Origin of the sequence: Kitasatospora sp. NPDC058406, assembly GCF_042722765.1 — a bacterium.
Taxonomy (GTDB): Bacteria; Actinomycetota; Actinomycetes; order Streptomycetales; family Streptomycetaceae; genus Kitasatospora.
Genome location: NZ_JBHXKE010000003.1, coordinates 1 through 54,687, shown reverse-complemented (window position 1 = coordinate 54,687; position 54,687 = coordinate 1). Strand labels below are relative to the sequence as shown.

General features: G+C 74.6%; 51 protein-coding genes and 2 pseudogenes (1 of these 53 only partly in view). 31 read left to right on the top strand and 22 right to left on the bottom strand.

All coding sequences use genetic code 11. The features are described from left to right. A protein-coding gene (locus ACFWOG_RS01300; RefSeq protein WP_329885485.1) for an alpha/beta hydrolase crosses the window boundary here: on the bottom strand, positions 1 to 63 show its start. The gene continues 693 nt to the left of window position 1, outside the view; the window shows 63 of its 756 coding nt (coding positions 1-63); it begins with the start codon at positions 61 to 63; the stop codon falls past the left edge of the window. 88 nt (positions 64 to 151) lie between these two features. Further along, positions 152 to 724 carry a GNAT family N-acetyltransferase gene (locus ACFWOG_RS01295; RefSeq protein ID WP_380353561.1) on the bottom strand — a complete coding sequence of 191 codons (573 nt, stop codon included), beginning with the start codon at positions 722 to 724 and terminating at the stop codon, positions 152 to 154. A 131-nt stretch (positions 725 to 855) separates the two neighbouring features. On the opposite strand from ACFWOG_RS01295, the gene ACFWOG_RS01290 reads away from it, so the two are divergent. Next, positions 856 to 1,230: a VOC family protein gene (locus ACFWOG_RS01290; protein ID WP_329950317.1), complete on the top strand. Its 375-nt coding sequence runs from the start codon at positions 856 to 858 to the stop codon at positions 1,228 to 1,230. 124 nt (positions 1,231 to 1,354) lie between these two features. On the opposite strand, the gene ACFWOG_RS01285 is transcribed toward ACFWOG_RS01290, so the two are convergent. The 5 genes from ACFWOG_RS01285 to ACFWOG_RS01265 all read right to left on the bottom strand — a co-directional run bounded on the left by ACFWOG_RS01285 (position 1,355) and on the right by ACFWOG_RS01265 (position 5,476). After that, on the bottom strand, positions 1,355 to 2,344 hold the full coding sequence (locus tag ACFWOG_RS01285; protein WP_355403288.1) for an ABC transporter permease subunit: 990 nt from the start codon (positions 2,342 to 2,344) through the stop codon (positions 1,355 to 1,357). Next, a complete protein-coding gene (locus tag ACFWOG_RS01280) occupies positions 2,341 to 3,228 on the bottom strand; it encodes an ABC transporter ATP-binding protein (protein ID WP_329950319.1) in 888 nt (295 codons plus the stop codon). The genes ACFWOG_RS01285 and ACFWOG_RS01280 overlap by 4 nt, the downstream gene beginning before the upstream one ends. A 56-nt stretch (positions 3,229 to 3,284) precedes the next feature. Next, a complete protein-coding gene (locus tag ACFWOG_RS01275) occupies positions 3,285 to 3,710 on the bottom strand; it encodes a GntR family transcriptional regulator (protein WP_380353556.1) in 426 nt (141 codons plus the stop codon). A 182-nt stretch (positions 3,711 to 3,892) separates the two neighbouring features. Then, positions 3,893 to 4,609, bottom strand: coding sequence for an MOSC domain-containing protein (locus ACFWOG_RS01270; protein ID WP_329950321.1), 717 nt, complete (start codon positions 4,607 to 4,609; stop codon positions 3,893 to 3,895). Positions 4,610 to 4,732: 123 nt separating this feature from the next. Next, positions 4,733 to 5,476 (bottom strand): cyclase family protein, encoded by a 744-nt coding sequence (locus ACFWOG_RS01265; protein WP_329885478.1) that lies wholly within the window; start codon positions 5,474 to 5,476, stop codon positions 4,733 to 4,735. A gap of 65 nt (positions 5,477 to 5,541) precedes the next feature. Between ACFWOG_RS01265 and ACFWOG_RS01260 the strand changes: the two genes are divergently transcribed. The 6 genes from ACFWOG_RS01260 (at position 5,542) to ACFWOG_RS01235 (ending at position 11,494) form a co-directional block, all read left to right on the top strand. Next, positions 5,542 to 6,207 carry a UbiX family flavin prenyltransferase gene (locus ACFWOG_RS01260; RefSeq protein WP_329950322.1) on the top strand — a complete coding sequence of 222 codons (666 nt, stop codon included), beginning with the start codon at positions 5,542 to 5,544 and terminating at the stop codon, positions 6,205 to 6,207. A 151-nt stretch (positions 6,208 to 6,358) separates the two neighbouring features. After that, complete coding sequence (locus ACFWOG_RS01255; RefSeq protein ID WP_327678059.1) at positions 6,359 to 6,820, top strand: Lrp/AsnC family transcriptional regulator; 462 nt, start codon at positions 6,359 to 6,361, stop codon at positions 6,818 to 6,820. Between the two features lie 5 nt (positions 6,821 to 6,825). Continuing rightward, positions 6,826 to 7,788 carry a threonine/serine dehydratase gene (locus tag ACFWOG_RS01250; protein WP_355403296.1) on the top strand — a complete coding sequence of 321 codons (963 nt, stop codon included), beginning with the start codon at positions 6,826 to 6,828 and terminating at the stop codon, positions 7,786 to 7,788. Positions 7,789 to 7,850: 62 nt separating this feature from the next. Continuing rightward, the gene (gene mqnE / locus ACFWOG_RS01245) at positions 7,851 to 9,014 is read left to right on the top strand and encodes an aminofutalosine synthase MqnE (protein WP_329885475.1); all 1,164 of its coding nucleotides are present in this window, start codon (positions 7,851 to 7,853) and stop codon (positions 9,012 to 9,014) included. A gap of 166 nt (positions 9,015 to 9,180) precedes the next feature. After that, positions 9,181 to 10,386 (top strand): L,D-transpeptidase family protein, encoded by a 1,206-nt coding sequence (locus ACFWOG_RS01240; RefSeq protein ID WP_380353550.1) that lies wholly within the window; start codon positions 9,181 to 9,183, stop codon positions 10,384 to 10,386. A gap of 163 nt (positions 10,387 to 10,549) precedes the next feature. After that, complete coding sequence (locus ACFWOG_RS01235; protein WP_329885474.1) at positions 10,550 to 11,494, top strand: beta-ketoacyl-ACP synthase III; 945 nt, start codon at positions 10,550 to 10,552, stop codon at positions 11,492 to 11,494. 381 nt (positions 11,495 to 11,875) lie between these two features. Here the strand turns inward: ACFWOG_RS01235 and ACFWOG_RS01230 are convergent, their stop codons facing one another. After that, positions 11,876 to 12,523, bottom strand: coding sequence for a TetR family transcriptional regulator (locus tag ACFWOG_RS01230; protein WP_266311629.1), 648 nt, complete (start codon positions 12,521 to 12,523; stop codon positions 11,876 to 11,878). Between the two features lie 457 nt (positions 12,524 to 12,980). Between ACFWOG_RS01230 and ACFWOG_RS01225 the strand changes: the two genes are divergently transcribed. After that, positions 12,981 to 15,344, top strand: a complete 2,364-nt coding sequence (locus ACFWOG_RS01225; RefSeq protein ID WP_329885473.1) for a PQQ-binding-like beta-propeller repeat protein — start codon at positions 12,981 to 12,983, stop codon at positions 15,342 to 15,344. Between the two features lie 73 nt (positions 15,345 to 15,417). On the opposite strand, the gene galE is transcribed toward ACFWOG_RS01225, so the two are convergent. Then, positions 15,418 to 16,407 (bottom strand): UDP-glucose 4-epimerase GalE, encoded by a 990-nt coding sequence (galE, locus tag ACFWOG_RS01220; protein ID WP_329885472.1) that lies wholly within the window; start codon positions 16,405 to 16,407, stop codon positions 15,418 to 15,420. 240 nt (positions 16,408 to 16,647) lie between these two features. On the opposite strand from galE, the gene ACFWOG_RS01215 reads away from it, so the two are divergent. Then, complete coding sequence (locus ACFWOG_RS01215) at positions 16,648 to 17,706, top strand: S1C family serine protease (protein ID WP_380353639.1); 1,059 nt, start codon at positions 16,648 to 16,650, stop codon at positions 17,704 to 17,706. Positions 17,707 to 17,895: 189 nt separating this feature from the next. On the opposite strand, the gene ACFWOG_RS01210 is transcribed toward ACFWOG_RS01215, so the two are convergent. Beyond that, a complete protein-coding gene (locus ACFWOG_RS01210; protein WP_380353546.1) occupies positions 17,896 to 19,119 on the bottom strand; it encodes a sensor histidine kinase in 1,224 nt (407 codons plus the stop codon). Positions 19,120 to 19,416: 297 nt separating this feature from the next. Between ACFWOG_RS01210 and ACFWOG_RS01205 the strand changes: the two genes are divergently transcribed. The 11 genes from ACFWOG_RS01205 to htpX all read left to right on the top strand — a co-directional run bounded on the left by ACFWOG_RS01205 (position 19,417) and on the right by htpX (position 30,803). Further along, on the top strand, positions 19,417 to 19,833 hold the full coding sequence (locus ACFWOG_RS01205; RefSeq protein WP_329885471.1) for an NADH-quinone oxidoreductase subunit A: 417 nt from the start codon (positions 19,417 to 19,419) through the stop codon (positions 19,831 to 19,833). After that, positions 19,824 to 20,471 carry an NADH-quinone oxidoreductase subunit B family protein gene (locus ACFWOG_RS01200; RefSeq protein WP_329885470.1) on the top strand — a complete coding sequence of 216 codons (648 nt, stop codon included), beginning with the start codon at positions 19,824 to 19,826 and terminating at the stop codon, positions 20,469 to 20,471. Before ACFWOG_RS01205 ends, ACFWOG_RS01200 begins: the two co-directional genes overlap by 10 nt. After that, a complete protein-coding gene (locus tag ACFWOG_RS01195) occupies positions 20,468 to 21,760 on the top strand; it encodes an NADH-quinone oxidoreductase subunit C (protein ID WP_380353543.1) in 1,293 nt (430 codons plus the stop codon). Before ACFWOG_RS01200 ends, ACFWOG_RS01195 begins: the two co-directional genes overlap by 4 nt. Further along, entirely contained in the window at positions 21,757 to 22,716 is a 960-nt protein-coding gene (gene nuoH / locus ACFWOG_RS01190; RefSeq protein ID WP_329885468.1) for an NADH-quinone oxidoreductase subunit NuoH, read from the top strand. The genes ACFWOG_RS01195 and nuoH overlap by 4 nt, the downstream gene beginning before the upstream one ends. Further along, positions 22,713 to 23,264, top strand: a complete 552-nt coding sequence (locus ACFWOG_RS01185) for an NADH-quinone oxidoreductase subunit I (protein WP_329950328.1) — start codon at positions 22,713 to 22,715, stop codon at positions 23,262 to 23,264. Before nuoH ends, ACFWOG_RS01185 begins: the two co-directional genes overlap by 4 nt. Next, entirely contained in the window at positions 23,261 to 24,046 is a 786-nt protein-coding gene (locus tag ACFWOG_RS01180) for an NADH-quinone oxidoreductase subunit J (protein ID WP_329950329.1), read from the top strand. The genes ACFWOG_RS01185 and ACFWOG_RS01180 overlap by 4 nt, the downstream gene beginning before the upstream one ends. Further along, the gene (gene nuoK / locus ACFWOG_RS01175; protein WP_329950330.1) at positions 24,046 to 24,423 is read left to right on the top strand and encodes an NADH-quinone oxidoreductase subunit NuoK; all 378 of its coding nucleotides are present in this window, start codon (positions 24,046 to 24,048) and stop codon (positions 24,421 to 24,423) included. The genes ACFWOG_RS01180 and nuoK overlap by 1 nt, the downstream gene beginning before the upstream one ends. Continuing rightward, the gene (locus ACFWOG_RS01170; RefSeq protein ID WP_380353539.1) at positions 24,420 to 26,501 is read left to right on the top strand and encodes an NADH-quinone oxidoreductase subunit L; all 2,082 of its coding nucleotides are present in this window, start codon (positions 24,420 to 24,422) and stop codon (positions 26,499 to 26,501) included. The genes nuoK and ACFWOG_RS01170 overlap by 4 nt, the downstream gene beginning before the upstream one ends. A gap of 57 nt (positions 26,502 to 26,558) precedes the next feature. Next, entirely contained in the window at positions 26,559 to 28,115 is a 1,557-nt protein-coding gene (locus ACFWOG_RS01165) for a NuoM family protein (protein WP_380353537.1), read from the top strand. 128 nt (positions 28,116 to 28,243) lie between these two features. Next, positions 28,244 to 29,788 carry an NADH-quinone oxidoreductase subunit N gene (locus ACFWOG_RS01160; protein ID WP_380353636.1) on the top strand — a complete coding sequence of 515 codons (1,545 nt, stop codon included), beginning with the start codon at positions 28,244 to 28,246 and terminating at the stop codon, positions 29,786 to 29,788. Between the two features lie 151 nt (positions 29,789 to 29,939). Continuing rightward, complete coding sequence (htpX, locus tag ACFWOG_RS01155; RefSeq protein ID WP_329885461.1) at positions 29,940 to 30,803, top strand: zinc metalloprotease HtpX; 864 nt, start codon at positions 29,940 to 29,942, stop codon at positions 30,801 to 30,803. A 48-nt stretch (positions 30,804 to 30,851) separates the two neighbouring features. On the opposite strand, the gene ACFWOG_RS01150 is transcribed toward htpX, so the two are convergent. After that, positions 30,852 to 32,330 carry a PLP-dependent aminotransferase family protein gene (locus tag ACFWOG_RS01150; protein WP_380353534.1) on the bottom strand — a complete coding sequence of 493 codons (1,479 nt, stop codon included), beginning with the start codon at positions 32,328 to 32,330 and terminating at the stop codon, positions 30,852 to 30,854. Between ACFWOG_RS01150 and ACFWOG_RS01145 the strand changes: the two genes are divergently transcribed. Next, positions 32,329 to 33,330, top strand: coding sequence for a DMT family transporter (locus tag ACFWOG_RS01145; RefSeq protein ID WP_380353531.1), 1,002 nt, complete (start codon positions 32,329 to 32,331; stop codon positions 33,328 to 33,330). The genes ACFWOG_RS01150 and ACFWOG_RS01145 overlap by 2 nt on opposite strands. A 61-nt stretch (positions 33,331 to 33,391) precedes the next feature. Here ACFWOG_RS01145 and ACFWOG_RS01140 read toward each other — a convergent pair whose 3' ends face one another. Then, positions 33,392 to 33,862 (bottom strand): hypothetical protein, encoded by a 471-nt coding sequence (locus ACFWOG_RS01140; protein ID WP_329950336.1) that lies wholly within the window; start codon positions 33,860 to 33,862, stop codon positions 33,392 to 33,394. A gap of 270 nt (positions 33,863 to 34,132) precedes the next feature. Between ACFWOG_RS01140 and ACFWOG_RS01135 the strand changes: the two genes are divergently transcribed. The 4 genes from ACFWOG_RS01135 to ACFWOG_RS01120 all read left to right on the top strand — a co-directional run bounded on the left by ACFWOG_RS01135 (position 34,133) and on the right by ACFWOG_RS01120 (position 36,532). After that, complete coding sequence (locus tag ACFWOG_RS01135; RefSeq protein ID WP_329950337.1) at positions 34,133 to 34,591, top strand: BlaI/MecI/CopY family transcriptional regulator; 459 nt, start codon at positions 34,133 to 34,135, stop codon at positions 34,589 to 34,591. Between the two features lie 15 nt (positions 34,592 to 34,606). Beyond that, the gene (locus ACFWOG_RS01130; RefSeq protein WP_329950338.1) at positions 34,607 to 35,560 is read left to right on the top strand and encodes a M48 family metalloprotease; all 954 of its coding nucleotides are present in this window, start codon (positions 34,607 to 34,609) and stop codon (positions 35,558 to 35,560) included. A 156-nt stretch (positions 35,561 to 35,716) separates the two neighbouring features. Continuing rightward, positions 35,717 to 35,995 (top strand): hypothetical protein, encoded by a 279-nt coding sequence (locus ACFWOG_RS01125; protein ID WP_329885455.1) that lies wholly within the window; start codon positions 35,717 to 35,719, stop codon positions 35,993 to 35,995. A gap of 135 nt (positions 35,996 to 36,130) precedes the next feature. Beyond that, positions 36,131 to 36,532, top strand: coding sequence for a YccF domain-containing protein (locus tag ACFWOG_RS01120; protein ID WP_329885741.1), 402 nt, complete (start codon positions 36,131 to 36,133; stop codon positions 36,530 to 36,532). A 66-nt stretch (positions 36,533 to 36,598) separates the two neighbouring features. Here the strand turns inward: ACFWOG_RS01120 and ACFWOG_RS01115 are convergent, their stop codons facing one another. Further along, positions 36,599 to 37,309 (bottom strand): FMN-dependent NADH-azoreductase, encoded by a 711-nt coding sequence (locus ACFWOG_RS01115; RefSeq protein WP_380353527.1) that lies wholly within the window; start codon positions 37,307 to 37,309, stop codon positions 36,599 to 36,601. Positions 37,310 to 37,384: 75 nt separating this feature from the next. Here ACFWOG_RS01115 and ACFWOG_RS01110 point away from each other — a divergent pair, with 75 nt between their 5' ends. Further along, on the top strand, positions 37,385 to 38,245 hold the full coding sequence (locus tag ACFWOG_RS01110; protein WP_380353524.1) for a sigma-70 family RNA polymerase sigma factor: 861 nt from the start codon (positions 37,385 to 37,387) through the stop codon (positions 38,243 to 38,245). Positions 38,246 to 38,308: 63 nt separating this feature from the next. Here ACFWOG_RS01110 and ACFWOG_RS01105 read toward each other — a convergent pair whose 3' ends face one another. Next, positions 38,309 to 39,325, bottom strand: coding sequence for an NADP-dependent oxidoreductase (locus tag ACFWOG_RS01105; RefSeq protein ID WP_329950341.1), 1,017 nt, complete (start codon positions 39,323 to 39,325; stop codon positions 38,309 to 38,311). Between the two features lie 269 nt (positions 39,326 to 39,594). On the opposite strand from ACFWOG_RS01105, the gene ACFWOG_RS01100 reads away from it, so the two are divergent. Next, positions 39,595 to 40,512 (top strand): LysR family transcriptional regulator, encoded by a 918-nt coding sequence (locus tag ACFWOG_RS01100; RefSeq protein ID WP_329950342.1) that lies wholly within the window; start codon positions 39,595 to 39,597, stop codon positions 40,510 to 40,512. 99 nt (positions 40,513 to 40,611) lie between these two features. Here the strand turns inward: ACFWOG_RS01100 and ACFWOG_RS01095 are convergent, their stop codons facing one another. Next, entirely contained in the window at positions 40,612 to 42,528 is a 1,917-nt protein-coding gene (locus ACFWOG_RS01095) for an FtsX-like permease family protein (RefSeq protein WP_380353519.1), read from the bottom strand. Positions 42,529 to 42,882: 354 nt separating this feature from the next. On the opposite strand from ACFWOG_RS01095, the gene ACFWOG_RS01090 reads away from it, so the two are divergent. Both ACFWOG_RS01090 and ACFWOG_RS01085 read left to right on the top strand, forming a co-directional pair. Continuing rightward, positions 42,883 to 44,226 carry a sensor domain-containing protein gene (locus tag ACFWOG_RS01090; RefSeq protein WP_380353633.1) on the top strand — a complete coding sequence of 448 codons (1,344 nt, stop codon included), beginning with the start codon at positions 42,883 to 42,885 and terminating at the stop codon, positions 44,224 to 44,226. After that, positions 44,223 to 44,888 carry a response regulator transcription factor gene (locus ACFWOG_RS01085; protein ID WP_329950344.1) on the top strand — a complete coding sequence of 222 codons (666 nt, stop codon included), beginning with the start codon at positions 44,223 to 44,225 and terminating at the stop codon, positions 44,886 to 44,888. Before ACFWOG_RS01090 ends, ACFWOG_RS01085 begins: the two co-directional genes overlap by 4 nt. 104 nt (positions 44,889 to 44,992) lie before the next feature. On the opposite strand, the gene mug is transcribed toward ACFWOG_RS01085, so the two are convergent. The 7 genes and pseudogenes from mug to ACFWOG_RS01050 form a co-directional block, all read right to left on the bottom strand. Further along, complete coding sequence (gene mug, locus ACFWOG_RS01080) at positions 44,993 to 45,607, bottom strand: G/U mismatch-specific DNA glycosylase (protein WP_380353515.1); 615 nt, start codon at positions 45,605 to 45,607, stop codon at positions 44,993 to 44,995. Further along, complete coding sequence (locus ACFWOG_RS01075) at positions 45,604 to 46,719, bottom strand: phosphatase PAP2 family protein (protein ID WP_380353512.1); 1,116 nt, start codon at positions 46,717 to 46,719, stop codon at positions 45,604 to 45,606. Before ACFWOG_RS01075 ends, mug begins: the two co-directional genes overlap by 4 nt. 244 nt (positions 46,720 to 46,963) lie before the next feature. Next, positions 46,964 to 48,082, bottom strand: a complete 1,119-nt coding sequence (locus ACFWOG_RS01070; protein WP_380353509.1) for a M24 family metallopeptidase — start codon at positions 48,080 to 48,082, stop codon at positions 46,964 to 46,966. 186 nt (positions 48,083 to 48,268) lie between these two features. Further along, positions 48,269 to 49,621, bottom strand: coding sequence for a dipeptidase (locus ACFWOG_RS01065; protein ID WP_380353506.1), 1,353 nt, complete (start codon positions 49,619 to 49,621; stop codon positions 48,269 to 48,271). Between the two features lie 169 nt (positions 49,622 to 49,790). Further along, complete coding sequence (locus tag ACFWOG_RS01060; RefSeq protein WP_329950348.1) at positions 49,791 to 50,228, bottom strand: hypothetical protein; 438 nt, start codon at positions 50,226 to 50,228, stop codon at positions 49,791 to 49,793. 308 nt (positions 50,229 to 50,536) lie between these two features. Continuing rightward, positions 50,537 to 51,910, bottom strand: a pseudogene (locus ACFWOG_RS01055) (APC family permease); the annotation flags it as partial. A gap of 531 nt (positions 51,911 to 52,441) precedes the next feature. Continuing rightward, a complete protein-coding gene (locus ACFWOG_RS01050; protein WP_380353504.1) occupies positions 52,442 to 52,918 on the bottom strand; it encodes a hypothetical protein in 477 nt (158 codons plus the stop codon). Between the two features lie 515 nt (positions 52,919 to 53,433). Here ACFWOG_RS01050 and ACFWOG_RS01045 point away from each other — a divergent pair. Next, complete coding sequence (locus tag ACFWOG_RS01045; protein WP_329885442.1) at positions 53,434 to 53,928, top strand: hypothetical protein; 495 nt, start codon at positions 53,434 to 53,436, stop codon at positions 53,926 to 53,928. A 168-nt stretch (positions 53,929 to 54,096) separates the two neighbouring features. Continuing rightward, positions 54,097 to 54,687 (top strand): annotated as a pseudogene (locus tag ACFWOG_RS01040) (hypothetical protein); the annotation flags it as partial.

Sequence of the window (54,687 nt, the reverse complement as noted above, 5' to 3'; positions counted from 1 at the left end):
CCAGTCGTGCAGCACCAGGACCTTGTGGGCGCCGGTGCCGATCAGGCGGTGAGGGATCGTCATATCCGGTGTTCTGCCCGCGAATCCGGGCCGCCGAACTACCGGCCGGTAGGCGGATCCGCCACCGCCGGGCGGCCCGCCGGGCGCCGGATCAGAGCGTGCGCCGGTACGCCGTGCCGGGTCGGCCGTCGACGACCTCCTCGCCCACCGCTGTGAAGCCGGTGCGGGCGAGTACGGCCCGCGAGGGCGCGTTGTCGAGGGTGGTCACGGCGGTGAGCGCGGTGAGCCCGTACGCCGTGGCGGCGAGCCGGCACGCCTCCTCGACCGCCGCCCGGGCCACGCCCCGGCCGCTCGCGCTCTCGGCGACCCGGTAGCCGAGTCCGGCGCTGCCGCCGGCCGCGTCCACCAGGTTCACCCGGCCGAGCAGCGTGCCCCCGGCGTCCAGGACGACGTGGAAGTGGCAGGCGCCGGTGGCCTGTTCGGCGAGCAGCGCGGCGTGGCGGCCGGCGAACCCGTCCGGGGTGAAGTAGCCGTCCCCGCGGTCGGGCACCGAACGCGCGAAGTACGCCCGGTTCTCGCGTTCGAAGGCGAGGAGGGCGTCCGCGTGTGCGGCGGCGAGCCGTTCCAGCCGCACGGCCGGGCCGGGGGAGCGGGGCGCACCGGGGGTGCCCGGCGTTCCGAGCCGGGGCGCCTCCGGATGGACCGAACCGTTTTCTGTGGTCATCCGATCATGCTCCGGCCCGGGGCGGGAGCTGTCCAGCAGACGCGGAGGACGGCGGACGGGCGGCGCGGGCCGGTCAGGGACGCTGACGGCCGGAGAATGGCGGACAGTCCGCACCCTCGAAGGAGATTCCCGTGATCGGCCGGCTGCAGTGTCTCGTCCTCGACTGTCCCGACCCGGCCGTGCTGGCCCGCTTCTACGCGGGGCTGCTCGGCGGCGAGGTGGACCGGCCGGATCCGCGCTGGTCGCTGGACGAGGCGTGGTCCACCCTGCACACCCCCGGCGGACCGGTGCTCTGCTTCCAGGGGGTCGCCGACCACCGTCCGCCGCGCTGGCCGGACCCCGCCCACCCCCAGCAGGCCCACCTGGACATCGACGTCGACGACCCGGCCGCCGCCGAAGCCGCCGTCCTCGCCCTCGGCGGCACCCTCCTCCGGGACGCCGGGGGGTGGCGCGTCTACGCCGATCCCGCCGGCCACCCGCTGTGCCTCCTGCCCGTCCGCCGCTGACCCCGTCCGCCGCTGACCCCGTCCGCGGCCGGACCGGGCCGCCGCCGGCCCTGCGCACCCCCGGACCGGACCGGCCGGGCGCTCCCCGGCCGGTGTGCCGGAGAGCGCCCCTCGGCGGTTCCGTTCAGGCGATGCGGCGGATGCGGCGGACGGCCAGGACGAGGAGCAGGGCGGTGAGGGCGAGGAAGAGGCCCGTCTCGATGCCCTGGAAGGTCCAGAAGCGGTCGGCCGGCTGGTACTCCTGCCAGTTGGTGTAGGGCGCGGGCCCGAAGCCCTGCTGGGCGAAGTGGGCCACGCACCCGGCGGAGTCGCCGGAGCCGTCGGTGTCGCAGCCGACCCGGGCGTCCGGGAGGACGAGTTCCCCGACGCCGTTGCGGACGCCCTCCTGGTAGACCCAGGAACCGGTGAAGCGGTTGCCCGTGAGCGGGCTGTCGATCGCGTAGCTGAGCGTCTTCGTCGGCAGGAAGTGCGGGCGGGCGAGGGTCTCGACCAGCACCCGGACGGCGACGAAGGCGGCGAGCGAGATGCCCATCGCGGGCAGCACCTTGCGGCTCAGGGTGCCGACCAGGATGCCGAGCGCCACCGCGAACAGCGTGTAGCCGATCGGCGCCGCGCCCTGGACGTCGAAGAAGAGGTAGCCGAGCCGGCCCGCACCGTTGGCGGCCAGCGGGGCCAGCCACCAGGCGACGCCCAGCGAGTAGACCACCGACAGGACGAGGGCGACGGCGCCGACCAGGCCGAACTTGGTGAGGATCCAGCGGCGGCGGCTGATGCCCTGGGTCCAGACCAGCCGGTGGGTGCCGTTCTCCACCTCCCGGGCGACCAGCGGGGAGCCGAAGAAGAGGCCCACCAGGACCGGCAGCAGGACGAAGAGGATGGCGAGGAAGAGCATCGCGCCGTACTGGTTCTCGAAGCGCTGGCTGAGCGACTCGCAGCCGCCGCCGGAGACGAGTTGGGTGCCGCCCAGCTTGCGCAGGCACGCCCCGAGTCCGGAGTCCTCGAAGGTGGACCGCATGCCGAGGCCGGTGGGGATCAGGGCGGCGGCCAGGACGGCGAGGGCGATCGCCGTCCAGAGCGCCTGCTTGCGGTGTTGACGCCAGGTCAGCCAGATCATGCGGCCACCTCCGGGAGGGCGGCGGTGCCGGTGCTGCGGGTGTCCGCGGCGCCCAGGTAGGCGAGGACGAGGTCCTCCAGGGTGACGTCGTGCACGGCCCACCGGTCGGTGTCGACCGGGCCGTCGGTGCGGACCAGCAGGGTGGACTGCCGTTCGGTGTGGCTGGCCCGGATCACCGCCGCCACTCCGGGCACCGCGGCGCCGTCGGCGACCCGCGGGCCGACCAGCCGGCAGTGGGTGGCGAGCAGGTCGTCCACCGCGCCGGAGAGCTGGACGTGGGCGGTCTGCAGGACGATCAGGTGGTCGCAGACCCGTTCGAGGTCGGCGAGCAGGTGGGAGGAGAGCAGCACGGTGGTGCCGTACTCGCCGACCGCACCCATCAGGGCCTGCATGAACTCGTGCCGGGCCAGCGGGTCGAGGGCGGCCACCGGCTCGTCCAGGAGCAGCAGCCGGGGCTTCTTGGCCAGCGCCAGGGCGAGCGCGACCTGGGCGCGCTGGCCGCCGGACAGCTTGCCGACCGGCTTGTCGGCCGCAATGCCGAGCCGGGTGAGCCGCTCACGGGCGATCGCCGAGTCCCAGCGGCGGTTGAGCCGGCTGCCCATGGTGATCAGCTCGGTGGCGGTGAAGTCCGGGTAGAGCGGGGTGTCCTGGGCGACGAACCCCAGGTCGGCCAGGGCGTCGATGTTGTCCCGCGGGTCCCGGCCGAAGACGCGGACCTGTCCGGCGTCGGGCTGCAGCAGGCCGACGGCGAGGTGGAGCAGGGTGGACTTGCCGGCTCCGTTGGGGCCGACCAGGGCGGCGATCCGCCCGGCGGGGAGCTGTAGCGAGCAGCCCCGGAGTGCCCAGGTCTGGCCGTAGCGCTTGCCCAACCCGTCTGTCTGCAAAGCGACTTCCGTCATGTGTTCCCCCAAGGATGCGGTCTGGCGGGATGTCGTACGGGCTAGCCGGTGTGCCGGCTGCCGTGCCGGCCGTCGCCCGGTGGCGTCCGGTCGAACGTGGCCCGCGTGGTGGTGTCGATCAGTGCGGTGATGTCCTCGCGGGCGAGTCCGGCCTCCTGCGCCTTGCGCAGCCAGGTCACCAGCTCGTCGCGCAGTTCCGCCTGGTTGGCCAGCGAAGGTCCGGCCAGGGTGCGGACCAGGAACGTCCCCACCCCGGGCCGGCCCTCGGCGAGCCCCTCCAACTCCAGCTCCCGGTAGGCCTTGAGCACGGTGTTGGGGTTGATCGCCAGGGACTGCGCCACATCGCGCACCTTGGGCAGCCGGTCCCCCGGCTGCGCCAGTCCGACGCGCAGCGCCTGCTTCACCTGAAGCACCAGCTGCATGTACGTGGCCACCCGCGAGCGGCCGTCGAGCACGAACTCGATCACCAGTTGTTCTCCTGTCCTACGACAGTAAGACAGGATAGACGTGCGTCAGTCAAGTGGTGGGAGGGAAAGCTGAATTGCCGCCGGTCAGCGGGGTCTGACGAGGAGTCCGCCGGTTCGCTCGGCGCGCCCGGGCCCGCGGGGTCCGGCCGCCCGTACGGCCGGCGGCCGGAGCTGCGGGGCGGTCAGTGCAGGGACAGCGCGTCGCCCACGGCGAGCCGGCCGGGGGCGGCGACCCCGGCGAGCGCGTCCAGCCGGGCCTCGTGGGCCTGGGCGATGGCCTTGAGGATCTCGGGGGCGTGCGGCAGCCCGGGCTGGGCGGCGGTGGTCATCGCGCAGCGCTCGCTGGACCGGACGAAGGAGAGCCGCGCGCCGGAGCGGGAGCCGGTCCGGCCCTCGCGGCCGAACCACGTGTCCTCGACGAACGGCGGGGTGCCGGGCGGGGTGCGCACCAGGACGTTGGGCCGGAAGCGGCGGACGTCCACGACGGCGGACGGCGCGGCCTCGGCCACCCAGTCGAGGGTGGCGGTGGTGAGCACGCTGACCGGGAGCTGGTCGAAGTGCGAGACGGCGTCCTCGCGGGCGAGTTCGACGTCGTCGCGCTGGAGGTAGGCGCGCAGGAAGGCGGTCGGGTCGGCGACCGGACCGCCCAGCGGGTCGAACAGCTCGGGGCCGTCCAGACGGTGGCCGAGCCGGGAGGAGAGCCGGAGCAGGCCGTCCATCCGCCGGAACCGGCGGGTGTTCTTGCCGGAGCCGAGCTTGCCGTTGGCGTCGCGCACGGCGTAGAGGCGGTCGCCCGCGAGCCCGCGGTCGTCCACCTCGACGGAGTCGAGCCGCTCGCCGCCGGTGGACTTCACGGGGTAGCGCCAGAGCTGCTCGATCACTCCGATGATCTCTGCCATGGCCGGACAGCGTACCGGCGTACGCCGGGGATGGTCTAGACCAAGTGCCCTTCGGGCCAAGCGGTTCGGCAGATCGGGTCGGTCGCTCCCGGCAGGTCCGGGCTGAGCCGGGGCGGTCCGCGGTCACCCCAGCCGGGCCACCGCCCGGACCGGCGCCCCGTCGGCTGCCACCAGCCGGATCGGGAAGAGCGAGATCTCGACCGGGAGCCCGGCCCGCTGCGCCTCCAGCAGCGCCCGCAGATCGGTCAGGTTCTCGGCGATGACCCCGCCGCCGGGCGCGCCGAGCAGGATCCGGTGCGCGGCCAGGGTGGGCTCGTCGGCGGCCGGCTGGTCGTGCTCGTCGGTGAGGTCGGCGAGCAGCGCGGCCACCGCCGGGTCGCCGGGCCCCGGGTCGGGCGTGGGGTCGACGCTGAGCGCGTCCACGCCGACCGTCCGCACCCCGGCGGCGACGATCGCCTCGGCCGCGCCGGCGGACAGGCTGGGGTGGGCGAGATAGGTGTCGGTGCCCCAGTGCCGGGCCCACCCGGTGGCCAGCAGCAGGACGGTGCCCTCGCCGGCGTGCTCCAGCGCGGGCGCGAGCTGCTCGGCGGTCACCTCCGAGCGCGGCTCCAGGCCGCGCAGGTCGGCGACGACCGCGGGGCCGGTGAACCGCTCCAGCGGCAGGCCGTCCAGGGTGGGCCAGGTGACGTCCACGTGGTACGGCGCGTCCACATGGGTGCCGGACTGCGAGCCGAGGTGCAGGGCCAGCACGTTCACCCCGGCGGTCGCGGTGGTGAGCGCGGGTTCCAGGACGACGGCCGGGTCGCCGGGGTAGACCGGCATCGCGGTGGTCACCTGATGGGTGAGGTCGACGAGGGTCGCTGCCATGGCACCCATCCTCCCAGGAGGGCGCCGGGGCCGGGTGGGCCGCGTGAGGATAGAAAGTAAGCACTATGGAAAAGCCGAACCAGCCAGTCCGTCAGCCCTGGGTCGTGGGAGTGTCCGGCGCGTCCGGCACGCCCTACGCCGCTTCCGTGATCCGCGCGCTGCTCGCCGCCGGCGAGGCCGTGGACCTCGTGGTGAGCCGCGCCGCGCGGCTCACCATCCTCGACGAGACCGGCATCTCCTTCCGCGACGCGCACTGGCGCACGGACCTCGCCGCCTGGCTGGCCCTCCCGGAGGACGGCCTGGACGACGTCCGGTACTGGCCCGCCGGGGACTTCGCGGCCGGCCCGTCCAGCGGCTCGTACCCGGCCAAGGGCATGCTGGTCGTCCCCGCGACCACCGGTGCGGTGGCCGGCATCGCGCTCGGCCTGAGCAAGGACCTGCTCCAGCGGGTCGCCAGCGTCACCCTCAAGGAGCGCCGCCCCCTGGTGGTCTGCGTCCGCGAGGCACCACTCAACGGGGTGACGCTGAAGCACCTGGTGGAGCTGGACGCGCAGGGCGCCGTCGTGCTCCCCGCCTCGCCCGGCTTCTACGCCGGCGGCTCCACCGTCCGTGAGCTGGTCGACTTCGTGGCCGGGCGGGTGCTGGACGCCGTCGGCGTGCCGCACGCGCTGTACCGGCGCTGGGAGGGCGAGTTGGGCGCGGCCGCCCGGGAGGGCGACCGGCCGGCCTGACGACATGGGTCCGTCGGCCCGAGGGGGAGTGGGGAGCCGGCAGTCGGGAGAGTATGTTCTCTGCGATATCCGGGTTGGTCCGAGCATGGCACCTTTGAATCCGGATAATGATCTGTGGGTCTGGTGAGGTTCGGAAGGACGCGGACGGTATATGGACACGGTGGACAGACAGCTCATCCAGGCGCTCCGGGAGAACGGCCGTGCGTCCTACGCCGAGCTGGGCCGACTGGTCGGCCTCTCCGGCCCGAGCGTCACGGACCGCATCAACCGGCTGGAACAGGCCGGCGTGATCACCGGCTACCGCGCGACGGTCAACCCGGCCTCGCTCGGTTTCGGTGTCACGGCCCTGATCGGACTCCAACTCACCGACGCGGCCGACCACGAGGACGTCGCGTTCCGGCTGAAGGACCTCGGCGAGGTCGAGGACTGCTGGTTCATCGCCGGTGACGACTCGTACATGCTCAAGGTCCGGGTGCCGGACGTCGAGGGCCTGGAGTCGGCGGTGAAGCGGATCTCCGGGACGAAGGGTGTGGCCCGTACCCGTACGACCGTCGTACTCTCCACCAAATGGGAGAGCCGGGTGAGCGAGCTGCCGCTCGCCGAAGGGGAGTGACGGCGATGGCACTGGTCGGTCTGGAGGAGCTGCACGCGGCCCGGGAGCGGATCGCGGGGGTCGCGGTGCGCACCCCGCTGGTCCCCGCCCCCTGGGCGAACGACGGCGAGCGGCGGCTCTGGCTCAAGCCGGAGAACCTCCAGCCGACCGGGGCCTTCAAGACCCGCGGCGCGTACAACCGGCTCGCCGCGCTGAGCGGGGCCGAGCGCGCCCGCGGGGTGGTCGCCCAGTCCAGCGGCAACCACGCGCAGGCGGTGGCGTACGCGGCGGAGCTGCTCGGCATCAAGGCCGTGATCGTGATGCCGGACACCTCGCCGGCGGTCAAGGTCGAGGGCACCAGGTCGTTCGGCGCCGAGGTGCTGCTGGTGTCGCCGGAGGAGCGGGACACGGTGCCCGGCGAGCTGGCCGAGCGGCACGGCTACGTCTGGGTGCCGCCGTACGACGACCCGTTCATCATCGCGGGCCAGGGCACCGTGGGCCTGGAGATCGCCGAGGACGCCCCGGCGGAGCTGGACACCGTCCTCGTCCCCGTCAGCGGCGGCGGGCTGATCTCCGGCACGGCGGCCGCGCTCAAGCTGACCCGTCCGGGCGTGCGGGTGATCGGTGTCGAGCCCGAGCTGGCCGCCGACGCCCGGGAGAGCCTGCGGACCGGCGAGCGGGTGGCCTGGCCGGTCGCCGACACGTACCGGACCATCGCCGACGGGCTGCGCACCCCCTCGGTGGGCGAGCTGCCCTTCCAGCACCTCACCGCCTACGTGGACGACATCGTCACCGTCACCGAGGACGAGATCCGCGCGACGGTGGCGCTGCTGGCCCGGCGCGGCCGGCTGGTCGCCGAGCCGTCCGGCGCGGTCGCCCCGGCGGCGTACTTCCACCGGGCGGCCGAGACCGGCGGACGGCACACGGCCGCCGTGGTGAGCGGCGGGAACATCGAACCGGCGTTGCTCGCGGAGCTGCTCGCGGACTGAGCGCCACAGGGGCGTACGCTCGTTCCGGCAAGGAATCGAAGTCGGAGGAGGCGGGGCACCGCATGGACGCAGGGCTCAAGCGCGAGCTGGAGGCGAAGGTCTACGCGGGTGAGCGGCTGACCCGCGAGGACGGGATCGCGCTCTACGAGAGCGACGACCTGGCCTGGCTGGGCGGCCTGGCCCACCACGTGCGGACGCGGAAGAACGGCGACGTCGTCCACTTCAACGTCAACCGCCACCTCAACATGACCAACGTGTGCAGCGCGTCCTGCGCCTACTGCTCGTTCCAGCGCAAGCCGGGCGAGAAGGACGCGTACACGATGCGCATCGAGGAGGCCGTCCGCCTCGCCAAGGCGATGGAGGTGGACTCCCTCACCGAGCTGCACATCGTCAACGGTCTCCACCCGACCCTCCCGTGGCGCTACTACCCGCGTTCGCTGCGGGAGCTGAAGGCGGCGCTGCCGAACGTCTCGCTGAAGGCCTTCACCGCCACCGAGATCCACTGGTTCGAGCGGATCAGCGGCCTGCCCGCCGACGAGATCCTGGACGAGCTGATCGACGCCGGCCTGGAGTCGCTCACCGGCGGCGGCGCGGAGATCTTCGACTGGGAGGTCCGCCAGCACATCGTCGACCACGACACCCACTGGGAGGACTGGTCGCGGATCCACCGCCTCGCCCACAGCAAGGGCCTCAAGACGCCGGCCACCATGCTGTACGGCCACATCGAGGAGCCCCGCCACCGGGTCGACCACGTGCTGCGGCTGCGCGAGCTGCAGGACGAGACCGGCGGCTTCCAGGTCTTCATCCCGCTGCGCTACCAGCACGACTTCCACGACTCCAAGGACGGCGTCGTGCGCAACAAGCTGATGGCCCGTACCGAGATGGCCACCGGCGCCGAGGCACTGAAGACCTTCGCGGTCTCCCGGCTGCTCTTCGACAACGTCCCGCACGTCAAGGTCTTCTGGGTGATGCACGGCGTCACCACCGCCCAGCTGGCGCTCAGCCACGGTGCGGACGACATGGACGGCTCGGTGGTCGAGTACAAGATCACCCACGACGCGGACAACTTCGGCACCCCGAACAAGCTCGGCCGGGACGACCTGCTGGGCCTGATCCGCGACGCCGGCTTCCGGCCGGTGGAGCGCAACACCCGCTACGAGGTCATCCGCGAGTACGACGGTCCCGACCTCGGCCGTCGCGAGACCCCGCAGGCGATGCGCCTCTGACCCCGCGGCCCCGCAGGGGGCCTCCGCGACCGGCGGTTCCCGCCGTCGCCACCCCGTCGCGATCCCGTCGCCCGGGCCGCCCGCCGGCCCGGGCGACGGCTTCTTCACGGGCTCGACACAGACCCCGGGTTTCCCAACGGGGCCTCGGTTTGGCAGGATCGGCCGCATGTCCGGTTCCGATCGCTCCACCGCGTACCCGTCGTACGAGCCGGTGTACGAGGTGCCGCAGCAGCCGTACGGCGGTCACCAGCAGCCGTTCCCGCAGCAGTACGAGGCGCCGCACGCGGGCCCGTACGGGTACCAGGACGTTCCGGGCGGCGTGCCGTCCGGGTACCGCAGCCTCGCCGAGCACGACGTCTACGACCAGCCGTTCCAGGCGTCTCCGGCGGAGCCGGAGGACCTGGCGGCCGGACCGGAGCCGTCGGCCCGGCCCCGGTCGGTGCCCGCTCCCGCCGCGGCCCCCGCCGGGTCCCGGGCGGCCGCCCGGGGTCACCGCCGCAAGCCCAAGAAGAAGCGCACCGGCCGGGCCGTCACCGCCGGCACCGCCCTGCTGCTCGCCGCCGCCGCGGGCTGGTACACGGTCGGCCAGGACGCCGCGAGGACGGGCGTGACCAGCGCCGACGGCCCCGGCCCGGACGCCGTCGCCGCCCCGGACCGCTCCACCGCCCAGACGGTGACCGACCAGGCCTCCCCGACCGCCGCCCCCGCCGCCCCGGCCGCCGACGCACGGCACACCGAGGAGCCCGCCGCCGACCGCAGCGAGGCCCGCGCGGACGGCTCGGTGGCCGCCATACCGGGCCTCGGCCCCGGCTTCGCCGCCCGGATACCCGTCGAGACCACCCAGGTCGTCTTCGCCTCCGGCGAGGGCAAGGACACCAACAAGGCCGTGGTCACGCTCTGGACCCGCACCGCCGAGGGCCGATGGCTGGCCGGCGAGACCTGGCAGGGCCACAACGCGTTCAAGGGCTGGACCACCGATCACAACGAGGGCGACCTGCGCAGCCCCATCGGCGTCTTCTCGCTCACCGACGCCGGCGGCCGCAAGGCCGACCCGGGCAGCAAGCTCCCGTACGACAAGGACGCCAACTTCGTGGTCTCCGGCCGGGGCTTCGCCGGCGAGCAGCTCGCCGGTTCCTTCGACTACGTGGTCGCGATCGACTACAACCGGGTGCCCGGCAACTCCCCGCTCGACCCGCGCCGCCCCAACGGCTCGACCAAGGGCGGCGGCATCTGGATCCACGTCGACCACGGGGGCCCGACGCACGGCTGCATCTCCGTCCCGGAGGAGAAGATGGCGCAGCTCATCCGGACCCTGGACCCGGCCGCCCGCCCGGTGATCGTGATGGGTGACGCCGCCTCGCTGGCCGTCTGAGCACGCCGTCCGGGGCCCGGCCGGCCCCGTCGGTGTCCCGCGGCGGCCCGGGCACGCCCCAGTCGCCGCAACGGTCCTTGTCGGTCTCCTACAGCATCCCGGCACGGATCCTGTAGCCGGTCACGCCCGACTGACCAGCGGGTAACCGGGTTGAGTGGGCAGTATGACCGGTTCGCGCATCGTGGCACTCGGCCACTACCAGCCCCCCAAGGTCCTCACCAACGACGACCTGGCGAAGCTGGTCGCCACCGACGACGAGTGGATCCGCAGTCGGGTGGGCATCCGGACGCGCCACATCGCCGAGGGCGAGACCGTGGTCGACCTGGCCACCGAGGCGGCGCAGAAGGCGCTGGCCAACAGCGGGCGGTCGGCGGCCGACGTCGACCTGGTCGTGGTCGCCACCTGCACCGCGGTGGAGCGCAGTCCCAACACGGCCGCCGCCGTCGCCGCCCGCCTCGGCGTGCGCGCGCCCGCCGCCTACGACATCAACACGGTCTGCTCGGGCTTCTCGTACGCGCTGGCCACCGCCGACCACGCGATCCGGGCCGGCGCGGCGCGGCTGGCGCTGGTGATCGGCGCGGAGCGGATGTCGGACACCATCGACTGGACCGACCGGTCCACCTGCGTGATCTTCGGCGACGGCGCCGGCGCGGCGCTGGTCGAGGCCCAGGAGGAGGGGGCCGAGCCGGGCATCGGCCCGGTGGTCTGGGGCTCGGAGCCTGAGCGGGGCGACGCCGTGGTGATCACCGGCTGGGATCCGGTGATCAGCCAGCAGGGCCAGTCGGTGTTCCGCTGGGCCACCACCCAGATCGCCCCGCTGGCCCGGGAGGCCTGCGCGAAGGCCGGTGTCGACCCGTCCGAGCTGAAGGGCTTCGTGCCGCACCAGGCGAACCTGAGGATCATCGACGCGATCGCGTCCCGGCTGGGCATCACCGACGCGGTGGTCGCCCGGGACGTGGTGGACTCGGGCAACACCTCGGCCGCGTCCATCCCGCTGGCCTTCTCCAAGCTGGTCGAGCGCGGCGAGCTGGCGCCGGGCGACCCGGTGCTGCTGTTCGGCTTCGGCGGCGGCCTCGCGTACGCGGGCCAGGTGGTCCGCTGCCCCTGAGCGGGCGGGAGCGGCCCGGAGCGGGCACCGAGAGCCCCTGGACCGGCCCGAGGCCGTCCGGGGGCTCCGCCGTGTCCCCGGGGGCTCACCGAGGGCCTGCCGGGGCCTGTGGGGCCCTACTGGGCCTACCGGGGGCCCGGTGGGGCCGGCCGGGGCCCGCGGTGGCCCGCGGTGGCCCAGTGAGGGCCCGGGCCCCGGTCGGGCCCGGGAACACGTATGCCGGTGGGCGGGCACCCCAGCACGGGGTGCCCGCCCACCGGCATGTCGTGGCGCGCTGCGGACCGCCGGCGGACCTCCCCCGAGGACACGGCCGCCGTCCGTCGTACCCCGGACAGGAGGCCGGGGCCGCGCGAAGCGGAAGGGTGGTTGGAGTGGATCGGTCTACTTGGGCGCCTTCTTGCCGGTGACACCCAGGTACACCAGGGGAGCGAGGTTGGGCTTGAGGTCCTTGACCTTGACGCCCCAGGAGGTGAAGGCCTTCTGGTGCTCGGCCGCGGAGGCGAGCAGCGAGACCAGTGACCCGGCGACCGCTGCCGGATCCAGTGACTTGTCGGCCTGGCCCTTCGCCTGGAGTTCCTTGACGGCTTCCGTGAGCGGCTTGGCGACCGCGTTGAGGACGGTCATGCGGATCTTGAAGAACCGCTTGTCCCCTTCGGCGGCACCGAGCGTGACCACTCGGAGAATGGCGTCGTTCTTGCGCCAGAAGGCGAGGAATCCGTCGACCAGTTCTTCCGAAGTGGCCGTGCCGGACTTCCCTGCCCAGGACTTTCCGGCCACCAGCTCTTTGAGGGTGTCGGCGTCCTTGGCCATTTCCTCGGCGATTTCGAGGACAGCGCCCTCGACATCCGGGAAGTACTGGTAGAAGGTCGCGGGGGAGGTACCCGCCATACGGGCGACGTCGATGACCTTGACGTCCCGATAGGGCGACGTGCTGAGCATCTCGCGGAGGCAGTCGAGCAGCTTCTGCCGCGTCTCCTGTCCGCGTCGCCCGGCGACGCGACCGTCGACGGTGCGAACTTGTCCTGTCATGCCGTCAGCTTACCGTGGCACGATCTTGGCGCGATTCGGTGATGCGACTATTACTCCGCACGGGGGTTGGTATAGGCGGCTGAAGCACTTCGGACGGATATTCATCCCGCCCCCGGAGGCGTCTTTGGCGCCCCCCCGTGTGCTTTTGACGCCACAGGGTGACGACCCCTCCGCTGAGGGGTGGTCGAGTAACGGAGCGTGACGATTACGGTTCGGGTGTGACCTGCCCCGCTCGGGGGCTCCGGGCGTGTCGGCGGCAAGCCGCGGCCGGAGCGGACGTCAGAATCCGGCCGTTCCTGCGGCACTGACCGGGCAGTGGGCCGCCGGACCGGCACTGAACGCCGGTGGGCGGGGGAGGTTGGAGTTGCACCCGGCGGCATTGGACAATCAGGTCCGGCACCACGCGGCGGGTGTCCGGCACCACGCGGGCGGTGCGGAAACGGGGAGGTGGCAGCGGGTGGACCAGCTGACGGCGCACGATCCGAGGCGAATCGGGCCCTTCGAGGTACTGGGGCGGCTCGGCGCGGGCGGAATGGGCCTGGTCTACCTGGCGCGCTCCGCGTCCGGCCGGCGGGTGGCGATCAAGACCGTCCGGGGGGAGTTGGCGGAGGACGAGCTGTTCCGGGTCCGGTTCGCCCGGGAGATCGAGGCGGCCAAGACGGTCGGCGGGTTCTACACCGCCGCCGTGGTCGACGCGGACGCGGACGCCCGGGTGCCCTGGCTGGCCACCGCCTACGTGCCGGCCCCGTCCCTGGAGGACCTGGTCACCGACTGCGGGCCGCTGCCGGCCGGGGCGGTGCGCTGGCTGGTCGCCGGCATCGCCGAGGCGCTGCAGTCCATCCACGCGGCCGGGCTGGTCCACCGCGACCTCAAGCCCTCCAACGTGCTGGTGGTCGAGGACGGCCCCCGGGTGATCGACTTCGGCATCGCCGCCGGCGTCTCCAGCACCCGGCTGACCATGACCAACGTGGCGGTCGGCACCCCGGCGTACATGTCGCCGGAGCAGGCCCGGGACAGCAGGGGCGTCACCGGCGCCAGCGACGTCTTCTCGCTCGGGTCGCTCCTGGTCTTCTGCGCCACCGGCCACCCGCCCTACCGGGGCGCGAACCCGGTCGAGACGGTGTTCCAGCTGCTGCGCGAGCAGCCCGACCTCTCCGGCCTGCCGGCCGAGCTGGTCGACCTGGTCCGGGCCTGCATGCGGCCCGCTCCCGAGCACCGGCCGACCCCGGAGCAGATCCAGGCCGAACTGGCCCCGCACCTGTTCTCCCGGGACGACGCCTCCGGCGAGGCCGGGGACTGGCTGCCGCCCAACGCGCTGGCCATGATCGAACGCAAGCGCGGTCGCCGGCAGCCCCCGCCGGTCGTCGTGCCGGCCGCCCCCGTGCAGCCGCCCGTCGCCCCGCCGGTGCCGCAGCCGCACCACCAGGTCCCGCCGCAGGGTCACGGGCAGGACGACCCGCGCACCCGGCCGGGCGGGCGTCACGCCCCGCCGCAGGCCGGGCCGGTGCACACCACGCCGCTCGGCCAGGACCCGGAGCCGGCCACCGAGAAGCTGGCCGCGCCCCGCCGCCACCGCGCGCCGGTCGCCGAGGAGAGCGCCGTCGAGGTGCGGCTGTCCGGCGCCTCGGTGCGGATAGGGCCCGGGCCGCGCGCCGAGCAGGCCGGCTCGGGCGCGGCGCCGGCCGAGACCGACTGGGTCCGCCGGATCACCCCGCCCCCGGCCCGGGCGGCCCGCTGGCGGCCCTGGCGGTTCCGGATGTCCAACGACGTCTGGGGCACGCCGGTGGTCGCCGACGGCACCCTGTTCGTCTCCAGCTTCGAGGTGCACGCGCTGGACATCGCCTCCGGGCAGCGCCGCTACAAGACCCGGGACGTCGCCTGGGCGCTCGCGGTGGACGCCGGCCGGGTGCACGCCGCCGACGGCCCCCACCTGTACACGGTGGACGTCGCGGACGGCGCCGAGCGCTGGCGGCACTCGCTCGACGGCTGGGTGTACTCGCTGGACGCCGCCGACGGCGTGCTCTGTTGCGGGATCCGGGGCGGCGGCGTGCAGCTGCGCTCGGCGGCCGGCGGCGCCGAGCTGTGGCGCGCCGACGACGCCCAGCAGGACTACGAGAACCCGCAGTCCGGCCCGGCCCTGGTGGGGGGCGCGGCCTACTACTACGGCGGCGGGCGGCTGCGCTGCGTCGACCCGCGCGGCGCCGGCCTGCGCTGGTCGGTCCCGGTCGGCGAGGACGTGCCGTCCCGCCCGGCCGAGCGCGCCGGGGTGCTGTACGTGACGGCCGGTACCCGGGTCTACGCGCTGGACGCGGCGAGCGGCGCCGAGCGGTGGCGGTTCGAGGCCCCGGTGGTGCTGTTCACGCCGCCCGTGCTGGACGCCGACGCGGTCTACGTCGCCGACTACCTCGGCACGGTGTACGCGCTGGACGCGGCCACCGGGCGGGACCGCTGGCGCGCGGCCACCGGCAACCGGCAGGGCGCCGAGCCGGTGGTGGTCGGCGACGGCATGGTGCTGGTCGGCAGCGGCGAGGTGCTGTACGCCTTCGAGGCGGCCACCGGGCGGGAGCGCTGGCGGTACGCGGCCCGGGGCGAGATCGTCGGCTCCCCGGCCGTCGCCGACGGGCTGGTCCACCTCGGCAGCCGGGACCACTCGCTGCACACCCTGGACCTGGCCGGCGGCCGGCTGCGCTGGGAGCTGGGGACCAAGGGCGAGCTGACCGGCTCGCCGGTGGCGGTCGGCGGGAAGGTGTTCGTCGGCTCCAAGGACCGCTGCGTCTACGCGCTGGACGCGTTCTACGGGACGGCGGTGCCCTCGCACTGACCCGGTGCGCCCGGGAGGGCCGGGAGGGCCGCGCCCGGGGGCCGGGTCTCGGCCTCGCGGCCCTGGGCCCGGGCTAGGGCCGGCGGCGGGCCTCCGGGTGGCGCGCGCACCAGCCCTCCCAGGCCGAGGCGACCATCTCCTCGACCCCGTGGCGGGCGGTCCAGCCCAGCTCGCGGTGGATCAGGTCGGCCGAGGCCACCACCCGGGCCGGGTCGCCGGCGCGGCGCGGGGCGTACTCCGGAGTGGTGTCGTAGCCGGTGACCCGGCCGATGACGTCCAGCACCTCCCGGACGCTGACGCCCTCGCCGCGGCCGATGTTGAGGACCAGGCGGGTCTCGCCGGCCGGGTCGGCGGAGAGCCGCCGGGCCGCCGCCACGTGGGCCGAGGCGATGTCGGAGACGTGGATGAAGTCGCGCACGCAGGTGCCGTCGGGGGTCGGGTAGTCGGCGCCGAAGACCCGCGGGGCCAGGCCGGCGGTGAGCCGTTCGAAGACCATCGGGATCAGGTTGAGGACGCCCGCGTCGGAGAGCTCCGGCGAGGCGGCGCCGGCGACGTTGAAGTAGCGCAGCGAGACCGTGGACAGGCCGTGCGCCCGGCCGGCGGAGGAGACCAGCCACTCGCCGGCCAGCTTGGTCTCGCCGTACGGGTTCATCGGCGCGCAGGGGGCGGACTCGGTGACCAGGTCGACGTCCGGCATGCCGTAGACGGCGGCGGAGGAGGAGAGGAGGAAGCGCCGCACCCCGGCGTCGACGACCGCCTCCAGCACGGTCTGCAGGCCGGCCAGGTTCTCCCGGTAGTAGTGGAACGGCCGCTCGACCGACTCGCCGACCTGCTTCTTGGCGGCGAAGTGCAGCACCCCGCGCACGTCGTGGCCGTGCAGCGCCGCGTCCACGGCGGGCCGGTCCAGCGTGGAGCCCTCGACGAGGACGACCCCCTCCGGCAGCCCGCTGCGGTTCCCGGTACTGAGGTCGTCCAGCACCACGACCCGCTCGCCCGACGCCACGAGCTGCTGCACCACGTGGGTGCCGATGTATCCGGCACCACCGGTGAGCAACCAAGTCATGCCCGAGATCCTAGGCGTTCCCGCTCCCCCGGTACGCAGCGGGCGAGTCGGCACGGCTATTCGGACATTTCGGTGAAATGCTGACAAAGATCTCTGCGCCATGTCCGTGTACCGAGGGAGCCGGAGGCCGTCACCGTGAACCGCAAGAAGGAGCCCACCCGTCCGATCCCGGCCGGACCGCGTCCGACCGGACCGAAGGCGTTCGCCGGGAGGCCGCTCGCTCCGGGTGCGGTCGCCGCGCTGACCGCCCTGGCGCTGGCCGCTCCCGCGCTGGCCGGGTGCAGCAGCGGTTCCTCCTCGTCGTCCACCTCCCCGGCCTCCTCCTCCGCTCCCTCGTCGTCCCCGTCGGGCGCCCGGGCGGGCGGCGCCAACCAGCTCCAGGACGACTACCAGCGGGTGATCAAGGACGTCCTGCCCTCGGTGGTGCAGATCACCACCGCCACCGGCCTCGGCTCCGGGATCGTCTACGACGACAAGGGCGACATCGTCACCAACGCCCACGTGGTCGGTTCGGCCACCACCTTCGCCGTCACGCTGGTCAACAGCAGCAAGCCGCTGGACGCCACCCTGGTCGCCAGCTACCCGGAGTCCGACCTCGCGGTGATCAGGCTGAGCAGCCTGCCGGGAGGTCTCAGGCCGGCCGCCTTCGCGGACTCCACCAAGGTCGAGCTGGGTCAGATCACCCTCGCCATGGGCAGCCCGCTCGGACTCTCCAGCAGCGTCACCCAGGGCATCGTCTCGGCCACCGGCCGGACCGTCTCCGAACCGAGCGGCGGCGGCTCGCCCGGCGCCACCATCGGCAACATGGTGCAGACCTCGGCCGCGATCAACCCCGGCAACAGCGGGGGCGCACTGGTGGACCTGAACAGCCGGGTGATCGGCATCAACACCCTCGCCGCCACCGAGCCCGAGGCCAACGGGGCCGCCGCCCCCGGCATCGGCTTCGCCATCCCGGCGTCCACCGTGACCGGCATCGCCGACCAGCTGATCAAGGACGGCAAGGTCACCAACTCCGGCCGCGCCGCGCTCGGCATCACCGCCCGGACCTTCTTCGACCAGAGCTTCCAGCCGGCGGGCGCCGCCGTGGTGGCCGTCGCCCCCGGCGGCCCGGCCGCCTCTGCGGGCCTCCAGCCCGGGGACGTGATCACGAAGATCGGCGACACCGAGGTCACCTCGCTGAACTCGCTCACCACCGCGCTGGCCTCGCTCGCCCCGGGCAGCAAGGTCACCGTCACCTACACCCGGGACGGCCGGAGCGGGACGACCGAGGTCACCCTCGGCACCCTGGAGACGCCGTAGGGCGTCCCCCGAGCCCCCGGGCGGCGGCCGGCCCGTACACCGCGCAAGGGTTCGCGGGCCGCCGCCGTCCGGGCACCGGTCGTCCGGGCACCAGTCGTCCGGGCACCGGTCGTCCGGGCACCGGTGAAACCGGGCCCCGTCGCCGGGAGGCGACGGGGCCCGGGTGGGTTTCCGGCCGGAGGTTCCCGCTCAGCGCCGGGCGGTGCGGGTCCGCCAGGGGAGCTCGATCGTCACCGTGGTCGGGCCGCCGTGCGGGCTCTCCACCAGGAAGACGCCGTCCACCGCCTGGATGCGCTCGGCCAGGCCGCCCAGGCCGCTGCCCGGGTAGGGCGCGGCGCCGCCCTTGCCGTTGTCCTGGACCAGCACCATCAGCTGGTCGCCGGCCCGCCAGACGTCCACCGTCGCGGAGCGGGCACCGGAGTGCTTGGAGACGTTGGTCAGCAGCTCGCTGACGGTGAAGTACGCGATGCCCTCGACCGCCGAGTCCGGCCGCTCGGCCGCCCCGTCCCGGCCCTTCAGGTCGACGTGCACCTTGACCCCCTCCGGCACCGTGCAGCGGGCCGCCACCGAGGAGAGCGCCGCGTCCAGGCCGCGGTCGGTGAGCACCGCCGGGTGGATGCCGCGGGCCAGGTCGCGCAGCTCCTGGAGGGCGATCTTCACCTCGCCGTGCGCGTTGCCGACCATCTTCGCGGCGGCGGCCACGTCCTCCGGCGACTCGGTCTCCTGCAGCCGCTCCTTCGCCATGCCGAGGTCCATCGCCAGGGCCACCAGCCGGGCCTGGGCGCCGTCGTGCAGGTCGCGCTCGATCCGGCGCAGGTCGGCGGCGGCGGTGTCGACCACGGTGCCGCGGTCGTCCTCCAGCTCGCGCACCCGCTCGGAGAGCGCCCCCCGGTAGAGCAGGGTCTCCACCAGCATCCGGTCCACCTCCGACTGGTAGCGGACCACCCACGGCAGGACCGGCCAGCCGACCAGGACGCAGACCAGCGTCAGGGTGAAGCTGAGGATGCCCCAGGGCATCATCAGCACGTAGTAGAGGGCCGAGCGCCAGGAGAGCGCGTCGGTCAGCTGGGCGATCGCGAAGCCGGTGATTCCCGGGCGGCGGCGCTGCACCGGCTCCGGCTCGTGCACCCCGGAGTTGTACAGGGACCGGGCCCGGCGGCGGGCGAACCCGCCCATGGCCCGGCAGCCGGCCAGCCCGGCGGCGAGCAGCGGCAGGCCGATCACGGTGACCGACAGCCCCAGGCCCACGGAGAGCGTCACGATCGTGAAGACGAACCCCGCGATGCCGATCGGCAGGTTCAACAGCAGCTGCCCGACCTGCCGCCACATCCGCGCGCCGTACAGCGGGGCGCGCTCCGCCGGCACGTCCCGCTCCTTCGTGCCGTCCGCGGCTCGGCGGTGCAATGGCTTCATCTCGGTCTACCGTCCCTCTCGGTCGAGCTGGTGATCCAAGCTTCGCCGGTCCGGGTCGCACGATGCCATGGGGGTGATACGTCTTCCCGGGCGGGGGTTATCCCCACCCCGTCCGAGGTGGGGCGGCGATACCGGGCGTCCACCGGATGTCCACCGGCCGTCTTGCGGATCGGGCAGGGTACGGGGTACCTGTGCGGTGCACTTAGACTCACGCTCTGGCGATGGTTATGAGCGTGTAAAGAGACGTCGTAGAACTGCCCTGCGGGCGGTTTCCACGGCCGATGTGGAGGCGAGGGCATGGAGGGGCAGCAGGCGGCTGTCGCCGCGGCCGACCCGGCGGCCGGCAGCGGCTACTTCGACGCGTACGCCGCGATGGGCCTGCTCGCCGTCGTCGGCGTGCTCTTCGTCGTCGTGGCGTTCACCGCGAACCGCCTGCTGCGGCCGGTGGTGTACTCGCCCGAGAAACTCCTCGCCTACGAGTGCGGCGTGGACCCGGTGGGGGAGGACTGGGCGCACACCCAGGTCCGCTACTACGTCTACGCCTTCCTGTACGTGATCTTCGCGGTCGACGCGATCTACCTGTTCCCGTGGGCGACCGTCTTCGCCTCCGCCGGCTACGGCGCCGGGACGCTGATCGAGATGTTCGTCTTCATCGGCTTCCTCGCGGTCGGGCTGCTCTACGCCTGGAAGAAGGGCGTTCTGGAATGGACGTGACGCACACCCACCCGCACGGGCACGGCGCCCCGGACGGTCCGGTTCCGCTGGGCGTGCCCGACCCGTCGCGCCCCGGCGCCGCCGCCGAGCGGCGCAGCATCGGCCCGCTGGCCCGGCTCGCGCCGGACCCGGTCAAGGTCGTCCTCAACTGGGGGCGGCGCTACAGCCTCTGGTGCTTCAACTTCGGCCTGGCCTGCTGCGCGATCGAGTTCATCGCCGCGTCGATGGCCAAGCACGACTTCATCCGGATGGGCGTCATCCCCTTCGCGCCGGGCCCCCGGCAGGCCGATCTGATGATCGTCTCGGGGACGGTGACCGACAAGATGGCGCCCGCGGTCAAGCGCCTCTACGAGCAGATGCCCGAGCCGAAGTACGTCATCTCCTTCGGCGCCTGCTCCAACTCCGGCGGCCCCTACTGGGACTCCTACTCCGTCACCAAGGGGGTCGACCAGATCATCCCGGTCGACGTCTACGTGCCCGGCTGCCCGCCCCGTCCGGAGGCGCTGCTCCAGGGCATCCTCAAACTGCAGGAGAAGATCGCCGCCGAGTCGCTGCCCGGCCGCTACACCGCACCCGCCGCGGCGCTCCGCCGCCCGCTGGTGGCCGGGCCCGGTTCCGCCGAGGGAGGGGCCTCATGACCACGGCCGAGCAGTACGCGGCGTCGGTCGGGGAGTGGGCGACCGGCGCCGAAGCGTACGGGCTGATCACCGTCGACGTCCCCGCCGAGCACTGGATCGAGGCGCTCACCGCCGCCCGTGACACGCTGGGCCTGGGCTTCTTCGACTGGCTGAGCGCCGTCGACGAGCTGGCCGAGGGCTTCTCCGTGATCGTCCACCTCGCCTCCGTCGACGCCCCGGGCGTCCGCCACCTGGCGCTGCGCACCCGGGTGCCGCGCGAGAAGGCCGCCCTGCCGACCGCCGTGTCCGTGTACGCCGGTGCCGCCTGGCACGAGCGCGAGACGCACGAGATGTTCGGCATCGACTTCCCCGGACACCCCTACCTCGCCACCCTGCTGCTGCCGGACGGCTTCGAGGGGCACCCGCTGCGCAAGGAGTTCGTGCTCGCGGCCCGGGTCGCCAAGGCCTGGCCGGGCGCCAAGGAGCCGGGCGAGTCCGACCACGGCGACGGGCCGGCGCGGCGCAAGATGCAGCCGGCCGGTGTGCCGGACCCGAACGAGTGGGGTCCCCTCAAGGGCACCCTTCCGCCGGTCGCGGAGCGGCCCGCGCGTGCCGCGCGGGCGGCGGGCGCGGCCCGGACCCCGCGTGCTGCCGGGGCTGCGGCTCGTGCCGCGGGTGCGTCCGCCGAGGGCGGCGCGGCCGTGCGGGCGGACCGGCCGCGGCGGACCAGGACGGTCGACGACGGTTCGGTCAGCCAGGCCACGGAAGCAGTGACGGAAGCGGTGGCGGAACCAGCGACGGACGCGGCGACGGACGCGGCCGGGGCGGCGGCGCCGCCGGTGCGGGCGGGACGGCCCCGCCGGGGCCCGGCGGTGAGCGCAGGCGCGGTGAGCCAGGCGGCCGGCGCGGGACCGGAGGCCGACGCGACGCGGGCCCCCGAGGCGGCTGCCGCGCCCGCTCCGGAGGCACCCGCCCCGGAGGCCCCGGCTTCCGCGACCGGTGCTCCCGAAGCTCCTGAAGCTCCGGCTCCCGGAAGTGCCGCTCCTGCGGTCGCCGGTGAGGAGCGGCCCGGACGCCCGGCGCCCGCGCGGACCAGGTCCGCCGACGCGCCGTGGCACAACCCGGTTCCGGCCCACGACGACTCCCCGAAGGCCCCCGACGCGGACAGGTCCGCGGAGCCCGAGGCGCCCACGAAGCCGGAGTCCGGCGCGCCGGCCGCGGCGGGCGACCCGAGCGACGACCCGAGCGGGAAGAGCGATGACGGCGGGACACCGGCCGAGCCGGCCGGCCAGGACGGAGACAGCGCGTGAACCTGCTCGACACGGCGCTGCGCTGCGTCGCCACGCTGGTCGTCTTCCTCACCTTCCCCCTGCTCATCGGCCAGACCGAGCACAAGGTGATGGCGCACATGCAGGGCCGCCTCGGCCCGATGTACGCCGGCGGCTTCCACGGCTGGGCGCAGCTGGTCGCGGACGGGGTCAAGTTCGCGCAGAAGGAGGACATCGTCCCGGCCGGCGCGGACCGGCGGATCTTCCAGCTGGCGCCCGCCGTCTCGTTGCTGCCGTACCTCTTCGTGCTGCTCGCGATCCCGGTCGGCCCGGACGGCTTCGTCGGCCAGGCGGTCGACGCCGGACTGTTCTTCGTCCTCGCCGTCATGGGCGTCGGCGTGATCGGCAAGCTGATGGCGGGCTGGGCCTCGGCCAACAAGTTCTCGCTGCTCGGCGGCCTGCGGACGGCCGCGCAGCTGATGTCGTACGAGCTGCCGATGGTGCTCGCGGCGGCGTCCGTCGCGATGGCCGCCGGGACGCTGTCGCTGCCCGGGATCATGGACGCCTGGGAGTGGTACTGGATCCCGTGGCAGATCATCGGCGCGTTCGTCTTCTTCGTGGCCGGTCTGGCCGAGCTGCAGCGCCCGCCGTTCGACATGCCGATCGCCGACTCGGAGATCATCTTCGGCGCGTACACCGAGTACACCGGCCTGCGCTTCGCGCTGTTCCTGCTCTCCGAGTACGTGGGCATCCTGGTCGTCTCCGCGCTCACCGCGGTGCTCTTCCTGGGCGGCTGGCACGGACCGCTGCCGGACCAGCTCGGCTGGCTGTGGACCATCCTGAAGACCTTCGCGCTCGCCTTCGTGGTGATCTGGCTGCGGGTCACCTACCCCCGGTTGCGCGAGGACCAGCTGATGCGCCTCGCGTGGACCGTGCTGATCCCGCTCGCCCTCGTCCAGCTCGCCCTCACCGGCGTCATCAAGGTGGCGATCTCATGAGCTTCCCCGGCGCCGGCCTGGCCAAGGGCCTGGCCGTCACCCTGCGGACGATGACGAAGAAGACCGTCACCGCGCAGTACCCCGAGGTGCAGCCCGACCTCCCGCCGCGTTCGCGCGGCGTGATCGCGCTGCTGGAGGAGAACTGCACGGTCTGCATGCTCTGCGCCCGCGAGTGCCCGGACTGGTGCATCTACATCGACTCCCACAAGGAGACGCTGCCGGCCGCCGACCCGAACGCCCGTGCCCGCACCCGCAACGTGCTGGACCGGTTCGCCATCGACTTCTCGCTCTGCATGTACTGCGGGATCTGCATCGAGGTGTGCCCGTTCGACGCGCTGTTCTGGTCGCCCGAGTTCGAGTACGCGGAGACGGACATCCTGGAGCTCACCCACGAGCGGGACCGGCTCCGGGAGTGGATGTGGACCGTACCGGTGCCGCCCGCGCTGGACCCGGCGGCCGAGGAGCCCAAGGAGATCGCCACCGCGCGGAAGGCCGCGGACAAGCTGGCCGCCGCCGCGGCACTCGAACAGGGGGGTGACGCGCAGTGAGCGCCGCCACCCTGCTCGCCGCGACCGGGTCGCTGGACCCGGCCGCGCGTTCCTTCCTCTCCCCGACCGGGGTGGAGATCGTCTTCCTGCTGGTCGGCATCGCGGTGCTCGGTTCGGCCGTCGTCGCCGTCACCACCAAGCAGCTGGTGCACGCCGCGCTCTGGCTGGTGGCCGCGCTCGGCGGGCTGGCGGTGGAGTTCCTGCTGCTCACCGCCGAGTTCATCGCCTGGGTCCAGGTCCTGATCTACCTCGGTTCGGTGGTCGTGCTGGTGCTGTTCGGGCTGATGCTCACCAAGGCGCCGATCGGGCGCTCGCCGGACGCCGACTCGGGCAACCGCTGGGTCGCCCTGGTGGTGGCGCTGGCCTCGGGCGGCACCCTGGTGACGCTGGTCGTGGACGCCTTCCGGACGTCCTGGATCGACCTCGGCGCGGGCGGTGGCTCCGCGGCGGTGACGGGCGCGAGCCTGTTCCGGACGTGGGTGCTGCCGTTCGAGGCGCTCTCGGTGCTGCTGCTGGCCGCGCTGGTCGGCGCGATCGTGCTGTCGCGCGGCGGCGGACGCCGGGTGCCGGTGCCCCGGGCCGGGCGGATCCGGGCCGGCAAGCCGGTGGGTTCCAACGGGACGGTCGCCGCGACCGCGCCGAAGGCCGCCCCCGCGGTTCCGGCCGTCGAGGCCGTCGAGGCCGCCCCGGCCGCCACGGCTGCCCCGGCCGTCGAGGGCGCCGCCTCCGCTCCCGCTTCCCCTCCGGCCTCCGCTCCGACCACCCCCGAGCAGGAGGGCTGATGCACCTCGCCTACCCCGCCGTCCTCGCCGCGCTGCTGTTCAGCGTCGGCGTGTACGGCGTGCTCGCCCGGCGCAACGTCATCCTGGTGCTGATGTCCGTCGAGCTGATGCTCAACGCCGTCAACCTCAACCTGGTCGCTTTCGACGTCTGGCTGCGCGACTCGTTGCACGCCGGCCAGGCGCTGACCCTGTTCACCATCACCATCGCCGCCGCCGAGATCGGACTCGGGCTCGCCGTCGTCCTGCTGCTGTTCAGGGCCCGGGGCACCGCGGACATCGACAAGGTCACCACGCTGGGCGACCCGGCGGAGTCCACCGTCGACATCGAGGAGGCGCCGGTCGGAGCCGAGGCGCTGAAGGGCCGGGCCGCCGCATGAACCTCGCCCTGCCCGCCCTCGTCCCAGCCCTGCCCGCGCTCGGCGCGGCCGCCACCCTGGCCGTCGGCAAGCGCGTCCCCGGTCTGGCCAGGCCGCTGGCGATCGTGCCGGTGGCCGTCTCGGCCGTGCTCGCCCTGGTCGTCGCGATCCAGCTCGGCAGCGGTCAGTCGCTGGACGTCGCCACCCGCCTCACCCCGACCGGCGGCCCGGACATCGCGCTCGCCTTCCACCTGGACGGCTACAGCTCGCTGATCTCCGTGCTGGTCGGCCTGGTCGCCACCTGCGTGCAGGTCTACTCGACCGCCTACCTCAAGGACGACCCCCGCTACCCCTCGTACGCGGCGCTGGTCTCGCTCTTCACGGCGGCGATGTTCCTGGTCGTGTACTCCGGCGACCTGATCGTGCTGCTGGTCGGCTGGGAGATCATGGGCATCTGCTCGTACTTCCTGATCGGCCACCACTGGGAGACCCAGGACGCCCGCTCGGCCTCGCTCAAGGCCTTCCTGGTCACCAAGCTCGGCGACGTCCCGTTCCTGTTCGGCATCTTCCTGCTCGGCGCCGACGCCGGGAGCTTCCGGATCGAGGACGTGCTGCGGGCCGCCGCCGACGGACAGCTCGGCCACCCCACGCTGACCGCGCTGCTGCTGCTCGCCGGCGTGGCCGGGAAGAGCGCGCAGTTCCCGCTGCACACCTGGCTCCCGGACGCGATGGCCGGCCCGACCCCGGTCTCCGCGCTGATCCACGCCGCCACCATGGTCGCCGCCGGCATCTACCTGGTCGCCCGGCTGCTGCCGGTCTTCCTGCTCTCCGGCGCGGCGCTGGTCGTGCTGGCGGTGATGGCGGCCGTGACGATGATCGGCTCGGCGCTCTGCGCGCTCGCCCAGGACGACCTCAAGCGGGTGCTCGCCTACTCGACCGTCGGCCAGCTCGGCTACATGGCCGGCGCGCTGGCCAGCGGCGACCGCGAGGCGTCCGTCTTCCACCTGGTCAGCCACGGCGCCTTCAAGGCGCTGCTCTTCCTCGCCGCCGGTGTGGTGATCCACGCCGCGCACACCAACTCGATCTCCGTGATGTCCCGGATGCCCGGGCTGCGCAAGCGCGTCCCGGACGCCTACTGGACGATGGGCATCGCCCTGGTCGCCCTGGTCGGTCTGCCGCCGTTCTCCGGCTTCTTCAGCAAGGAGGCGGTGCTGACCGCCGCCGAGCACGCCGCCAACGGCGAGGCGCTGACCAACGGCGTCGGCCCGGCCTCGGCCGTGCCGCAGGCGGCCGGGTGGATCGTGCTGATCTCGGCCGGGCTCACCGCGCTGCTCACGGCGGCGTACGCGACCCGGATGTTCCTGGTCGCGTTCCACAGCCCGGCCACCGCCGGGGCGCCGGCCACGGCCGTCGCCGCCGTCGCCGCCGGTGCCGGGGTCTCGGCGCCGACCGCCACGGGGTCCTCCGACCACGAGGCCGGTGCGCCGTACTCGCCCGAGGTGGACGAGGCCGACCCGGCCACCGCCGAGCCGCCCGCGATGCGCTGGCCGCTGTGGGTGCTGGCCGTCCCGACCGTGGGCTTCGGCGTCGCCGGCCTGCGCTCGGACTGGCTGCCCGCACTGCTCGACGGCGGTTCGCTGCGGCCCTCGGCGGTCACCGCCGTCACCGGCACCGGCCTCGCCGTGGTCGGCATCCTGCTGGCGTACGGGGCCTGGCGCTCCGCCGCGGCCCGGCTCGGCGCCGGGCGGCCCGCCCCCGCGGCGGCGGGCCGGGTACCCGAGCAGGCCGGATCCCCGGCCGCCGAGGTGATCGCCGCCGATCCCGGACGCGCCCTGCTCGGTCCGCTGTTCGACCCGGCCCGGCACGGCTTCGGCGTCGACCGGCTCTACGGAGCGCTGTTCGTCCGCCCGGTGGCCGCCGCCGCACGGCTGGTCCGCTTCCTCGACCGCGAGGTCGTGGAGACCTACGTACGCGGCAGCGGGGTCGGTGCCAACCTGCTCGGCCGGGCCGTCCGGCTCGCGCAGACCGGCAACGCGCAGACGTACCTCAGCGCGCTGCTGGCCGGCGTCGTCCTGCTGGTCGTCCTGGTGGCGGTGTAGCCGGATGAACCAGCCGATCCGTCCCACCCCGTCGACCGCAGCCCGTAGGAGCCCCCGATGAACGCGGTCCTCATCGCCCTCCTGGCCCTGCCGGTGCTCGGCGCCGCGCTCACCCTGGCGCCGGTGTTCGGCACCGACGCGGCCGCCGCCGACCGGCGCGCGCTGCGCTTCGGCACCGTGCTGACCGGCGTCGTCCTGCTGCTCACCGTCGTCCTGGCGGCCGGTTTCGACCACGACGAGCCCGCCCGGATGCAGGCCACCACCGACGTGGCCTGGATCCCGGCCATCGGCGTGCGGTTCCACCTCGGTGTGGACGGCGTCTCGCTCCCGCTGATCGTCCTGACCTCGCTGCTCACCTTCCTCTGTGCGCTGTACTCGGAGCGGCGGCTGCCGTCCGGGGAGGGCGTGCCGTCGGCCCGCTCCTTCGTCGGGCTGTTCCTCCTCCTCGAAGTGGGCATGCTCGCCACCTTCGCGGTGCTGGACCTCCTGCTCTTCTTCGTGGCCTTCGAGATCGTGCTGATCCCGATGTACTTCCTGATCGCCCGCTGGGGCACCGGGGCCAAGGTGCCGGCCGCCAACCGGTTCATCCTGTACACGCTGCTCGGGTCGGCCGTGATGCTGCTCGGCTTCCTGCTGGTCGGCGGCAAGGCCGGAACCTTCGACATGCAGGCGCTGGCCGCCGCCCACGGCTCGGGCCTGAGCCACTCCACCCAGGTGATCGCCGCCCTGGCGATCATGGTCGGGCTCGCGGTCAAGGCCCCTGCCTGGCCGCTGCACAGCTGGCTCCCGGACGCGCACACGGCGGCCCCGACGGTCGGTTCCGTGCTGCTCGCCGGCGTGCTGCTGAAGATGGGGACGTACGGCCTGGTCCGCGTCCTCCTCCCGGTCGTCCCCGACGGCACGGCGACCCTCGCCCCCTACCTGGGCGCCTTCGCCGCCGTCGGCATCGTCTACGGCTCGCTGGCCTGCCTCGCGCTGGCGCGGCCCGGCGCCAAGGGCGACCTCAAGCGCCTGATCGCCTACTCCTCCGTCGGCCACATGGGCTTCGTCCTGCTGGGCATCGCCTCCCTCACTCCGGTGGGCGTCAACGGCGCGCTGTTCGCCAACATCGCCCACGGTCTGATCACCGGTCTGCTCTTCTTCCTGGTGGGCGCGATCAAGGACCGTTACGGCACGGCGGACCTCGACACCCTGGCCGGTACCACCGGCGCCGCCCTGTACGGACGGGCACCGCGGATCGGCGCGCTGCTCGCCTTCGCGGCCGTCGCCAGCCTCGGCCTGCCCGGGCTGGCCGGCTTCTGGGGCGAGCTGCTCGCGATGTTCGGCGCGTTCGACCCGGCCGAGGGCCTCTCGCGTCCCGCGTTCGTCACCTACATGGTCCTGGCCGGTCTCGGCACCCTCCTCACCGCCGCGTACCTGCTGATCGTGGTCAGGCGGGTCTGCATGGGCGATCCGAAGCAGCCCGCATCGGTGGCCGAACTCGCCGACCTGCGCCCGTACGAGGCCGTCAGCTGGACGCCGCTGGTCGCCCTCACCCTGCTGGCCGGTCTCTGGCCCGCTCTCCTGCTCGGTCTCTCCGAGCCCGCCGTCAAGCACCTCCTCGGGGGTGGCTGACCATGCTCGGCACCCAGCTGAGCGCCCAGCTCCTCGGCGCGCAGCTCAGCACGCAGCTCGGCACGGGCAGACAGCTCGGCGCCGCGACCGGCACCGCACTCGGACCTCACTCCACGGGGCAGCCCACTGTGACCTCCCTCGCCGTAGCCAACCCGGGCAGCCTGATCCAGTCCGTGGACTGGGTGGCGATCGCGCCCCCGCTGATCGCCGCGCTGGCCGCCCTCGCGGTGCTGGTCACCGACCTCTTCCTGCCCGAGCGCCACAAGCGGCTGCTCGGCCGGCTCACGGCCGGCGGACTCGCCCTGGCGCTCATCGCGCTCCTCCCGCTCGTCGGAGGCTCACCCCGAGCCACCTTCTGTGCGCAGAACGTAACAGGGGTCACTGACAACGCGGGCTGCTCGTACGTCGCCGACCACTTCGCCCTGGTCTTCCAGCTGCTCGCGCTCGGCGGCGCGCTGATCGCCGCCCTGCTCTCCGCGCACACCGTGGAGGACGAGAAGCTGCCCGGCGGCGAGTACTGGTTCCTGCTGCTCTCCAGCGCCGCCGGCGCCGCCCTGCTGCCCGCCTCCCGCGACCTCGCCACCCTGGTGATCGCCCTGGAGGTGGCCTCGCTGCCGGCCTTCGCGCTGGTCGCGCTCCGCCGGGACGGCCGGGGGGCCGAGGCCGCGCTCAAGTTCTTCCTCTCCTCCGTCACCGCGACCGCCGTGATGCTGCTCGGCGTCGGCTTCGTCTACGCCGCGAGCGGCAGCCTGCACCTGGGCGCCGTCGCCACCGGCCTGGAGCACGCCCCCGCGCAGCTGAAGCCGCTGGCCCAGGCCGGCGCGGTGCTCACGCTGGCCGGCTTCGCCTTCAAGGTCGCCGCCGTCCCGTTCCACTTCTGGGTGCCCGACACCTACACCGGCGCCCCGCTCCCGGTGGCCGGCTACCTCTCGGTGGTCGGCAAGGCGGCCGGCCTCGCCGGGCTCGCCCTGGTCACCACGATCGCCTTCCGCCCGTACGCGCACACCTGGGGCCTGGTGCTGGGGGTGCTGGCGGCCGTCACCATGACCGTCGGCAACGTGGGCGCGCTGCGCCAGCGGTTCGACACCCGGTTCAGCGCGGTGCGGCTGCTCGCCTGGTCCTCGGTGGGCCAGGCCGGGTACCTGCTGGTGCCGCTGGCCGCCGCCGGCTACGCGCCCACCACGACCGACCCGCTGGGCGCCACCGCCGCGTACGCGCTGATCTACGGCGTGGTCAACCTCGGCGCCTTCGGCGTGGTGGCGGCGGTCGGCCGCCGGGCCGGGACCAGCGTCGACGACTTCCGCGGCCTGTTCGCCCGCAGGCGCTGGACGGCGCTGGCGCTGGCCTTCTTCCTGCTCTGCCTGGCCGGGCTGCCGCCGGGCGTCATCGGCCTCTTCGGCAAGGTGGTGGTGTTCCGCGCCGCCGTCGACGCCGGGCTGGGCTGGCTGGCCGCGGTGATGGCCGTCAACGTCGTCGTCGCCCTGTACTACTACCTGCTCTGGACGGCGCGGCTGTTCGCCCCGGCGGAGGCCGCCGGGGAGGCGCCGGCCGCCTCCGAGCGGAGGCTTCCGGTCACCCTGACGGCCACCCTGGGGCTCACCGCCTCGGCGGCGGTGGTGCTGTCGGTGGCTCCGCAACTGGTGCTCCAGGTGGTCGGCGGCTCGCTGTTCTGAGGCGGGCGGGGAGGCCCCGGTACGTCTGAGCTGGTCCTCCGGTCGGGTGTCGCGCTGGTCACAAGGGAACAAGGCCCCGGGCCCCACCCGTTGACCGGGCAAGAGGGACGAGGCAGAAAGGGCTTCCCCACGCACCATTGGAGGGCCAGCCGTGCACCGCCGGCACAATGGACTGAGGACCGCCGCCCTGCTCGGCGGCCTCTCGGCGCTGATCCTCGTGATCGGCAGCTTCTTCGGCCGGACGGGCCTCGTGGTCGCCCTGGTGGTCGCCCTCGGCACCAACGCCTACGCGTACTGGAACAGTGACAAGCTCGCCCTGCGGGCCATGCGGGCCCGCCCGGTGAGCGAGATCGAGGCACCGCGGCTCTACCGGATCGTCCGGGAGCTCTCCACCTCGGCCCGCCAGCCGATGCCCCGGCTGTACATCTCGCCGACCCCGGCCCCGAACGCGTTCGCGACGGGCCGCAACCCGCGCAACGCGGCGGTCTGCTGCACCGACGGCATCCTGCACCTGCTCGACGAGCGCGAGCTGCGCGGCGTCCTCGGCCACGAGCTGAGCCACGTCTACAACCGCGACATCCTGATCTCCTCGGTGGCCGGGGCGCTCGCCTCGGTGGTGATGTTCCTGGTCAACTTCGCCTGGCTGATCCCGTTCGGCCGCGGTGACGACGACGACGGGCCCGGCCTGTTCGGGATGCTCGCGATCATGATCCTGGGACCGCTGGCCGCCTCGCTGATCCAGCTGGCCGTCAGCCGCTCCCGGGAGTACCAGGCCGACGCCGACGGCGCCCGGATCACCGGCGACCCGCTCGCCCTGGCCGGTGCGCTGCGGAAGCTGGACGCCGGGACCCGGCAGCTGCCGCTGCCCCCCGAGCCGCAGATCAAGACCGCCAGCCACATGATGATCGCCAGCCCGTTCCGGCCGGGCGAGGCCGGGACGAAGCTGTTCTCCACCCACCCGCCGATGGCCGAGCGGATCGCCCGCCTGGAGCGGATGGCAGGCCGCCGGGACTGACCTCGCGCGGGCCCGGAGGGTCCCCGCCGCGGCGGGGACCCTCCGGGCTCAGCCGGTCGTCTCCTCGTACGCCCGCCGGAGCCGCCGGACGCCCTCCGCCACCGTGGCGGGGCTGTCCGCGGCCGCGTAGCTGAGCCGCAGGTGCGGGGCCGGGGGCTCGGCGGGGTGGTACGGGCGGCCCGGGGTGACCAGCACGCCGGCCCGCAGGGCCGCCGCGGTGAGCACCGTCTCGTCGGTGCCGTCGGGGAGCCGCAGCCAGAGGTGGTAGCCGCCGAACCGGTGCGCGCCCAGCAGCCCGGGCAGCTCGTGGCGCAGCGCCGCCACCGCGGCCCGCCGACGGTCCCGCAGCTCGGCGCCGAGCGTGCGCAGATGGCGGGCCCAGCCGGGGTCGGCCACCAGTTCCAGGGCCGCCTCCTGGAGCGGCCTGGGCACGAAGAAGCTGTCCACCACCTGGGTGGCGCGCAGCCGTTGCAGCGCCGGGCCGCGCGCGGTGAGCGCGCCGATCCGCAGGTTGGGCGAGGTGGCCTTGGTGAGCGAACTCAGGTGGACCACGATGCCGTCCGGGTCGTCGGCGGCCAGCGGGCGCGGCAGCGCCGGCGCGTCGGCGTGGACCAGGCGGCGGGCGAAGTCGTCCTCGATCACGAAGGCGCCGGCCGTCCGGGCGATCCGCAGCACCTCGGCGCGGCGATCGGGGGAGAGCACCGCGCCGGTCGGGTTCTGGAACAGCGGCTGGCAGAAGAACACCCGGGCCCGGGTGGCGTCGAAGGCGGCCGCGAGCAGGTCGGGGCGCACGCCGTCCCCGTCCACCGGGACGGGGACCGGCCGCAGCCCGGCGGCCCTGGCCACGGCGAGGGCGCCCGGGTAGGTCGGAGACTCGACCAGCACGGGGGCGCCCGGGGAGGCGAGCGAGCGCAGGGCGATGGTGAGAGCGCTCTGGCCGCCGGCCGTGATCAGCACGTCGCCCGCGCCGAGCGGGCCGCCGCTGCCGCCGATGTCCCGGGCGAACCAGGCGCGCAGCTCGGTCAGCCCGTCCACCGGCGGGCGGTCCCAGGCGCCGGGCCGGCGTCCGGCCCGGGCCAGCGCGGCGGCGAGCAGGCGCTCGGGCTGGAGCGAGGCGTTCGGGTAGCCGCCGTTGAGGTCGAGCACGTCGGGCCGGGGGACGTTCAGCATGGCGAACATCGGTCCGGCGCCGACGTCGCGCGGGCCGGCCTCGGCGCTCAGCGCGACCTCCTGCCAGGAGAGGTCGCCCGGGCGGGCGGGCGGCGGGGCGTGCGGGTGAGCGCCGTCGGACGCAGCGGACGCCGCGGTCGGCGCGGTCGCGGAGGTCCGGAAGACGCCGGCGCCGGGCCGGGAGACCACCAGGCCCTCCGCGGCCAGCACGGCGACCGCCCGGGAGACCGTTCCCGGGCTGACCTGGTGCCGCTCCGTCAGGACCCGGCTCGACGGCAGCTTCCGTCCTTCCGGGTAGCGCTCCACTTCCCGGCGCAGTCTGTCGGCGAGTTCGACCACACTGCTACGCTCGTTCATGAAGACACAAGATAGCGCTATGCATCGTGCGGCGGTAGCAGCGAAGCCCGCGACGAGCCACCCGGCCGGCCCCACCGGCCCCGGTCCCGGAAGCGCGGCACCCGCCGTCGGCGTCACCGGCACCGCCCTGGCGGCCCTCGGTGTCCTCTCCTTCTCGTTCAGCTTCCCCGCCACCTCCTGGGCGCTGACCGGCTTCGGCCCGTGGACGGCCACCGGGCTGCGCGGCCTGCTGGCGGGCCTGCTCGCCGCACTCTGCCTCGCCGCCGCCCGCGTCCCGGTGCCCGAACGGCGGCACTGGCCCGGCCTGCTGGTGGTCTCGGCCGGCTGCGTGCTCGGCTTCCCGCTGCTCACCACGCTCGCGCTGCAGAGCTCCTCGACCGCGCACTCCGCGGTCGTCATCGGCGTGCTGCCGCTGGCCACCGCGTCGGTCGCCGCGCTGAGGGCGCGCCGGGCGTCGGGCCGGTCCGGTGGCACCGACGCGGCGAGCCGTCCGTCCCGGACCTTCTGGTGCGCGGCGCTGGCCGGCGCCGCGGCGGTGCTGGGCTTCACGCTGGTGCAGAGCCACGGGCGGCCGAGCGTCGCGGACCTCTACCTGTTCGCGGCCCTGCTGGTCTGCGCGGCCGGGTACGCGGAGGGCGGCCGGATCTCCCGGGAGATCCCGGGCTGGCAGGTGATCGGCTGGGCGGTCGTCGTGGCGCTGCCGGTCACCGGGCTCATCACGGCGGGAGCGCTGGCCGTCGAGCCGGTCGGGTTCGGGGCGAAGGCGGTGGCCGGGCTCGCGTACACGGCGGCGGTCTCCCAGTTCGGCGGGTTCGTCCTCTGGTACCGGGGAATGGCGGAGATCGGTGTGCCGAAGGCCAGCCAGCTGCAGCTGGCGCAGCCGCTGCTGACGCTGGTCTGGTCGGTGCTGCTGCTGGGCGAGGAGCTGCCGGCGGCCGCGCCCGTCACGGCCGTGGCGGTGCTGCTCTGCATCGCGGTCACCCAGCGGTCCCGGACGTGAGACCGGGGCGTGAGGCCGGGGCGCCCGGGCCCGTGGTCGTCCCGGGCCCGGGCGACGGGGATCAGGAGGCGGTGCGCTCGGGCCGGTAGACGCAGAGGGCCCAGATGATGAAGACGTCCAGCGCGATCACGGTGATCGACCAGAACGGGTAGTACGGCATCGCCAGGAAGCTGTCGGCGGCGCTCACCGCGGTGAGGAAGACGCCGGTGTACCGGGCCCAGGCGGCGCCCTTGAGGACGAACGCGCCGACCACCGCGACCAGCGCGCCGACGACGATGTGGATCCAGCCCCAGCCCGTGAGGTCGAACCGGAAGACGTACCGGGCGGAGCTCAGGAAGACCTCGTCCTCGTGGACCGCCATGATGCCCCGCAGCACCTCCATGATGCCGTTCAGGAGCATCAGGACACCGGCGAAGACGACGAGGCCGGGCGCCCAGTCGCTGAACCGGGTGGCCGAGGCCGGTGGCGGCGGCGCGCCGGTGCCGGAGCGCCAGGGCGGCGGCTGATCGGGAGGGGTCGACGTGCTGCTCATGGGTTCCTCCAGGGCCGGACGCCGGGGCCGGACAGGCGTTCGGAGAGGCGTCCGGATCTCGACCGTCCACCTCCGGCCGGTGCCGGGCAACCGGACACGCCTGTTCGGGTGACCCGTGCCGCACCGGCCCGCACCGCCCGGCACCGCCCTGCACCGTCGTACCCGGCCGGCGGTGGAACGCCTGCGAACCACCGCACCGGCGGCAGGTCTGACCGGCGCGGACACCGGCGGCGACCGGGCTCCCTTTACCTGCTCGTTAGGATGACCGGCATGGCAGAGGACACCAACACCCCGACGGCCGGGGACCCGCGGGCCCGGCGGCGCGGCCAGGGCGAGCTGGAGGCGCAGGTGCTGGCCGTGCTCCAGCAGGCGCCGGGCCCGGCCACGGCCGGATGGGTGCAGGAACGCCTCGACGGCGACCTCGCGTACACCACCGTGATGACCATCCTCTCCCGGCTGCACGCCAAGAGCGCCGTCTCCCGGACCCGGTCCGGCCGCTCCTACCTCTGGCAGGCCGCCTCCGACGCGGCCGGCCTCGCGGCCCTCCGGATGCGCCGGGTCCTCGACGGCGAGGCCGACCGGGACGCCGTGCTCGCCAGCTTCGTGACCGCACTGCTCCCGCACGACGAGGAACTGCTGCGCACGCTGCTCGACAGCGCCTCCGCGCCCGATCTGCCGACGACGGGCCCGGCGGCGCCCGGCCCGTCGGCGACCGACCGCGAGAGCTGAGCCCGGGAACCGACCGTGGGCGTCTTCGTCTTCCTCCCGCTCGTCCTGCCGCTGACGGCGCTGCCGATCGCGCGCCTCACCGAGCAGCACCTCCACCCGCGCGGCGCGGCCCGCCTGCTGACCGGGATCAGCATCGTGATGGCGCTGTGCAGCGCGCTCTGCCTCGGCCTGATCGGGGTCGTCGGCACCGCGCAGATCCCCGGCAACCCGCTGCCCGACAGCTGGTCCGACCCGGAGGTCCGGGCGGCCCTGCCGTACCACGAGACGGTCGGCACGGCGGCGCTCCTCGTCCTCGCGGTGGTGTTCGTGGCCCTGGTCCGGACGGTCGCCCGCCACCTGCGGATCCGCGCCCGTGCCCGGCGCGCGCTCGGCCGCGCGCTGCCCGGCGCCTCCGACGTCGCGCTGCTCCCCGACTCCGCCCCGTACGCCTACGCGCTGCCCGGCTCCCTCCGTTCGCCCGGACGCGTGGTGGTCTCCACGGGCATGCTCGCCGGTCTCGCCGACGACGAGCGCGCCGCCCTGCTCGCCCACGAACGCGCCCACCTCGCCCACCGGCACCACCGCCACCTGCTGGCCACCCAGCTGGCCGGCTGCGTCAACCCCTTCCTGCGCCCGCTCCAGCGCGCCGTGGCCTACAGCGCCGAACGCTGGGCCGACGAGGAGTCCGCCCAGGCCGTCGGCGACCGGCGGATCACCGCCCGCGCCGTGGCCCGCGCCGCCCTCGCCTCCCACCGGGCGCCCGCCTACGCGGCCTTCCCCGCCTTCGCCGCGCCCGGTCCCGGCCCGGTGCCCCGCCGCGTCGCCGCCCTGCTCGGCCCCGTCCCGAGCTCCCGCAACTGGCCGCCCGCCCGCACCCCCGCCGGGCTCGCCGCCCTCGTGGCGGCCCTCGGCACCGCCGCCTCGGCGGTGTCCGCGCTCAACGCGGCGGTGGCCCTGCTCCTCGTCCTGAAGGCCGTCACCCCGCTGTAGCGGCTCCGCCCCGCCCGGTGCGGAGGGTGACGAGTCGACGGACCGACGGGTCACGGATGGCTTCCACCGGTAGCGGTTCGTGTGCGCACGTGCCGGAATGGTGACAGCCGGTGTTCACCACCGGGCCGAAATCCAACGCCTCGAAAGGGCTCTTCCATGCGCACCATGCACCGCATCCTCGCCGCCACCGCCGTCGTCCTCCCGCTCGCCGTCTGCGGCGCCACCGTCGCCTCCGCGGACGCCGCGGGCGACGCCGTGCCCGTCGCCCACTTCGACAAGGGCTCCTTCGCGGTCGGCCCGGACGGCAGTGCCCTGCACCTGACCAGCGTCCACTTCGGCCCCGACGGCGCCAGCTACTTCGACGGCATCCTGGTCATCGGCCAGCACGGCGTCGCGGGCACCTTCACCGACACCGGCATCGGCCTCGGCGACTGACGGCCCCCGCCCCTGCTCCGCGCCGCCCGGCCAGCCCGGGCGGCGCGGAGTGCTTTCCGTGGCGGCGTAGACACGGGTCACAGCGGGCATGGCTGGTCATAGGGGTCGACCGTCGACCGTGAGAGGGTGCCAACCATGAAGGTGATCGGCTTCGTCCTGAACGTCCTCTGGTTGATCTTCTGCGGCATCTGGATGGCGATCGGCTACGTGATCGCGGGAATCATCTGCTGCGTGCTGATCATCACCATCCCGTTCGGCATCGCCGCGTTCCGGCTGGCGGGGTTCGTCCTCTGGCCGTTCGGGCGCAAGGCGGTGGAGCGGCCGGACGCGGGGGCGCCGTCCTTCGTGGGCAACGTGATCTGGCTGGTGTTCGCCGGGTGGTGGCTGGCGCTGGCGCACCTGATCACCAGCATCCCGCTGTTCATCTCGATCATCGGCATTCCGTTCGGGTGGGCGAACCTCAAGCTGATCCCCGTCTCGCTGATGCCGCTCGGCCGCGAGATCGTCCCGAGCGACGAGCCGTGGGGCGCGCGGTAGCCGGAACACCGACGCACGTCACCGGGCCGGCGAGGGCGACACCCTCGCCGGCCCGGTCGTACGAGGTCAGGCGGCGGCGAGGCCGGCGAGGGCGGTGCGGGCCGCGCTGAGGGAGGTCGCGGCGAGGGGGCGGTAGGGGGTGAGGGCGGGGACGTCGTCGGCGCGGGTGAGTTCGGCGTGGACGAAGCTCAGGTGTTCGGCGGGGACGCCGAGGTTGTCGAAGTACGCCCGCAGGTAAGGGGTCTGGAAGTCGAAGGCCTCGCGCGGGGTGCCCGGGCCGTAGGCGCCGCCGCGGGCGGTGACGACGACGACCCGGGTGGCGGCGAGCAGGCTGTGGCCGGTGACGGGGTCGCTGAAGGCGCCGGGGAAGGTGACCCGGTCGATCCAGGCCTTGAGCGCGGCGGGAACCGTGAAGTTGTACATCGGGACGCCGAGCAGGAGGGTGCCGGCCGCCCGGAGCTCGGTGATCAGGGGAAGGGTGAGGGACCACTCGTCCCGTTCGCCGGGGGAGGCGGCGACGGCCCGGACGTCGGCGAGCGGGACCGTGCCGCGGCGTTCGACGCGGACGCCGAGGGCGGCGTAGGCGGCTCCGATCGGCGGGACCGGATCGGCGGCGAGGTCGCGGTGACGGTAGCCGGCGGTGCCGTGGCGGGCCTGCCAGGCGCGGGCGAAGCGGGCGGTCAGCCGGCGGCTGACGGACTCGCCGGGCGGACTCGCGCTGCAGTCCAGGTGGAGCAGGGTGGCGGGGACGGCGGGGACGGCGGGGGTGGCGGTCATCGGGAGGCTCCTTGTCACCTCGGTGGAGCGGGGATCGTCAACCCTGTGACGGGGCCGCGCGAGGAAAGGTGACCGATGGACGGGCGCGAGGAACTGGCGGTGCGGTTCGAGGCAGAGCGGGGGCGGTTGCGGTCGGTCGCGCAGCGGATGCTCGGCTCGACGGGGGAGGCCGAGGAGGCCGTGCAGGAGGCCTGGCTGCGGTTGGAGCGGGCGGACGCGGCGGCGGTGGCGAACCTCCCGGGGTGGCTGACCACGGTCGTCTCGCGGATCTGCCTGGACGTGCTGCGGGCGCGGGCGGGGGCCGGGAGGCGGGAGGCGCACGTCGAGGAACCGGTGGTGGAAGGACCGGAGGCGGAGGCGGAGCTGGTCGAGGAGGTGGGCCGGGCGATGCTCGTGGTGCTGGACCGGCTGGGGCCGGCCGAGCGCGTCGCGTTCGTGCTGCACGACGGGTTCGCGGTGCCGTTCGAGCAGATCGGGCCGGTCGTCGGGCGGACGCCGGTGGCGGCGAAGAAACTGGCCAGCCGGGCCCGGCAGCGGGTCCGGGGGACGGCGGGGGCGGAGCCGGCGCCGCCGGCCGGGCACCGCGCGGTGGTGGAGGCGTTCCTCGCCGCCGCGCGCGGCGGCGACCTGGACGCGCTGCTCGCGGTCCTGGCGCCGGACGTGGTGCGCCGGGCCGACCCGGCGGCCCTGCCCGCCGGGCGTCCGGCGGTGGCGCGCGGCGCGCTCGCCGTGGCCCGGGAGACCCGGGTGATCGGGCAGCGGGCGCGGTTCGGCGTGCCGGTGCTGGTGGACGGCGGGATCGGGGTGGCGATCGCGCCGGGCGGGCGCCTGTGGCTGGTCCTGCTGATGACGGTCGCGGACGGGCGGGTGGCGGGCTTCGAGGTGGTCGCGGACCGGGCGCGGCTCGCCGGGACGGAGATCACGCTGTTGCCCTGACCGCCGCCGCTCGGCAGTCACCGCCGACCGCAGCCGACCGCAGCCGCCGCCGGCCGGTGGCCGTCAGCGGGGGACGTCGGCGAGCCGGACGATCATCTTGCCGGTGTTGGCGCCCCGGAGCATGCCGAGGAAGGCCTCGACGACCCGGTCGAAACCCTCGACGACCGTCTCGTCGGGCACGACGGCGCCGGAGCGCAGGTGCGGGACGAGGAAGTCGTACAGCTCGGGGCGGGCGTCGAGGTGGTCGCGGACCAGGAAGCCCTCCAGCCGCAGGCTCTTTCCGACCACGTCGAACAGGTTGCGCGGGGCGGGCGGCGGCGACTGGAGGCGGTTGTACTGGGCGACCGCCCCGCACCAGGCGATCCGGCCGTGGTCGCGGAGGGCGGCGATGGCGGCTTCGAGGTGGTCGCCGCCGACGTTGTCGAGGTACACGTGCAGGCCGTCGGGGGCGGCCTCGCGGAGGCGGTCGGCGATCGGGGCGTCGTGGTAGTCGAAGGCGGCGTCGAATCCGAGGTCCTCGGTGAGGTGCCGCACCTTGGCGGCCGAGCCGGCGCTGCCGACGATCCGGCCGGCGCCGAGGAGGCGGGCGATCCGGCCGGCCGCCGTACCGACCCCGCCGGCCGCCGCCGAGACGAAGACCGTCTCGCCCGGCTGGAGCCGGGCGACCCGGGTCAGGCCGACCCAGGCGGAGAGGCCGGTGCCGCCGAGGATGCCCAGGTGGGCGCTGAGCGGGACGCCCGCGAAGTCCGGGAGGACCGTCGTCTCGGCGGCGGTGACCACCGAGAGGGTGCGCCAGGCCCGGCGGTGGTGCACGAGGGCGCCGACGGGGAGGGCCGGCGTCCGGGACTCGACCACCCGGCCGAGGGCGCGGCCCTCCAGCGGGGCGTGCAGCTCCCAGCTCCCGGTCGCGTCCATCTCCTCGCGCATGTACGGGTCGACGGACTGGTAGACGTTCTCGACCAGGGCCTCGCCGTCGGCGAGGGGCCGGACGGTCTCGTCGAGGAAGGCGAAGTTCTCGGCGCCGGGGGCGCCGGTGGGGCGGGAGACGAGGTGGACGACGTGGGCGACGGGGCGGGGCATGGTGGGCTCCGGGATCGTTGGGGCGGTGATGATCACCGTAGGGAGGCGGGGCGGAGCCGGGCAGGGGGCAGCGGTGATGGGTGGGTCGGTTCCATGAGCGGAATCGATGGAAGGCGGGTGGGGAGGTAGGTTCGGCGGTGTCGACGGGTGGCCCGGACGAGCGCCGGGGCTGACTGCCGGGGCTGACTGCCAGGACCGAGGGTCGGGGCCGAGGCTCAGGACCGAGGGTCGGGGCCGACCGACCGGGCTGAGTGGCAGGAGTGAGTGGCATGGGTGAGCCGGGTCCGGACCTCGCCCCGCACGAGTTGCGGGTCCTGGTCGCGGTGGAGGAGGCGCAGGGGTTCACGGCGGCTGCCGCGCGCCTGGGCACGAGCCAGTCCGCCGTCTCGCACGCCGTGCGCACCTGCGAGCGGAAGCTCGGCGCGGTGCTCTTCGACCGCGGGCGCCACGGCGCACGCCCGACCGAGGCGGGCGTACGGGCCGTCGCGTACGCCCGGAGGGTTCTGCGGCTGCTCGCGGCGATGGGTCCCGAGGTGCGGGCCGCGGGGGCGGGGGACCACGCCGGGGCGGTCACCGGACCGCTGCGGATCGCCGCCTTCCGCAGCGTCGCCGCGCACCTGCTGCCGCCCGTTCTGGCCCGGCTCGCCGCCCGCCACCCGGGGCTCACACCGCAGGTCCGGATCGTCCGTGAGATCGGGCGCGGCACGGCCGGCGAGGTCGCGGACGGCCGTGCCGACCTCGGGCTCGCCACCCTGGACGCGAGCGTGCCGCCACCGGTGCCCGGGCTGCTCTCCGTCCGGCTCTTCGAGGAGGAGTACGCGCTGGTGCACCCGGTGGGCCACCCGGCACCGCACGGGCTGCCGCTGGTCGACTGGGACGAGAACTGCGGCTCGTACACCCGGGACTGGTGGGACCGGCAGGACTGGATCCCGCCCGCGACCATCGACGTCGAGGACGACACGGTGGCCGTCTCGCTCGTGTCGCAGGGGTTGGGGATGGCGATCATGCCCCGGACCGCCCTGCTCGGCGCCCCGGCCGGGCTGGCGCTCACCGACCTCGGGCCGCGTCCGCCGAGCCGCCACGTCGGATACGTGACGACGCCGGAGCTGGCGGGCACGGCGGCGGTGCGGGCGCTGATCCGGGAGCTGCGCGGCCTCACCCTGCCGGCGGGCCTGGTCGCGGTGTGAGGACGGCGGCCCGGCCCGGGCCGCCGACGACCGGGGGCGGGGGCGGGGCCGTCCCCCGACCGGCCGGACCGGCGGCTCAACGGGCAGTGGCTCAGTGGCTCAGCGGGCGGCGGCGGTGACCGGGCGGGAACGCAGGGCCCAGGCGGTGGCCGGGGCGGCGCAGAGTGCCGCGAGCAGGACGGCGCCGGCGGCGACGAGGCCGACCGGCCGCCAGGGCAGGACCCACGGTGACGGCGTGCCGAGCAGGGCCGCCGCGCCGTGCATGGTGCCGAGCTGGACGGCGGTCACCGCGCAGCCGAGGACCGCGCCGACCGCCACCACCAGCACCGACTCGGCGGTCACCAGCCGCACCACCTGGGCCCGGCCGGCACCCGCCAGGCGGAGCAGGGCGAGTTCGCGACGGCGGTCGGCGGTGGCCGTCAGGATCGTGTTGGCGAGGGCGATGCCCGTGTAGACGAGGGCCAGACCGAGCACCAGCACCGTACGCAGCCAGGCCGTCCGGGCCTTGGCGGGCGCGGTGGCGGCGAGCCAGTCCTCGCGGCTGAACACCGTCGCGCCGGACGCCCGCGCGGCGGTCCGTACCTGTTCGGCGGCACGTACCCGCTCGGCGTCGGCGAGGTGGTCCAGGCGCACCTCGATCCGGTCGGTGCGGGCGCCGGGCGCGTTGGCGGCGGTGACGTACAGCCCGTTGTCGCCGAGGCCGTCGCGCAGCACGGCGGCCACCCGCAGGGTCGCCCGGCTGCCGTCGGCCCGGACCACCGGGACCGGCTCGCCGATCGTCGTGCGCCCCCATTCCGCCGGCAGGACGAGAGAGCCGTCGTCGAGGTCGGCCGGAGAACCGGCCAGCAGGGGCAGCCGGGCGAGGGCGGCGAGCCCGGCCGGGTCGGCCACCCGCGCCTCGGAGCGGACCACCACGCCGTCCGGCTCCACCAGCGAGAGGCGGGTCGGACCGGTGGGGGACAGGGTCACGCCGGGGACGGCACGCAGGGCGTCCGCCGTCGCGTCGGGTGCGCCGCCGTCGGCGGGGACGACGACCAGGTCGGCGGCGGTACGGGCGCGGGCCTCGGCGGAGCGGGCGGCGCTCACGGTGTCCAGCGCACCCGCCAGCGAACCGGTCAGCGCCACCGACACCAGCACCGGCGCGGCCACCGCGCCGGTCCGGCGGAGCGCGGCGGCGGCGTTGGCGCGGACCAGCCGCCCGGCGTACCCGGTGAACCGGGCCGGGGCGAGCCGGCCGAGGGCGCGGACCAGGGGAGGGGCGAACAGCGGGGAGAGCAGGCCGCACGCGGAGATCAGCCACATCGGCTGCGTGGTGTAGGTCTTGCGGTGCAGCAGGTCGACGGGGTCGGTGGCGAGCGCGGCGGCGGTGAGGACGGCCGCGGTCAGCAGCAGGCCGAGCCCCGTGACGAGGCGCCCGACGGTCAGCACACCGGCGTCGAGGTCGGCCGTGCGCAGGGCGTCCAGCGGGCCGACCCGGCCGGCCCGGCGGGCGGCCACCGCGACACCGCACAGGGCGACCAGCAGGCCGGTCCAGAACGCGGTGAACAGGGGCCAGCCGGTCGGGCCGAGGGCGAAACCGGGCGGGGCCATCCCCACGCCGGCCAGCCGGCGGAGCAGCACCGGCGCCCCGAGCCGGCCGAGCGCGCAGCCGGCTGCGGAGGCGACCGCGCCGAGCAGCAGCGCCTCGGCCAGCACGGTACGGCGGACCTGGGCGGGGGTGGCACCGGCCAGCCGGAGCAGACCCAGCTCCCGGCGCCGCTGGGCGACGGCGTAGGAGAACGTGGACGCGACGACGAACGCCGAGACGAACGCGCTCACCCCGCCGGCGGTGCCGAGGGCGGCGACCAGCGAGACCAGCTCCTCGCCGCCCGGGCCGCCGGGGGTGCCGAGCGCGGCGGCGAGGCCGAGCAGCATGACGGCGGTCATCGCGACGCCGAGGGCGAGGGCGAGGAAGGCTCCGAGGAGGGAGATCCAGCGTGCCTTCAGGGACTTGAGCGCGATCCGCAGCATTCTCATGGGGTCCAGCGAACCGCCGCGGGGTGGTGCGGGGCAGCAGGCCGGGGGCCACTCCGGGAGGTAGGGCGGGCCCTACCCGTAGGGGGAGCGGGGGGTGGCCGCATCGGACGTCGGGCCCGCCGACTTCCTGTGCGGGGGCGGGGCGGGGCGAGGCGAGGCGGGGCGAGGCGGGGCGAGGCGGGGCGGGGCGAGGCGGGGGCGGGGGCGGGGGCGGGGCCGGAGCGAGCGGGGCCGAAGCGGGAGAACGGTAGGGCTGGCCCTACCGACGGCCCGCCGCCCGGGTGCCTAGGGTGGGCCGCTGGTGCAGCCGGACCGGACCGGCGCGGGGCAGGGGGAGTCGGCGCGGTGGACGGGGTGGCGGACGGGCCGGTGGGTGGGCCGGTGGACGGGCGGCCGGCGGGCGTGTGGGGGCAGGTGGCGCGGCCCGGGTTCCTCCGGTCGTCGGCGCCTTGGCGGGCGGCGGCGTACCTGCTGACGACCGGGCTGACGGGGCTGCTGCTCTGCGGCGGGCTCCTGGTGGCCGGGGTGGCCGCCGGAGTGCTGGCGGTGCTGCTGGTCGGGTTGCCGCTGCTCGCCGCGCTGGCGCTGGTCGGGCTGCCGGTCGCGGCCTGGGAACGGCGGCTGGTCCGGCTGGTGGCGGACGCGCCGGTGCCGGATCCGCACCTCGTCCCCGACCGCCCGGGCCTGGCGGCCTGGCTGCGGCTGCGCTACCGCGAGCGGGCGACCTGGCGCGAACTGGGCTTCGCCCTGCTCGCCGCGTGCGTGCTCTGGCCGATCGACCTGACCGTGGCCGGCTTCGCCCTCGCCGTCCCCGGGTACCTGCTGGCCGCACTGCCGATGCTCCTGCTGGACGGCGAGCAGGTGAACGTCCTCAAGCTGTGGCAGGTCCACTCCCCGGTGGTGGCGGGCCTGTTCGGGCTGGCCGGCCTGCTGCTGGCGCCCCTGCTCGGCTATCCGCTGGCGGCGGTGGCCGCAGCCCGCGCGGCGCTGGTGCGACTGGTGCTCGCACCGGGCGGGCAGGACCGTCGGATCGGTGAACTGGTTCGCTCCCGGGCCCGGTTGGTGGACGCCTTCGAGGCGGAGCGGCGCCGGATCGAGCGCGATCTGCACGACGGCGCCCAGCAGCGGTTGGCGGCCCTGCGGATGACGCTCGGCCTGGCCCGGCTGGACGCGCCGCCGGACGGTCCGCTGGCCGCGAGGCTCGCCGAGGCGCACCGGGAGGCGGGAGAAGTGCTCTCCGAGCTCAGGGAGTTGATCAACGGGATCCACCCGCAGGTGCTCACCGACCGGGGTCTGCCGGACGCCTGCGCGGACGCCGGCGACCGCTCGCCGATCCCGGTCACCACCCGCTTCGCGCTGCCCGGGCGGCTGCCGGCGCCGGTCGAGTCGGCCGGTTACTTCGCCGTCGCCGAGGCGCTCGCCAACGTCGCCAAGCACAGCGGCGCGAGCGCGGTGACCGTCGACGGACGGTACGCCGGCGGCCGGTTGACCATCGAGGTGGCGGACGACGGCCGCGGCGGCGCCGACCCGTCGGGCGGCAGCGGGCTGACCGGGCTGGCCGACCGGGTCGCGGTCGTGGACGGCACACTGACGGTGAGCAGTCCGCCCGGCGGACCGACCCTGGTGCGGGTGGAGATCCCCTGCACCCCGGCCCCGGCCCCGTCCGCGGCGCCGGCCGACGGAGGAGCAGGACGATGAACGAGCAGGCAACCGGCGCGCTGAGGATCGTGGTCGCCGAGGACGGGGTGCTGCTGCGCGAGGGGCTGGTCGGCCTGCTGGCCCGGTTCGGGCACGAGGTGGTGGCCGCGGTCGGCGACGCCGAGGCGCTGCGGACCGCGGTCGGCGCGCATGCGCCGGACCTCGTCGTCACCGACGTCCGGATGCCGCCGGGCCAGACCGACGAGGGACTGCGGGCGGCGGTCGCCCTGCGCGAACGCCGCCCGGGACTGCCCGTCCTCGTCCTCAGCCAGTACGTGCAGCACTCGTACGCGGCGGAGCTGCTCGACTCCGGGGACGGCTCGGGCGTCGGCTACCTGCTGAAGGACCGGATCGGCCAGATCGAGGAGTTCGTCGCCGCGGTCGCCACGGTGGCGGCGGGCGGCACGGTGGTCGACCCGGAGGTGGTCCGGCAGCTGCTGCGCCGCCGCCGGGACCCGTTGGAGCGGCTCACCCCGCGCGAGCGGGAGGTGCTGGCGCTGATGGCGGAGGGCCGGTCGAACGCGGCGATCTGCCGGGAGCTGGTGGTGTCGGACGCGGCGGTGGGCAAGCACATCGGCAACATCCTGATGAAGCTGGACCTGCCGCCCGCGGAGGAGTCGCACCGCCGGGTGCTGGCGGTGCTGCGGTTCCTCCGGGGGTGACGGGCCCACCGGGAGGGCGGCCGGGGAGGGCGCCCCGTCCGGTCAGGCTCCCTCCGGGCGGGGGCCCGTCCGGTCAGGCTCCGTCCGGGCGGGGGCCCGTCCGGTCAGGCTCCGTCCGGGCGGGGGCCCGGGTCCGGGGCGGGCGAGACGGCCTCGCGCAGCTTCGCGAACTCCGCCGCCAGCGCGTCCAGGGTGTAGTGGGCGTTGAGGCCGCTGGGGTTGGGCAGCACCCAGACCTCGGTCCCGCCGATCGACTCCTCCTGCCGTCCGATCGTCACGGTCCGCCGCCCGAACGCCGTCCGGTACGCGCCGATGCCGAGCACCGCCAGGGCCCGCGGCTCCAGCCGCAGCACCCGGGCGGTGAGCGCGGCGCCGCCCTCGCGCAGCTCCTCGGCGGTGAGCTCGTCCGCCTTGGCGGTGGCGCGCGGGGCGACGTTGGTGATGCCCAGCCCGAGGTCGAGCAGCCGGCGCTGCTCGTCCGGGCCGAACTGGTGCGGGGTGAAGCCCGAGCGGTGCAGCGCGGGCCAGAAGCGGTTCCCCGGACGGGCGAAGTGATGGCCGGTGGCGCCCGACCAGAGACCGGGGTTGATGCCGCAGAACAGCACCCGAAGGCCGTCGGCGGAGACGTCCTCGATGGTGGTGTCACGGGCGGCGGACAGCTGTTCCGCGGTCGGCTTCGTCGGGCGCGCGGGCTTCTCCACGTCGGGCGTCTCGGTCATTCGTCCAGTCTGCCGGTGGTGGCCGGTGCCCCGGCCGCCGGGGCGCCCGCCACCTCTGCCGACGTCCGGGCGGGTGCCGCCGACCCGGCCCCGGCGGTCGCCGGGACCGCCGCGCGGGTCGCCGCCAGGGACCGGGCCCGCCGCCGTGTCCGCAGCCACTGCACGCCGTACACCACCGCCGCCGCGTACGCCCAGCCGACGAAGACGTCCACGATGAAGTGCTCCGCGCCGTACACCAGGGTGAAGGTCATCGCGAGCGGGTACGCGACCAGCAGCATGCGCAGCCGGCGGCCGGCCGTCGGCCAGAAGAAGAAGAGCAGCATCGCCGGGTACGCCGAGTGCAGCGAGGGCATCGCGGCGACGTCGTTGGCGAACCGGCTGCCGTTCTCGAAGATCGACCCGGCCCGGGGGAGCCCGCTCTCCGTCAGCACGTCCGACACCACCCGGGTCAGCGCCGGGAGGTGGCCCTCCTGGGAGGCGAGCCACGGGGGGACGGCCGGGTAGAGGATGTACGTCGCGAAGCCGGCGAAGGTCAGCGCGAGATAGCAGGTGAGCAGGTGCCGGAACCGGTCGTGGCGACGGCGCCAGAGGACCGCGAGCACCACGAAGACCAGGAAGAAGTGCGACATGTAGACGGCGACCGCCGCGTAGTCGTACCAGTGCGGCGAGCCGGGTGTGTACAGCCCGTGCTGGAGCCGGACGGTCAGGGTCTCACCCAGGCCGATCAGTTCGTCGGCCCGCTGCTGCGGCCACAGGTACGGGCCCCACGGGGTGTGCGCGCCGTAGCCCCGCAGCAGCGAGTACGTCCAGACGACGGCCATCACCGGCACCCAGTCGCGCAGCACGAGCAGGAAGCCGCGCGGGCCGTGGCCGCTGTGCACGGCGGCGGCCAGCAGCGCGCCGATCAGCCAGAGGAACACCACGTCGTTGGAGTACGGCAGCCCGTAGGCGCGGACGTACCAGAGGAGGGCGAGCAGGTAGAGCGGCCACGCCAGCAGCCGGATCCGGGACAGGGCACCGGAGCGGGCGCCGTTCCGGGTGCCGGTCGCCGGGCGTAGCCGCCCGGCGCTCGCGGGAGGGGACGGCGGCGCCGGTCGCAGCATTCTGGTCATGCCGGTCGAAGCTAGCAAGGCATTCTTGGAGAACTCTCGGTGCGAACGGCCGTCCTTTCAGGTAGACCTCAGAAATGCCCCGTGCGGCGGAACGGCGGGCCCGCGGAGCGGGGTCCCGGTCGTTCGGGTGTTCGTGCACCCGGCCCTTCCGGCGCACGGGTGTTCGGTGGCGGGGGTGCGAGGGCGGTCCGGGGTCGGGGCGGTCGGGAGCCCCGGGGCTTCGGAGGTTCGAGGCCCCGGAGGTTCAGGACACGATGCCCAGCTCGTGCGGGGTGTTGTTGAACCGCCGCCCGGCCTGCTCGGTGACCGTCACGATGTCCTCGATCCGCACCCCGAACCGGCCCGGCAGGTAGACGCCCGGCTCGATCGAGAAGCACATGCCGGGGACGAGCGGCTGCTCCTCGCCCTCGACCAGGTACGGCGGCTCGTGCGTGGTGATCCCGATGCCGTGGCCGGTGCGGTGGATGAAGTACTCGCCGTACCCGGCCTCGGTGATGACCCGTCGGGCGATCCGGTCGATCTCCTGGCAGCTCACCCCGGGCCGGACCGCCTCGAACGCCGTCTGCTGCGCCTCCCGGACGACGTCGTGGACCTTCCGCACCTCGGCCGGGACGTCGGTGCCGAGATGCACGGTCCGGGTGGTGTCGGAGCCGTAGCCGTCCTTGAGACCGCCGAAGTCCAGCACGACGGTGTCACCGGACTCGATGACCCGGTCACCGGCCTCGTGGTGCGGGTCGGCGCCGTTCGGGCCGGAGCCGACCACGGTGAAGTCGACCTGGCTGTGCCCGTACTGGATGAGCAGCGCGCTGAGGTCGGCGGCCACGTCGGTCTCCCGGCGCCCGGCGAACTCGACCTCCAGGATGCCCCGGTAGGCGGCGTCGGCGGCGCCGCCGGCCGCGGCGAGGCGCTCCAGCTCGTCCGGGCCCTTGACGGCGCGCAGCATCGGCAGGGTCTCGGTGAGCGAGGTCCAGCCGGTGCCGGGCAGGGCGGCCTGGAGGCCGAGCAGGTGCATGGCCCAGGCGTTGTCGGAGATGCCGTACCGGCCCGCCCGGTCGAGCAGCGGGGCGGCGGTGGCGTACGGGTCCTGGCCGTCCGTCCAGTCGAGCAGCCGGACGGCGCGGGCGCCGGCCGCCTTCTCGGCGTCGGGGCGTTCCAGCACGGGGACGATCAGGGCGGGCTCGTGCCCGGCGCCGAGGACGAGGGCGGTCAGGCGTTCGGTGATCGCGGTGGGCTGGTACCCGGTCAGGTAGACGAGGTCGGGGCCGGGGGCGACGACCAGGCCGGCCAGCCCGGCGGCGGTGGCGGCCGAGGCCGCCCGGTCGAGGCGGGCTCGGTAGTCCTCGGTGGTGAAGGGTCGGGGCATGCGAGGTCTCCTGGTGGGGGCGAACGCTCCGGGGCGAGCGCTCCGGGGCGGTCGGAGCCCGGGCGGTCGGTGTCCGGGGGTGCGATGTCCGGGGGTCGATGTCCGGGGGTGCGATGTCCGGGGGTCGATGTCCGGGGGGTGCGGTGTCCGGCCGGGGCTCGACCGCCCGGGCCGGCGTCAACTCCGTTACGGTCTGGGCGAGTCGGCGTAGTGCTTGAGGAACAGCGCCTCCACGTGCGCCATGTGCTCGATCTCGCCGGGGTCGACGCTCTCGTTGGGCGCGTGGATCAGGCAGCGCGGCTCCTCGACGCCCATCAGGATGATCTCCGACTCCGGGAAGGTCCTGGCGAACACGTTGCAGAGCGGGATCGAGCCGCCCTGGCCGAGGAAGGAGAGCGGTCGTCCGTAGACCTCCTGCGCGGCCTTGTCGAGCGCCGCGTACGCGGGCCCGCCGGTGGCGGCCCGGAACGGCGAGCCGGTGCTCTCCGGGGCCACCTCGACGTGCACGCCCCAGGGCGCGGCGGCCTTCAGGTGCGCGACGAGGGCCTCCTGCGCGGCCTGCGGGTCCGTACCGGGCGGGACGCGGAGGCTGACCCGGGCCCGGGCGGTCGCCGGGACGGCGGCGGCGGAGCCGACCACGGGCGGGCAGTCGATGCCGAGCACGGTGACGGCCGGGCGGGCCCAGAGCCGGTCGGCGACGCTGCCGGAACCGGTCAGCCGGACGCCGTCCAGGACTCCCGCGTCGGTGCGGAACTGCTGCTCGTCGTAGCCGACGCCGCTCCAGCCGCCGGTGCTGTCCAGGCCGTCGATCCGCGTGCCGCCCTCGGCGTCGCGCAGCGTGTCGAGGACGCGGATCAGCGCGGCCAGCGCGTCCGGGGCCGGACCGCCGAACATGCCGGAGTGCACGTCGCCCTTGAGCGTGGCGACCGTGACCACCACGTTGGTGAGGCCGCGCAGGGAGGTGGTGGCGGTGGGCACGCCGACCGACGCGTTGCCGGTGTCGCAGACCAGCAGGGCGTCGGCGTGCAACTCGCCCGCGTGCGGCGGCACGTAGGCCTCCAGGCCGCCGGTGCCCTGCTCCTCGGACCCCTCGACGACCAGCTTGATGCCGACCGGGAGGTCGTCGCCGAGCGCCCGCAGCGCGGTGAGGTGCATGACGATGTTGCCCTTGCAGTCGGCGGTGCCGCGCCCGTACCAGCGGCCCTCGCGCTCGGTCAGCTCGAACGGCGGGGAGGTCCAGGCGGCGTCGTCGAGCGGGGGCTGGACGTCGTAGTGGCTGTAGAGCAGGACGGTCGGTGCGCCGGGCGGGGGCGGACGGTGGCCGACCACGGCGTGGCTCCCGTCCGGGGTCTCCTCCAGGTGGACGTCGCGCAGTCCGGCTTCACCGAAGGCGGCGGCGACCCACTCGGCGGCCTGGCGGCACTTCTCCGGCGGGTACTGGCGGGGGTCGGCGACGGAGGGGATGGCGACCAGTTCGGCCAGGTCGGTCTTGGCGCGGGGCATCAGGGCGGCGATCCGGCCGGCGAGTTCGTCGGTCATGGGTTCGGCTCCTTCCGGGGCAGGTGGGGCGGCCGGCTGTCGGGTCCGGCCGGCTGTCGGGTCCGGTCGGGTGCCGGCGGGTCGGTTGCCGGTTGCCGGCGGCTCAGGTGCGCGGCTCAGGTGCCGGCGGGTCGGTGGCCGGCGGGTCGGTGGCCGGCGCTGTCGGGCGTCAGTTGCGCACGGTGTCGTGGAGCTTGAGGTCGTCGATCTTGTCCTTGATGGCGGAGAGCTTGTCCGGGCAGTAGACCGAGAGCACGATCGTCTCGGCGAGGATCACCTCGCGGTCGGAGAGCACCGGACGCTGGCCGGGGCCGCCCGCGCCGTTGGACATGCCGTGCTTCCACTGCGCCTGCGTCAGCGAGTCGGCCGGGTCCTGGCAGACGGCGCCGCCGTCCTCGCCGAGGGTGTGCACGATCTGGCTCTGGGAGGGCACCGGGTAGCCAGCCGCGCCGAGTGCCTCGGAGAGCTGTTGGGCCTTGCGGTTGGCCTCGTTGGTGGAACGCAGCTGGGAGTAGGTCAGGAGGCCGGTGACCAGCATGGCGACCAGGAGGACGATCGCGCCGATGTAGATCCAGCGGTGCTGGGAGGCCATCAGGCTGCGGGTCATGACGCACCTCCGGGGGTACCGCCGGTACCGGGTCCGTCGGGTCCGCCGTCGGGTCCGCCGTGGGGTCCGCCGTGGGGTCCGGTGCCGGGTCCGCCCGGCCCGCCGTCGGGTCCGGTGCCGGGTCCGTCGGGTCCGCCCGGCCCGCCGTCGGGTCCGGTGCCGGGTCCGTCGGGTCCGCGGGGGTCGTCGTGGGTGCTGCCGGGGCCGACGTGGTCCGCCGGTCCGCCGTCGTGGGGCCGGTTGCCGGCCGACCTCTCGGCGGCCGACCGTTCGGCGGAGGACCTCTCGGCGGCCTCCACCTCGGCGAGTTCCGCCTGCGCGTCGGGCGAGCGCCACTCGGGCTTGCGCAGCCGCAGGAACAGGTAGGGGATCACCAGCCCGAGCAGGGCCAGACCGCCGCCGACGATCACCACGTACGACCAGACCGAGCCGCTGCCGAACTGCGAGGAGGGGACGAAACCGATCGCCATCGCGGCGGCCGAGGCGATCAGGCCCGTCACCGCGATCGGCACCAGCGCCGGCGCGCGGTAGCCGCGCGGGTGGTCGGGCTGGGTGCGGCGCAGCCGGATCGCGGCGGTGAACATCAGCAGGTAGACGATCAGGTACACCTGTGTGGTGATCACCGAGAAGATCCAGTAGGCACTGGAGACGTTCGGGATCAGCGCGTACGCGAGGGCGATGACGGTGGTGACCACACCCTGGGTGACCAGCAGGTTCTGCTGGACCCCCTCCCCGTTGAGCCGCTGCAGGAACGGCGGCAGGTAGCCCTCCTGCCGGGAGATCATCAGCAGGCCCTTGGACGGTCCGGCCAGCCAGGTGAGCATGCCGCCGAGCGAGGCGGAGACCAGCGCCACCGCGATCACCGGGGTGAGCCAGCCGATGTGGAAGTACTGGAAGAACGAGTCGAAGGCCTGCATCACGCCCGCGGTCAGGCTGAGCTCGCTGGACGGCACCACCCAGCTGATCGCCAGCGCAGGCAGGATGAAGATCGCCAGCACCATCCCGGAGGAGGTGAACATCGCCCGCGGGAACTCCTTGGCCGGGTCGCGGAGCGAGGAGACGTGCACCGCGTTCATCTCCATGCCGGAGTAGCTGAGGAAGTTGTTGACGATCAGCACCAGGCTGGCCAGACCGGTCCACTGCGGGAACAGGTGCGCGGCGTTCATCGGCGCGGCGGAGGGGTTGCCCTGGCCGAGGAAGACCAGACCGAGCACCACCAGCAGCACGCCGGGGATCAGCGTGCCGATCACCAGGCCCATCGAGGAGAGGCCGGCCACGGCCTTGGTGCCGCGCGAGGAGACCCAGACGCCGGTCCAGTACAGCACCATGATCACGATCGCGGTGTACAGGCCGTTGCTGGCGAGCGCCGGGTTGACCACGTAGGCGATGGTCGACGCCACGTACGCGAGCAGGGACGGGTAGTAGAAGATCGTCATCGCGAACTGGCACCAGACGGCCAGGAAGCCGAGCGGCTTCGACAGGCCCTCCGACACCCAGCGGTAGACACCGCCCTCCCAGCCGGACGCCAGCTCGGCGGAGACCAGCGCGGTCGGGAGCAGGAAGACGACCGCCGGGAGGAGGTAGAGGAAGACGCACGCGAGGCCGTAGACCGCCATCGTCGGGGCGGAGCGGAGGCTGGCCACCGAGCTGGTCGTCATCAGGGCGAGCGTCAGCCAGGACATCCGGGGCGCGCTCGCGAGCCTGGTCGCGACCGCGCCGGTGCGCTGCCGGGTGGCCGGGCCGGTGCCGGCGCCTCCGGGACCCGCTCCGCCCGGTCCCGTTCCTCCCGGCCCGCCCGTACCGGGACTGCCACGACCGGACGAGGGCACGTCCATGGAACTCATCAGTCCTCCTCGGGGCCCGGCGGGTCTGGTTCGGCGGGCCTGGTTCCAGCAGCCCGCCCCGGGGATGGCCCCGGGGCGGGCCGTACCCGGCCAGTTCACCCGGTTGCCGGTGAGGCCGCATGCGGCGTGCACCCGCACGGGTGATCGACTCTCAGGGGTGGGCGGAGGAGTGCGGCCGGCCCGCTGTCCGGTTTTCGGGTCGGCGGACCGGTGGGGCGGTGTACCGGTGGTCGGGCGAGGCGGTGGACCGGCGGGCGGGGCGGGGGCAGCCGGGACCGGCACCCAGGCCACCGCGAGCAGCAGCCCGCCGGGGCCCGCCAGCCGGTGCAGCCGGCCCACCAGGAACGCGCCGGCCAGTGCCCCGACGGCCTACCCGGCCGGCGCCGGCCCGATCCCGCCGCTCGACGTACCCTGCCCGCGCGGGATCACCATCACCGGGGCGGCAACATCGGGGTGGCCGCCACGTCGAGGACCAGGACGACGGCGAGGGCGGAGGAAGGCGTTGGCGGCGAGGAAGCGGAAGCCGGCGAGGGCACCGCCGTCCTTCTCCGGGGAGTCCTGCGCCGGGGGGCTCGCGTCCGCCGCTCCCGGGCGGTTCGGGAACCGGACCAGCAGGGCCGAGGCCAGCGCGAGCAGCGAGGCGAGCGCCGTCCCGACGTACGGTGCGCCCCGGCCGGGCCCGAACAGTGCCCCCGCCGGCGGCGGCCCGACCGGCCCCGCGCCGTTCATCCGCGCCTCGTCCTGCGCCGGCGCCTGCCTCAGTTGCTCGGGCGGGACGACCGAGCGCACCGCGAGCAGCCGGACCGGACCGCTGTACGCGACGGTCGCGCCGATCACGACGGCCACCGGACAGGGTGTGGACGAGGGTCGGCCGGTCCAGGGCCATCGCCGGCGGGACGCTCGCGGAGGCGAGCAGCCGGGTGCCGTCGGCGGCGATCAGGATCCGCCGGCGGTCGTATCGGTCGGCGACCGCGCCGCCGTGGACCCCGAGGACGACGGCGGTGCCGATCCGGAGGGGGCGACTTCTCCACCCCGCAGGAGGGCTCGGTCGGCCTCCCCGGGCTGTTCTCGCACGTCACGCTGCGGCTCAGCCCCGAGCGGCTGGTCCGGCTCCGGGCCCAACTCAAGCACGTGTTCGCCGAGTTGCACGCCGAAGGGCAGAGCGCGTCGGCGGATGCGGTGGAGGTGGCCGCCTTCGCCCTGCTGTACGGGGTCCGGCCGGACGCAGCCGTCCCGGCCGGGTCGGCCGATCCGCCGGAGGCCGCCGGTCCCCCGCCGGCCGGCTCTCGAAGCGGTACCCGGCCGGGCACGGAATCGTAAACGCCGGGCGCACTGTCAGTGCCATGGTTCAGGATGACTGAATGTCATACGAACTTCAGGCGCTGATCGGCTCGGCGGAGCTGGTCGCAGTGGCGGCCGCCGAGGTTCCGGCGGCCCGCCCCCGACCGCTGGCCCAGGGGTTGGCGATGATCCCGGCGACGCCCGCCTTCCTGGCCTCGCTGCGACTCGGCGGGCAGGAGTCGGCGACCACCGGAGCCGTCGGCTTCGCCTGGTTCCCGGACGGCCTCGAACGCAGGCTCGCCGCCTGGTCCAAGGCCGGCCCGATCGCCTGCGTCGAGGCGAACTTCTTCGGCGGCACCGGCACCCAGCGCGCCGCCGTCTGGGCCGACGGCCGGCTCGACCTCGGCCCGCTCACCGGTGGCGAGTTCGAACCCACGCCGCCCGAGGGCAGTCCGATTTCCCGCGTCCTGCGCAGGCTCGGGGCCCGGGTGGAGGACGCCGCCCACCGCGACGAGTTCGACGCCGTCGGCCTCGGCGAGCACCGCAGCACGGCCTCCTGGGCGTCGGCCCGCTGACCCGTCACCCCGGGGAGCGGTCGGCGCCGACCGCCTGACGGCGTGTCGCCGCCGGTCGCCGCGTGTCGTGCACCGTTCGGCGTACACGCGGTGGCTGGGCCAACTGGCCTGCCCCACGGTGTGAATCAGGCATTTCGCCTGATTCGTACCGAGAGGAAAGCATCACCCATGCGTGCCACCTGGATGGCCACCGCGCTGACCGCAGCCCTTGTGCTGGCTCCGGTCGCCACGGCGACCTCCGCCACCGCCGCCGGCAACGGAGCCGCGGTCGCCCCCGCCCACGTCAGCACCTTCGCGGTCCCCGTCGACCTCCCCCTGCCCGTCCCGGCCGCCCCCGCGGTGCCCGGTGCGGAGGCCCTCCCGTCCCTGCCGGATCTCTCGACGCTGTTCGCCCTGCCGGCCATCCCGGCGGCCCCGGTCGCTCCTGCCGTCCCGGCCGCTCCCGCGGTCCCCGATCCGACGGCCGCCGTCAGCGGAGTCCTCCAGCTGGTCGACGGCCTGCTCTCGACCGTCGCTCCGCTGCTCGGGGCGCCCGACCTCGGGCCCCTCCAGCAACTCCTCGCCTCGCTGGAGGCGACTGTTCAGGCCCTGATCGGCCAACTGCCCGCACCCCCACCGGTGACGGCCCCCGTCCCGCCCCCGACCGTCGACCCCCCGGCGACCCCGACCGTCCCGCCGGCGGACCAGCTGGCCTTCCTCAAGGCCCAGGCGCAGGCTCTCCTCCAGGCCCGCCCCCTGCCCGGTGTCGTCGCTCCCCAC

What these genes read in the sequence shown, in the direction of transcription:
- ACFWOG_RS01295 (WP_380353561.1), bottom strand. Translation starts at nt 724, where the DNA reads ATGACCACAGAAAACGGTTCGGTCCATCCGGAGGCGCCCCGGCTCGGA.
- ACFWOG_RS01285 (WP_355403288.1), bottom strand. Translation starts at nt 2,344, where the DNA reads ATGATCTGGCTGACCTGGCGTCAACACCGCAAGCAGGCGCTCTGGACG.
- ACFWOG_RS01270 (WP_329950321.1), bottom strand. Translation starts at nt 4,609, where the DNA reads ATGGCAGAGATCATCGGAGTGATCGAGCAGCTCTGGCGCTACCCCGTG.
- ACFWOG_RS01265 (WP_329885478.1), bottom strand. Translation starts at nt 5,476, where the DNA reads ATGGCAGCGACCCTCGTCGACCTCACCCATCAGGTGACCACCGCGATG.
- ACFWOG_RS01260 (WP_329950322.1), top strand. Translation starts at nt 5,542, where the DNA reads ATGGAAAAGCCGAACCAGCCAGTCCGTCAGCCCTGGGTCGTGGGAGTG.
- ACFWOG_RS01255 (WP_327678059.1), top strand. Translation starts at nt 6,359, where the DNA reads ATGGACACGGTGGACAGACAGCTCATCCAGGCGCTCCGGGAGAACGGC.
- ACFWOG_RS01250 (WP_355403296.1), top strand. Translation starts at nt 6,826, where the DNA reads ATGGCACTGGTCGGTCTGGAGGAGCTGCACGCGGCCCGGGAGCGGATC.
- mqnE (WP_329885475.1), top strand. Translation starts at nt 7,851, where the DNA reads ATGGACGCAGGGCTCAAGCGCGAGCTGGAGGCGAAGGTCTACGCGGGT.
- ACFWOG_RS01240 (WP_380353550.1), top strand. Translation starts at nt 9,181, where the DNA reads ATGTCCGGTTCCGATCGCTCCACCGCGTACCCGTCGTACGAGCCGGTG.
- ACFWOG_RS01235 (WP_329885474.1), top strand. Translation starts at nt 10,550, where the DNA reads ATGACCGGTTCGCGCATCGTGGCACTCGGCCACTACCAGCCCCCCAAG.
- ACFWOG_RS01230 (WP_266311629.1), bottom strand. Translation starts at nt 12,523, where the DNA reads ATGACAGGACAAGTTCGCACCGTCGACGGTCGCGTCGCCGGGCGACGC.
- galE (WP_329885472.1), bottom strand. Translation starts at nt 16,407, where the DNA reads ATGACTTGGTTGCTCACCGGTGGTGCCGGATACATCGGCACCCACGTG.
- ACFWOG_RS01210 (WP_380353546.1), bottom strand. Translation starts at nt 19,119, where the DNA reads ATGAAGCCATTGCACCGCCGAGCCGCGGACGGCACGAAGGAGCGGGAC.
- ACFWOG_RS01205 (WP_329885471.1), top strand. Translation starts at nt 19,417, where the DNA reads ATGGAGGGGCAGCAGGCGGCTGTCGCCGCGGCCGACCCGGCGGCCGGC.
- ACFWOG_RS01200 (WP_329885470.1), top strand. Translation starts at nt 19,824, where the DNA reads ATGGACGTGACGCACACCCACCCGCACGGGCACGGCGCCCCGGACGGT.
- ACFWOG_RS01195 (WP_380353543.1), top strand. Translation starts at nt 20,468, where the DNA reads ATGACCACGGCCGAGCAGTACGCGGCGTCGGTCGGGGAGTGGGCGACC.
- ACFWOG_RS01185 (WP_329950328.1), top strand. Translation starts at nt 22,713, where the DNA reads ATGAGCTTCCCCGGCGCCGGCCTGGCCAAGGGCCTGGCCGTCACCCTG.
- nuoK (WP_329950330.1), top strand. Translation starts at nt 24,046, where the DNA reads ATGCACCTCGCCTACCCCGCCGTCCTCGCCGCGCTGCTGTTCAGCGTC.
- ACFWOG_RS01170 (WP_380353539.1), top strand. Translation starts at nt 24,420, where the DNA reads ATGAACCTCGCCCTGCCCGCCCTCGTCCCAGCCCTGCCCGCGCTCGGC.
- ACFWOG_RS01165 (WP_380353537.1), top strand. Translation starts at nt 26,559, where the DNA reads ATGAACGCGGTCCTCATCGCCCTCCTGGCCCTGCCGGTGCTCGGCGCC.
- ACFWOG_RS01145 (WP_380353531.1), top strand. Translation starts at nt 32,329, where the DNA reads ATGAAGACACAAGATAGCGCTATGCATCGTGCGGCGGTAGCAGCGAAG.
- ACFWOG_RS01150 (WP_380353534.1), bottom strand. Translation starts at nt 32,330, where the DNA reads ATGAACGAGCGTAGCAGTGTGGTCGAACTCGCCGACAGACTGCGCCGG.
- ACFWOG_RS01140 (WP_329950336.1), bottom strand. Translation starts at nt 33,862, where the DNA reads ATGAGCAGCACGTCGACCCCTCCCGATCAGCCGCCGCCCTGGCGCTCC.
- ACFWOG_RS01135 (WP_329950337.1), top strand. Translation starts at nt 34,133, where the DNA reads ATGGCAGAGGACACCAACACCCCGACGGCCGGGGACCCGCGGGCCCGG.
- ACFWOG_RS01125 (WP_329885455.1), top strand. Translation starts at nt 35,717, where the DNA reads ATGCGCACCATGCACCGCATCCTCGCCGCCACCGCCGTCGTCCTCCCG.
- ACFWOG_RS01120 (WP_329885741.1), top strand. Translation starts at nt 36,131, where the DNA reads ATGAAGGTGATCGGCTTCGTCCTGAACGTCCTCTGGTTGATCTTCTGC.
- ACFWOG_RS01115 (WP_380353527.1), bottom strand. Translation starts at nt 37,309, where the DNA reads ATGACCGCCACCCCCGCCGTCCCCGCCGTCCCCGCCACCCTGCTCCAC.
- ACFWOG_RS01110 (WP_380353524.1), top strand. Translation starts at nt 37,385, where the DNA reads ATGGACGGGCGCGAGGAACTGGCGGTGCGGTTCGAGGCAGAGCGGGGG.
- ACFWOG_RS01105 (WP_329950341.1), bottom strand. Translation starts at nt 39,325, where the DNA reads ATGCCCCGCCCCGTCGCCCACGTCGTCCACCTCGTCTCCCGCCCCACC.
- ACFWOG_RS01100 (WP_329950342.1), top strand. Translation starts at nt 39,595, where the DNA reads ATGGGTGAGCCGGGTCCGGACCTCGCCCCGCACGAGTTGCGGGTCCTG.
- ACFWOG_RS01095 (WP_380353519.1), bottom strand. Translation starts at nt 42,528, where the DNA reads ATGAGAATGCTGCGGATCGCGCTCAAGTCCCTGAAGGCACGCTGGATC.
- ACFWOG_RS01085 (WP_329950344.1), top strand. Translation starts at nt 44,223, where the DNA reads ATGAACGAGCAGGCAACCGGCGCGCTGAGGATCGTGGTCGCCGAGGAC.
- mug (WP_380353515.1), bottom strand. Translation starts at nt 45,607, where the DNA reads ATGACCGAGACGCCCGACGTGGAGAAGCCCGCGCGCCCGACGAAGCCG.
- ACFWOG_RS01075 (WP_380353512.1), bottom strand. Translation starts at nt 46,719, where the DNA reads ATGACCAGAATGCTGCGACCGGCGCCGCCGTCCCCTCCCGCGAGCGCC.
- ACFWOG_RS01070 (WP_380353509.1), bottom strand. Translation starts at nt 48,082, where the DNA reads ATGCCCCGACCCTTCACCACCGAGGACTACCGAGCCCGCCTCGACCGG.
- ACFWOG_RS01065 (WP_380353506.1), bottom strand. Translation starts at nt 49,621, where the DNA reads ATGACCGACGAACTCGCCGGCCGGATCGCCGCCCTGATGCCCCGCGCC.
- ACFWOG_RS01060 (WP_329950348.1), bottom strand. Translation starts at nt 50,228, where the DNA reads ATGACCCGCAGCCTGATGGCCTCCCAGCACCGCTGGATCTACATCGGC.
- ACFWOG_RS01045 (WP_329885442.1), top strand. Translation starts at nt 53,434, where the DNA reads ATGTCATACGAACTTCAGGCGCTGATCGGCTCGGCGGAGCTGGTCGCA.